This window comes from Carnobacterium sp., from assembly GCF_040274945.1.
Classification (GTDB): domain Bacteria; phylum Bacillota; class Bacilli; order Lactobacillales; family Carnobacteriaceae; genus Carnobacterium_B.
The window spans coordinates 173,015-230,685 of sequence record NZ_JBEMAR010000003.1 but is presented as its reverse complement, the minus strand read 5'-3'; the positions used below and the strand labels follow the sequence as shown (position 1 = coordinate 230,685).

General features: G+C 36.9%; 68 protein-coding genes, 1 pseudogene and 1 other annotated feature (2 of these 70 running past the window's edge). Of the genes and pseudogenes, 64 read left to right on the top strand and 5 right to left on the bottom strand.

Annotated elements, in window-relative coordinates:
* Nucleotides 1-187 carry the beginning of an FAD-dependent oxidoreductase gene (locus ABS916_RS05040; RefSeq protein ID WP_350450838.1) on the bottom strand. The gene continues 1,658 nt to the left of window position 1, outside the view, so 187 of the gene's 1,845 nt are visible here — the first part of the coding sequence; the start codon lies at nt 185-187; the stop codon falls past the left edge of the window.
* Between the two features lie 699 nt (nt 188-886).
* Here ABS916_RS05040 and ABS916_RS05035 point away from each other — a divergent pair.
* The 7 genes from ABS916_RS05035 (at nt 887) to ABS916_RS05005 (ending at nt 6,012) form a co-directional block, all read left to right on the top strand.
* The gene (locus ABS916_RS05035) at nt 887-1,372 is read left to right on the top strand and encodes an FMN-binding protein (RefSeq protein WP_350450837.1); all 486 of its coding nucleotides are present in this window, start codon (nt 887-889) and stop codon (nt 1,370-1,372) included.
* 166 nt (nt 1,373-1,538) lie between these two features.
* Nucleotides 1,539-2,606 carry an FAD:protein FMN transferase gene (locus tag ABS916_RS05030; protein WP_350450836.1) on the top strand — a complete coding sequence of 356 codons (1,068 nt, stop codon included), beginning with the start codon at nt 1,539-1,541 and terminating at the stop codon, nt 2,604-2,606.
* A gap of 19 nt (nt 2,607-2,625) precedes the next feature.
* Nucleotides 2,626-3,567, top strand: coding sequence for a 1,4-dihydroxy-2-naphthoate polyprenyltransferase (menA, locus tag ABS916_RS05025; RefSeq protein WP_350450835.1), 942 nt, complete (start codon nt 2,626-2,628; stop codon nt 3,565-3,567).
* Nucleotides 3,568-3,656: 89 nt separating this feature from the next.
* Entirely contained in the window at nt 3,657-3,809 is a 153-nt protein-coding gene (gene rpmG, locus ABS916_RS05020; protein ID WP_013712055.1) for a 50S ribosomal protein L33, read from the top strand.
* 36 nt (nt 3,810-3,845) lie between these two features.
* Nucleotides 3,846-4,025, top strand: coding sequence for a preprotein translocase subunit SecE (gene secE / locus ABS916_RS05015; RefSeq protein WP_350450834.1), 180 nt, complete (start codon nt 3,846-3,848; stop codon nt 4,023-4,025).
* Nucleotides 4,026-4,206: 181 nt separating this feature from the next.
* Complete coding sequence (gene nusG, locus ABS916_RS05010) at nt 4,207-4,755, top strand: transcription termination/antitermination protein NusG (protein ID WP_350450833.1); 549 nt, start codon at nt 4,207-4,209, stop codon at nt 4,753-4,755.
* A gap of 357 nt (nt 4,756-5,112) precedes the next feature.
* Entirely contained in the window at nt 5,113-6,012 is a 900-nt protein-coding gene (locus ABS916_RS05005) for a glycine betaine ABC transporter substrate-binding protein (protein WP_350450832.1), read from the top strand.
* 55 nt (nt 6,013-6,067) lie between these two features.
* Here ABS916_RS05005 and ABS916_RS05000 read toward each other — a convergent pair whose 3' ends face one another.
* Complete coding sequence (locus tag ABS916_RS05000) at nt 6,068-6,838, bottom strand: NRDE family protein (RefSeq protein ID WP_350450831.1); 771 nt, start codon at nt 6,836-6,838, stop codon at nt 6,068-6,070.
* 106 nt (nt 6,839-6,944) lie between these two features.
* Here ABS916_RS05000 and ABS916_RS04995 point away from each other — a divergent pair, with 106 nt between their 5' ends.
* The 9 genes from ABS916_RS04995 to ABS916_RS04955 all read left to right on the top strand — a co-directional run bounded on the left by ABS916_RS04995 (nt 6,945) and on the right by ABS916_RS04955 (nt 19,973).
* Nucleotides 6,945-7,475, top strand: coding sequence for a hypothetical protein (locus ABS916_RS04995; protein ID WP_350450830.1), 531 nt, complete (start codon nt 6,945-6,947; stop codon nt 7,473-7,475).
* A gap of 102 nt (nt 7,476-7,577) precedes the next feature.
* Nucleotides 7,578-8,003 carry a 50S ribosomal protein L11 gene (gene rplK, locus ABS916_RS04990; RefSeq protein ID WP_013712049.1) on the top strand — a complete coding sequence of 142 codons (426 nt, stop codon included), beginning with the start codon at nt 7,578-7,580 and terminating at the stop codon, nt 8,001-8,003.
* A gap of 97 nt (nt 8,004-8,100) precedes the next feature.
* Nucleotides 8,101-8,790 carry a 50S ribosomal protein L1 gene (rplA, locus tag ABS916_RS04985; RefSeq protein WP_035020893.1) on the top strand — a complete coding sequence of 230 codons (690 nt, stop codon included), beginning with the start codon at nt 8,101-8,103 and terminating at the stop codon, nt 8,788-8,790.
* A gap of 51 nt (nt 8,791-8,841) precedes the next feature.
* Nucleotides 8,842-8,969 (top strand) — a sequence feature (ribosomal protein L10 leader region).
* Between the two features lie 60 nt (nt 8,970-9,029).
* Complete coding sequence (rplJ, locus tag ABS916_RS04980; protein ID WP_350450858.1) at nt 9,030-9,530, top strand: 50S ribosomal protein L10; 501 nt, start codon at nt 9,030-9,032, stop codon at nt 9,528-9,530.
* Between the two features lie 72 nt (nt 9,531-9,602).
* Nucleotides 9,603-9,968: a 50S ribosomal protein L7/L12 gene (gene rplL, locus ABS916_RS04975; RefSeq protein ID WP_007725723.1), complete on the top strand. Its 366-nt coding sequence runs from the start codon at nt 9,603-9,605 to the stop codon at nt 9,966-9,968.
* A 131-nt stretch (nt 9,969-10,099) separates the two neighbouring features.
* The gene (locus tag ABS916_RS04970; RefSeq protein ID WP_350450829.1) at nt 10,100-10,714 is read left to right on the top strand and encodes a class I SAM-dependent methyltransferase; all 615 of its coding nucleotides are present in this window, start codon (nt 10,100-10,102) and stop codon (nt 10,712-10,714) included.
* A gap of 285 nt (nt 10,715-10,999) precedes the next feature.
* Complete coding sequence (gene rpoB / locus ABS916_RS04965; protein WP_350450828.1) at nt 11,000-14,566, top strand: DNA-directed RNA polymerase subunit beta; 3,567 nt, start codon at nt 11,000-11,002, stop codon at nt 14,564-14,566.
* 165 nt (nt 14,567-14,731) lie between these two features.
* The gene (rpoC, locus tag ABS916_RS04960; protein WP_035020887.1) at nt 14,732-18,352 is read left to right on the top strand and encodes a DNA-directed RNA polymerase subunit beta'; all 3,621 of its coding nucleotides are present in this window, start codon (nt 14,732-14,734) and stop codon (nt 18,350-18,352) included.
* Nucleotides 18,353-18,509: 157 nt separating this feature from the next.
* The gene (locus ABS916_RS04955; RefSeq protein WP_350450827.1) at nt 18,510-19,973 is read left to right on the top strand and encodes an NAD-dependent succinate-semialdehyde dehydrogenase; all 1,464 of its coding nucleotides are present in this window, start codon (nt 18,510-18,512) and stop codon (nt 19,971-19,973) included.
* A gap of 118 nt (nt 19,974-20,091) precedes the next feature.
* Here ABS916_RS04955 and ABS916_RS12875 read toward each other — a convergent pair whose 3' ends face one another.
* Nucleotides 20,092-20,814, bottom strand: a complete 723-nt coding sequence (locus ABS916_RS12875; protein ID WP_502880581.1) for a prepilin peptidase — start codon at nt 20,812-20,814, stop codon at nt 20,092-20,094.
* A gap of 342 nt (nt 20,815-21,156) precedes the next feature.
* On the opposite strand from ABS916_RS12875, the gene rpsL reads away from it, so the two are divergent.
* From rpsL to ABS916_RS04915, 6 genes are all read left to right on the top strand, one after another.
* Nucleotides 21,157-21,567, top strand: coding sequence for a 30S ribosomal protein S12 (rpsL, locus tag ABS916_RS04940; RefSeq protein WP_013712040.1), 411 nt, complete (start codon nt 21,157-21,159; stop codon nt 21,565-21,567).
* A 72-nt stretch (nt 21,568-21,639) separates the two neighbouring features.
* Entirely contained in the window at nt 21,640-22,110 is a 471-nt protein-coding gene (gene rpsG, locus ABS916_RS04935; RefSeq protein WP_013712039.1) for a 30S ribosomal protein S7, read from the top strand.
* Between the two features lie 105 nt (nt 22,111-22,215).
* Complete coding sequence (gene fusA, locus ABS916_RS04930; RefSeq protein WP_350450826.1) at nt 22,216-24,303, top strand: elongation factor G; 2,088 nt, start codon at nt 22,216-22,218, stop codon at nt 24,301-24,303.
* A 138-nt stretch (nt 24,304-24,441) separates the two neighbouring features.
* On the top strand, nt 24,442-25,632 hold the full coding sequence (gene tuf / locus ABS916_RS04925) for an elongation factor Tu (protein WP_350450825.1): 1,191 nt from the start codon (nt 24,442-24,444) through the stop codon (nt 25,630-25,632).
* A 193-nt stretch (nt 25,633-25,825) separates the two neighbouring features.
* The gene (locus ABS916_RS04920; RefSeq protein WP_350450824.1) at nt 25,826-26,323 is read left to right on the top strand and encodes a kinase; all 498 of its coding nucleotides are present in this window, start codon (nt 25,826-25,828) and stop codon (nt 26,321-26,323) included.
* A 105-nt stretch (nt 26,324-26,428) separates the two neighbouring features.
* Nucleotides 26,429-27,454 carry a branched-chain amino acid aminotransferase gene (locus ABS916_RS04915; protein WP_350450823.1) on the top strand — a complete coding sequence of 342 codons (1,026 nt, stop codon included), beginning with the start codon at nt 26,429-26,431 and terminating at the stop codon, nt 27,452-27,454.
* 237 nt (nt 27,455-27,691) lie between these two features.
* Here the strand turns inward: ABS916_RS04915 and ABS916_RS04910 are convergent, their stop codons facing one another.
* On the bottom strand, nt 27,692-27,826 hold the full coding sequence (locus ABS916_RS04910) for a hypothetical protein (RefSeq protein WP_350450822.1): 135 nt from the start codon (nt 27,824-27,826) through the stop codon (nt 27,692-27,694).
* Between the two features lie 37 nt (nt 27,827-27,863).
* Here ABS916_RS04910 and rpsJ point away from each other — a divergent pair, with 37 nt between their 5' ends.
* From rpsJ to rpsI (ABS916_RS04730), 36 genes are all read left to right on the top strand, one after another.
* Entirely contained in the window at nt 27,864-28,172 is a 309-nt protein-coding gene (rpsJ, locus tag ABS916_RS04905; RefSeq protein WP_350450821.1) for a 30S ribosomal protein S10, read from the top strand.
* A gap of 28 nt (nt 28,173-28,200) precedes the next feature.
* Nucleotides 28,201-28,833, top strand: a complete 633-nt coding sequence (rplC, locus tag ABS916_RS04900; protein ID WP_013712033.1) for a 50S ribosomal protein L3 — start codon at nt 28,201-28,203, stop codon at nt 28,831-28,833.
* A 25-nt stretch (nt 28,834-28,858) separates the two neighbouring features.
* Nucleotides 28,859-29,482, top strand: a complete 624-nt coding sequence (gene rplD, locus ABS916_RS04895; RefSeq protein ID WP_035020872.1) for a 50S ribosomal protein L4 — start codon at nt 28,859-28,861, stop codon at nt 29,480-29,482.
* The gene (rplW, locus tag ABS916_RS04890) at nt 29,482-29,766 is read left to right on the top strand and encodes a 50S ribosomal protein L23 (RefSeq protein ID WP_007725672.1); all 285 of its coding nucleotides are present in this window, start codon (nt 29,482-29,484) and stop codon (nt 29,764-29,766) included. The genes rplD and rplW overlap by 1 nt, the downstream gene beginning before the upstream one ends.
* Before the next feature lie 37 nt (nt 29,767-29,803).
* Complete coding sequence (gene rplB, locus ABS916_RS04885) at nt 29,804-30,637, top strand: 50S ribosomal protein L2 (protein ID WP_350450820.1); 834 nt, start codon at nt 29,804-29,806, stop codon at nt 30,635-30,637.
* A 54-nt stretch (nt 30,638-30,691) separates the two neighbouring features.
* Nucleotides 30,692-30,970, top strand: coding sequence for a 30S ribosomal protein S19 (gene rpsS, locus ABS916_RS04880; protein ID WP_035020868.1), 279 nt, complete (start codon nt 30,692-30,694; stop codon nt 30,968-30,970).
* 23 nt (nt 30,971-30,993) lie between these two features.
* Nucleotides 30,994-31,350, top strand: coding sequence for a 50S ribosomal protein L22 (gene rplV, locus ABS916_RS04875; protein WP_013712029.1), 357 nt, complete (start codon nt 30,994-30,996; stop codon nt 31,348-31,350).
* 3 nt (nt 31,351-31,353) lie between these two features.
* A complete protein-coding gene (gene rpsC / locus ABS916_RS04870; RefSeq protein ID WP_350450819.1) occupies nt 31,354-32,010 on the top strand; it encodes a 30S ribosomal protein S3 in 657 nt (218 codons plus the stop codon).
* Between the two features lie 2 nt (nt 32,011-32,012).
* Nucleotides 32,013-32,447, top strand: a complete 435-nt coding sequence (gene rplP / locus ABS916_RS04865; RefSeq protein ID WP_035020865.1) for a 50S ribosomal protein L16 — start codon at nt 32,013-32,015, stop codon at nt 32,445-32,447.
* A complete protein-coding gene (gene rpmC / locus ABS916_RS04860; RefSeq protein ID WP_013712026.1) occupies nt 32,437-32,631 on the top strand; it encodes a 50S ribosomal protein L29 in 195 nt (64 codons plus the stop codon). The genes rplP and rpmC overlap by 11 nt, the downstream gene beginning before the upstream one ends.
* Before the next feature lie 27 nt (nt 32,632-32,658).
* A complete protein-coding gene (gene rpsQ, locus ABS916_RS04855; protein ID WP_350450818.1) occupies nt 32,659-32,925 on the top strand; it encodes a 30S ribosomal protein S17 in 267 nt (88 codons plus the stop codon).
* Between the two features lie 50 nt (nt 32,926-32,975).
* On the top strand, nt 32,976-33,344 hold the full coding sequence (gene rplN, locus ABS916_RS04850) for a 50S ribosomal protein L14 (protein WP_013712024.1): 369 nt from the start codon (nt 32,976-32,978) through the stop codon (nt 33,342-33,344).
* Between the two features lie 35 nt (nt 33,345-33,379).
* Nucleotides 33,380-33,691, top strand: coding sequence for a 50S ribosomal protein L24 (gene rplX / locus ABS916_RS04845; RefSeq protein WP_350450817.1), 312 nt, complete (start codon nt 33,380-33,382; stop codon nt 33,689-33,691).
* Between the two features lie 26 nt (nt 33,692-33,717).
* On the top strand, nt 33,718-34,257 hold the full coding sequence (gene rplE / locus ABS916_RS04840) for a 50S ribosomal protein L5 (RefSeq protein WP_023179552.1): 540 nt from the start codon (nt 33,718-33,720) through the stop codon (nt 34,255-34,257).
* Nucleotides 34,258-34,275: 18 nt separating this feature from the next.
* Complete coding sequence (locus ABS916_RS04835) at nt 34,276-34,461, top strand: type Z 30S ribosomal protein S14 (RefSeq protein WP_013712021.1); 186 nt, start codon at nt 34,276-34,278, stop codon at nt 34,459-34,461.
* Nucleotides 34,462-34,492: 31 nt separating this feature from the next.
* Nucleotides 34,493-34,891, top strand: coding sequence for a 30S ribosomal protein S8 (gene rpsH, locus ABS916_RS04830; RefSeq protein WP_350450816.1), 399 nt, complete (start codon nt 34,493-34,495; stop codon nt 34,889-34,891).
* A 31-nt stretch (nt 34,892-34,922) separates the two neighbouring features.
* Complete coding sequence (rplF, locus tag ABS916_RS04825) at nt 34,923-35,459, top strand: 50S ribosomal protein L6 (RefSeq protein WP_013712019.1); 537 nt, start codon at nt 34,923-34,925, stop codon at nt 35,457-35,459.
* A gap of 48 nt (nt 35,460-35,507) precedes the next feature.
* Nucleotides 35,508-35,864, top strand: a complete 357-nt coding sequence (rplR, locus tag ABS916_RS04820) for a 50S ribosomal protein L18 (RefSeq protein ID WP_350450815.1) — start codon at nt 35,508-35,510, stop codon at nt 35,862-35,864.
* A gap of 20 nt (nt 35,865-35,884) precedes the next feature.
* A complete protein-coding gene (gene rpsE / locus ABS916_RS04815; protein WP_350450814.1) occupies nt 35,885-36,385 on the top strand; it encodes a 30S ribosomal protein S5 in 501 nt (166 codons plus the stop codon).
* Nucleotides 36,386-36,400: 15 nt separating this feature from the next.
* Nucleotides 36,401-36,580 carry a 50S ribosomal protein L30 gene (gene rpmD, locus ABS916_RS04810; RefSeq protein ID WP_013712016.1) on the top strand — a complete coding sequence of 60 codons (180 nt, stop codon included), beginning with the start codon at nt 36,401-36,403 and terminating at the stop codon, nt 36,578-36,580.
* Nucleotides 36,581-36,625: 45 nt separating this feature from the next.
* Nucleotides 36,626-37,066, top strand: coding sequence for a 50S ribosomal protein L15 (gene rplO / locus ABS916_RS04805; protein ID WP_013712015.1), 441 nt, complete (start codon nt 36,626-36,628; stop codon nt 37,064-37,066).
* Nucleotides 37,066-38,361 (top strand): preprotein translocase subunit SecY, encoded by a 1,296-nt coding sequence (gene secY / locus ABS916_RS04800; RefSeq protein WP_350450813.1) that lies wholly within the window; start codon nt 37,066-37,068, stop codon nt 38,359-38,361. Before rplO ends, secY begins: the two co-directional genes overlap by 1 nt.
* Nucleotides 38,362-38,419: 58 nt before the next feature.
* Nucleotides 38,420-39,073: an adenylate kinase gene (locus tag ABS916_RS04795; RefSeq protein ID WP_350450812.1), complete on the top strand. Its 654-nt coding sequence runs from the start codon at nt 38,420-38,422 to the stop codon at nt 39,071-39,073.
* Between the two features lie 261 nt (nt 39,074-39,334).
* Nucleotides 39,335-39,553, top strand: coding sequence for a translation initiation factor IF-1 (infA, locus tag ABS916_RS04790; RefSeq protein WP_013712012.1), 219 nt, complete (start codon nt 39,335-39,337; stop codon nt 39,551-39,553).
* Between the two features lie 34 nt (nt 39,554-39,587).
* Nucleotides 39,588-39,701 carry a 50S ribosomal protein L36 gene (gene rpmJ / locus ABS916_RS04785; RefSeq protein ID WP_007722194.1) on the top strand — a complete coding sequence of 38 codons (114 nt, stop codon included), beginning with the start codon at nt 39,588-39,590 and terminating at the stop codon, nt 39,699-39,701.
* 31 nt (nt 39,702-39,732) lie between these two features.
* Nucleotides 39,733-40,098 carry a 30S ribosomal protein S13 gene (gene rpsM, locus ABS916_RS04780; RefSeq protein ID WP_035020846.1) on the top strand — a complete coding sequence of 122 codons (366 nt, stop codon included), beginning with the start codon at nt 39,733-39,735 and terminating at the stop codon, nt 40,096-40,098.
* Between the two features lie 23 nt (nt 40,099-40,121).
* Nucleotides 40,122-40,508: a 30S ribosomal protein S11 gene (gene rpsK, locus ABS916_RS04775; protein ID WP_007722186.1), complete on the top strand. Its 387-nt coding sequence runs from the start codon at nt 40,122-40,124 to the stop codon at nt 40,506-40,508.
* A 73-nt stretch (nt 40,509-40,581) separates the two neighbouring features.
* Entirely contained in the window at nt 40,582-41,526 is a 945-nt protein-coding gene (locus ABS916_RS04770; protein ID WP_007722184.1) for a DNA-directed RNA polymerase subunit alpha, read from the top strand.
* A gap of 26 nt (nt 41,527-41,552) precedes the next feature.
* Nucleotides 41,553-41,933 carry a 50S ribosomal protein L17 gene (rplQ, locus tag ABS916_RS04765; RefSeq protein WP_007722182.1) on the top strand — a complete coding sequence of 127 codons (381 nt, stop codon included), beginning with the start codon at nt 41,553-41,555 and terminating at the stop codon, nt 41,931-41,933.
* Nucleotides 41,934-42,952: 1,019 nt separating this feature from the next.
* Nucleotides 42,953-43,792 carry an energy-coupling factor ABC transporter ATP-binding protein gene (locus tag ABS916_RS04760; RefSeq protein ID WP_350450811.1) on the top strand — a complete coding sequence of 280 codons (840 nt, stop codon included), beginning with the start codon at nt 42,953-42,955 and terminating at the stop codon, nt 43,790-43,792.
* Nucleotides 43,768-44,658: an energy-coupling factor ABC transporter ATP-binding protein gene (locus ABS916_RS04755; RefSeq protein ID WP_350450810.1), complete on the top strand. Its 891-nt coding sequence runs from the start codon at nt 43,768-43,770 to the stop codon at nt 44,656-44,658. Before ABS916_RS04760 ends, ABS916_RS04755 begins: the two co-directional genes overlap by 25 nt.
* Complete coding sequence (locus ABS916_RS04750) at nt 44,655-45,452, top strand: energy-coupling factor transporter transmembrane component T family protein (RefSeq protein WP_350450809.1); 798 nt, start codon at nt 44,655-44,657, stop codon at nt 45,450-45,452. Before ABS916_RS04755 ends, ABS916_RS04750 begins: the two co-directional genes overlap by 4 nt.
* Before the next feature lie 91 nt (nt 45,453-45,543).
* Nucleotides 45,544-46,356: a tRNA pseudouridine(38-40) synthase TruA gene (gene truA / locus ABS916_RS04745; RefSeq protein ID WP_350450808.1), complete on the top strand. Its 813-nt coding sequence runs from the start codon at nt 45,544-45,546 to the stop codon at nt 46,354-46,356.
* 1 nt (nt 46,357) lies between these two features.
* The gene (locus ABS916_RS04740; protein ID WP_350450807.1) at nt 46,358-46,855 is read left to right on the top strand and encodes a GNAT family N-acetyltransferase; all 498 of its coding nucleotides are present in this window, start codon (nt 46,358-46,360) and stop codon (nt 46,853-46,855) included.
* 358 nt (nt 46,856-47,213) lie between these two features.
* Nucleotides 47,214-47,660, top strand: a complete 447-nt coding sequence (rplM, locus tag ABS916_RS04735) for a 50S ribosomal protein L13 (RefSeq protein ID WP_007722173.1) — start codon at nt 47,214-47,216, stop codon at nt 47,658-47,660.
* Nucleotides 47,661-47,673: 13 nt separating this feature from the next.
* The gene (gene rpsI, locus ABS916_RS04730; protein ID WP_035020835.1) at nt 47,674-48,066 is read left to right on the top strand and encodes a 30S ribosomal protein S9; all 393 of its coding nucleotides are present in this window, start codon (nt 47,674-47,676) and stop codon (nt 48,064-48,066) included.
* Nucleotides 48,067-48,352: 286 nt separating this feature from the next.
* On the opposite strand, the gene ABS916_RS04725 is transcribed toward rpsI (ABS916_RS04730), so the two are convergent.
* The gene (locus tag ABS916_RS04725) at nt 48,353-49,180 is read right to left on the bottom strand and encodes a sulfurtransferase (RefSeq protein ID WP_089977279.1); all 828 of its coding nucleotides are present in this window, start codon (nt 49,178-49,180) and stop codon (nt 48,353-48,355) included.
* 359 nt (nt 49,181-49,539) lie between these two features.
* Here ABS916_RS04725 and rpsI (ABS916_RS04720) point away from each other — a divergent pair.
* The 6 genes and pseudogenes from rpsI (ABS916_RS04720) to ABS916_RS04695 all read left to right on the top strand — a co-directional run.
* Nucleotides 49,540-49,638: pseudogene (gene rpsI, locus ABS916_RS04720) on the top strand (30S ribosomal protein S9); the annotation flags it as partial.
* A gap of 274 nt (nt 49,639-49,912) precedes the next feature.
* Nucleotides 49,913-52,660: a class I SAM-dependent DNA methyltransferase gene (locus tag ABS916_RS04715; RefSeq protein WP_350450806.1), complete on the top strand. Its 2,748-nt coding sequence runs from the start codon at nt 49,913-49,915 to the stop codon at nt 52,658-52,660.
* Nucleotides 52,653-53,333 carry a hypothetical protein gene (locus tag ABS916_RS04710; RefSeq protein WP_350450805.1) on the top strand — a complete coding sequence of 227 codons (681 nt, stop codon included), beginning with the start codon at nt 52,653-52,655 and terminating at the stop codon, nt 53,331-53,333. Before ABS916_RS04715 ends, ABS916_RS04710 begins: the two co-directional genes overlap by 8 nt.
* The gene (locus tag ABS916_RS04705; RefSeq protein WP_350450804.1) at nt 53,326-55,278 is read left to right on the top strand and encodes a DEAD/DEAH box helicase; all 1,953 of its coding nucleotides are present in this window, start codon (nt 53,326-53,328) and stop codon (nt 55,276-55,278) included. Before ABS916_RS04710 ends, ABS916_RS04705 begins: the two co-directional genes overlap by 8 nt.
* Nucleotides 55,271-56,407, top strand: coding sequence for a GIY-YIG nuclease family protein (locus tag ABS916_RS04700; RefSeq protein WP_350450803.1), 1,137 nt, complete (start codon nt 55,271-55,273; stop codon nt 56,405-56,407). Before ABS916_RS04705 ends, ABS916_RS04700 begins: the two co-directional genes overlap by 8 nt.
* A 730-nt stretch (nt 56,408-57,137) precedes the next feature.
* Nucleotides 57,138-57,671: the 5' portion of an SPFH domain-containing protein gene (locus ABS916_RS04695; protein ID WP_226776535.1), read on the top strand. It continues 297 nt past the right edge of the window; the window shows 534 of its 831 coding nt (coding positions 1-534); it begins with the start codon at nt 57,138-57,140; its stop codon lies beyond the right edge, outside the window.

The window sequence follows — 57,671 nt, the reverse complement described above, 5'->3', positions numbered from 1 at the left end:
GAATAGCTTCAGGTTCAACACGCCCCCCAGCTACTTCGTGCAATTCTGTCATATAAGTAAGGTAAGAGTGACGATCGATTAGCGTAATCGTTACCTCTTTATTTTTTTTGAGTTTTTTTGCTAGCTGTTTTGTAGCAGCAACCCCTGCAAAACCAGCACCAACAACAACTACATTTGTTTGAGTCATTTTTCTAGCTCCTTTTTTTAACCATTTTTTTAAAATAGATAGTATAGATAAACTGAATAATAATAAGTGCTTATCAAGTTAGCTAAAAGTTTCACAACCATCTGATAAACATAGTATACAAAAATTAACTAAATATGTCTATGTTTTAAAGGCTATTTTTCAAAAATATATTTTTTTGAGATAAAAAATGTCGGAAAAAAGTGATTTTTAATGAAGTTATTCGCAATCTTTTTTTCTAAATCGTATTAAATCAAAGAAAAGGATAAATTTTAAAACAAAAACAGTTGTCACATTATTGACAAATTCAGTATCAGTAGTGAAAAAGCATGGAATTTATTCTTTTAAAAAATAAATTCAAAAAAATAATAGTACAACTAAATAGATTAGCGTTAAAAAGTTGATGTAGAAAGGAAATCAAATGAATGTCATTATATATGTGAAAATAAAAGTAATTATTTAATAGTAAGAACTAGATTTTGTATAGGCAAAAATCGACTTAAAAAGCTAATTTAAAGACGATTATTTAGTGAATGAAATAGAGAATAAAAAAATGATAAACAGAAATTATAATTTCATGTGAAAATATAGACAAATAGAAATAGAGTAGTTATACTATTAGTGGATAGTCAACCAAATGAAGTAGCCGTATTGTTCTTTCGTTAGGAAGACTAGACTATAAAAATAGGGTGGGTACATAGCATGGAATTTAAAACCGGTTTGAAATTAGCGTCAGTTATTTTGGCTTCAACATTTGTACTAGCAGCATGTGGTTCTGATGATGCAGCTACTAAAGAAAGTACAGCAACTGCAGAATCAGAAACTTTGCAAGATGGAAGCTATCTATTAGAAGAGAAAAATTTTGACGACAATGGTTGGAGCGTTGTTTTTGGGGTGACCGTTGAAGACGGGCAAATTAAAGAGTCTACTTATGATTATGTTAATGATGCTGGAGAGTTAAAAACAAAAGATGCAGAATACCAAAAAGCTATGAAAGATAAAGTGGGAACTGGTCCTGCTGAATACATTCCGGCTTATAATCAAGCTTTAGTAGATGCACAAGATCCATCAGCTGTAGAAGTCGTTTCAGGTGCAACTCATTCTCACGAATTATTTGTTGAATACGCACAACAGCTAGTTGATGCAGCGGCAGAAGGTAAAACAGAAACAATTGAAATTGATAACTAATACAAATTTTAATCATTCTTTAGCCAAAGTGTCTCTTTGATTAAGATTGAAAAACACAAGTGGAAATGGCATAATATGAGGGTCTTGGATGTATTTCTAGGACCCGTTTATTTAAATAAAGTTAGTGAAAACATATACAAAAGTTGCGAAACAAGGAGTATGCTGAATGAAAAAAAATAAGATAATGAAAGTAATAATTTCCCTACTAGCGGTATTATTCTTGCTTATTGGTTGTGGAAATAAAGAAGACACAAAAGAGCGTGCGCTAGCTAAAGAACCCTTTGAACGAACTGAATTTTTGATGGGGACCGTTGTGAAAGTTACCATCTATAATCAAGACAAACAAGAAGCGTTAGATGCGGCTTTTAATCGAATCGAAGAGCTAGCGGGTTTGATTACGGTTGATGAGGGAAACGAGAACTCGGAGATTGAAAAAATCAATGAACAAGCCGGTATCGAACCGGTCCAAGTATCGGATGATTTATACTACTTAGTGCAGGCGGCATATGATTATAGTGAAAGTACTGCAGGTAGTTTTGATTTGACAGTCGGTCCCATTACTGAACTATGGCATATTGGTTTTGATGATGCTAGGAAACCAGAACAGTCTGAAATTGATGAAACGTTGAACTTAGTAGAGTACTCAAAGGTAAAGTTTGATGATGAAGCTCAGACAGTCTACTTGCCAGAAGAAGGCATGCGCTTAGATTTAGGAGCGATTGCTAAAGGCTTTATCACTGATGAAGTGGTAGAGGTGTTAAAAGAACACGAAGTAGACACTGCGATTATTGATTTAGGTGGAAATGTGTATGTTATGGGAGACAGTGCAAGAGGTGAAGGGTCAGCTTGGAATGTAGGGATCCAAGATCCGTTTGAAACACGTGGAACGATCATAGGATCTTTAGCCTTAAGTGACAGGTCAATCGTTACTTCAGGTATTTATGAACGGTTCCTTGAAGTTGACGGAGTGAATTACCATCACTTGATGAACCCAGAAACAGGATATCCGTTTGATAATGAGTTAGCAGGAGTCAGTGTGATCACTAAAAAATCGATTGATGGTGACGGACTATCAACTTCGCTCTTTTCTAAAGGGTTAAAAGAGGGATTAGAATACGTGAATACATTGGAAGATGTTGATGCAATATTTGTAACAAAAGATAAAGAGGTTTATGTGTCAGATGGGTTAAAAGAATCCTTTAAGTTAACAAATAATGCATTTACATTAAAATAACAATCAAAGAGGGATAAAGATGTCGATAAAAACCTTTTTTACATTAGTAGAGATTCAAACAAAGTTAGCAAGTTTATTTCCTTTTTTATTAGGAACATTATTTACAGCTTATTATTTCAACGCATTTAACTTTGTTAATACGCTTCTGTTCTTTATAGCAATGCTGATTTTTGATATGGCAACAACAGCTATTAATAATTTGATGGATTATCAAAAAGCTAAAGATAAGGGCTATCGAGATGAAGTAAATGTTATCGGACAAGAAAAACTTTCAGAAAAGCTCGTTATTCGTCTCATTATCGGAATGGTGATTATTGCAATGCTACTAGGGTTTTGGCTAGTCTATAGAACCAATATCGTATTATTGATATTAGGAGCCCTTTGTTTCTTTATTGGGATTTTTTATACTTTTGGGCCGGTTCCTATTTCGAGAATGCCTTTAGGAGAACCTATTTCAGGTTTGACTATGGGTTTTGGTATCTTTTTTATTGCAGCATTTGTGAATGTTAGAGACTTTAATTTATTAAGTTTAGTGTTTAAAGGCCAATTGTTTCTATTAGAAGGAAATATGGTGTCTGTTCTGGTATTATTCTTTGTGTCGTTACCAACAGTATTCTTGATAGCCAATATCATGCTAGCAAACAATACCTGTGATTTAGAACAAGATATCCTTAACCACAGATACACATTACCGTTTTATATTGGTAAAAAGCGAGCTGTTCAATTGTTTAATGCATTGGTCTACATGAGTTATGTAGTAATTGTTTTAGCTGTTTTACTGGGTTTATTACATCCTATTTTATTGCTTTTGTTAGTAACCCTTATACCTATGAGAAAAAACTTAGCAGCGTACAACAGGAAGCAAGTTAAGTCTGAAACATTTGTTATTGCTATAAAAAACATTATTTTATTTAGCGCTAGCGAAGTTGTGCTTTTAGCAATAAGTTTAGTATTCAAATAAATTTAAAAAGAGAATTGACATGTTTCCTGAGTGATGGTAAATTTAGTAAGATGTCATTCGTCCGTACAATAGAGAGAATAGGTGAAAAAATGAGTGGAAAAAAAACATCTTTAGCTTGTTCTGTTTGTGGATCTAGAAATTATTCTAAAAAAGTAAATGAAGGAAATCGCACAGAACGCTTAGAAGTAAAAAAATTCTGTAAATACTGCAATCAACATACATTGCATCGTGAAACGAAGTAAAAAAGAAGTCTCGATACCAATTTGGAGGGAATAAACATGAAGAAAATAAAAAACTTTTTTGGCGGTGTACGTCAAGAAATCAAAGCAGTCACATGGCCTACTGGTAAAGAACTTAGAAAATATACGTTGACTGTTTTTGTCGTCTGTCTATTATTTGTTCTTTTCTTTGCGGTTGTTGACTTTGGGATAGATGAACTCTTAGATTTGATTTTATAAGAGGTCTGAGAAAGAAACCACTAGCATGAAGCTTTGCATGATGGTATAATGAACCCATGAATAAATGCACAAAACCTTCTTTAAAAGTAAATGAAGGTTTTTTTGTATGTTTAAAAACAGATGAGCCAACTAGCCAATATCGAAAACAACTAAAAGAAAAAAATGAATAGGAGTGATACGCGTGGAAGAAGTAGAAAGTGCAAAACAGTGGTATGTGTTACACACATATTCTGGATACGAAAATAAGGTGAAACAAAATATCGAGTCTAGAGCGAACAGTATGGGTATGGGGGATTACATTTTTCGAGTGGTTATTCCTGAAGAAGAAGAAAAAGAAGTGAAAAACGGCAAAGAAAAAACAAATATGAAAAAAACATTCCCTGGATATGTTTTAGTTGAAATGATCATGTCTGATGATTCTTGGTACGTTGTTCGTAACACGCCAGGTGTGACTGGATTTGTAGGGTCTCATGGAGCAGGTAGTAAACCAGCACCGCTTTTAAATTCTGAAATAGAAGTTATTCTACGTCGTATTGGAATGAGTGCTCGTCATCAAGAAATCAACTTTGAAGTTGGCGAAACCGTAACGATTATTGAGGGTGCATTTAGTGGGCTTACAGGTAAAATTACTGAAATTGAATTAGAAAAAGCAAAACTTAAAGTGAATGTTGAAATGTTTGGTCGCGAAACAAGTACTGAGTTAGACTTTGAGCAAGCAGATAAACTTTAAGTTAATAAGCGTTATAAAATAGAGTGATAAAAGAGTTAAGGCAATGTAAGTTGTCTTGGCTCTTTTTTTGTCGATTTGAATCTCAAAAGCATTCATGGTAGGTTGTTAATGGCTATGAAAAAGCGATGACCAACTCTCAAAAGAGGAGGCCTTAAGATTACAATGTATGCAAATTAGCGATTGATTCATTGATTTCTAAAAAGTATAGGAGTGCTTATTGTATATAAGGTTGTCGGTTACAATAATGAATAACAAGTAAATTAATGTTCTTATCAGTGCTTAAAGCAAGGGTGTTAAGAACTGGGAATTAGCCGAATAAAAAAAGTGGAATTCTTTTTGATATAAATGGAGGAAAATATGATAAACGTAAAATCTATTGGAGTCATTCTAGGAGTAACTACTGTGTTAACGTTAGGTGGATGTGCGGATGGTAACGAGACAGAAAATAGTACCAATGAAACTGTAAGCGAACAAGTGGATTATACTATTACGGGTATTGAACCTGGAGCAGGAATAACTGGAATGGCGCATCAAACCATAGAGGGATATGAAAATCTTGAAGGCTGGGAACTTGAAGAAAGTTCAACTGGTGGTATGCTAACGTTGTTGGATCAAGCTATCGCTAATGAAGAACCAATTATTTTTACAGGATGGGCACCACATTGGATGTTTTCAGAATATGATTTAAAATACTTAGAAGATCCAGAGGGAACTATGGGGGATGTCGAGAGCATTCATACTATTGCAAGAGTAGATTTCGAAGCAGAAATGCCTAATGCCTACAATATTCTTGATGCTTTTCAGTGGGAAGTAGAAGATATGGAAGCTGTAATGTTTGAAGCACAAGAAAGTTCTTTTGAAGAGTCTGCGGCGAATTGGGTGGAAGCGAATAAAGATAAAGTAGAAATGTGGGTTGAAGGTGCTGAAAAAGTAGATGGGGAAGAAATCGAACTTGTATCAACGCCGTGGGATACTGAAAGAGCATCCAGTCTTGTAGCAAAAGCTGTATTAGAGCAACAAGGCTACGAAGTCACCGTAACGGATGTTGATCCTGCAGTTTTGTTTGAAGCAATTGCAAATGGGTCAGCAGATGCATCGCTTGCGCCATGGTTGCCAACGACACATGCATCTTTTTATAAAAAGCACCAGGATAATATCGTTGATTTAGGTGAGAACTTAACGGGTGCTAAAAATGGGTTAGTTGTTCCTAGTTATATGGATATTGACTCTATTGAAGAATTAGAACCAAAAGAATAGGGAAACAATAAGACTCGGTCCGTTTAGTTAATAAAGCGGACCGAGTTTTTTTTTGTTAGTGAATTTTAAATGAATAGTTTACTTCTCCAGTAATGCCTTCTTTAGTGTAACTGCGTTCGATAAACGTAACATTATTCTTATGATCAACTAATAAAACAGTTGTGGAGACTGTTCCATATTCCGGAGTCTTGATAAAAATTGGAGGCGTTTCTTGTTCTAGATGTAAAGAAGTAGTGCTAGTGAGTATGGTATCTTTTCCTGAGGGTAAGCTGGTATCCATAAAAGCTGTTAACAATTCGTTTGGGTCAAGGACCGTACTTTTTAAATGAAGTTGTTGGAGATGAGATTTTACTTTTAGCACTTTTGGCCATGGATCATTCAAACTAGCGTTGCTTAAACCGTGTATCCCGAATCTGAGAGAGTTTACTTGATTCGTATGATTATTGAAATGCCAAAGGTGGTCGATATCGCCTAGTAATAAGTTGAAACCTGCGTAGTCTAAGCGTTTATCTTGTAGACGGGCTAAAAAGTCTGATGCAGATTGAGTAGTCGTTAAATAATCACGCACGATTTGACCTCTTGAAACAGGATTTTCTGGAACGCTAACAGGAGAATCGTAGCTATTCGTTAAAGCTGCAAAGCGTCCTTCTTTCGTAATGCCTAACCAAGTTCCCATTTGTAACAAATCTCTACCAGCTAAAACTTGAGGATAATCCTTCCAAAAACTAGCAGCTGCAGTCGGACGTGTGTATGCCTCGTCCCGATTGGCAACCAAAATCATTTTGTAGAGGGGGTGTTCATGAAGTTGAAGGGCGATTAGGCACATAATAGATTCACCTACTTTATTTACAATTATACGCTAAAGAGTAGTGTAAGAAAAACAACCAGACTATGTTATAATAAGAAAAAATGAAATAAGCAGGTGATGTGTAATGAAAGAACTTATTCTAGTACTGGCAGCTATTGTAAATGAGGTGCACGATGTTCTCAATCAATTGTTTGGAATGAGTATGACGGATAAAGCCTTGCATTTTTGGGTTATGGGTATTATCGGTATTCTGCTCTTTTTAGGGGTTTATCTTGTTATTAAGATTATTGAAAAAATGAAATTTAGTGCGACGATCCTTTCGTTTGTTTTCACGTTTACAGTGATGACTGTATTGGTCTTTGCTATTGAAATCCAACAAGCTATTACGAATAGAGGGAATATGGAATTTGCAGATGCTGCGATGGGTTTGTGGGGATTTGTTGTCTTTTTCACTATTTATGCCATTGTAATGGGTGTGTTTTATAGTGTTTATACTCGTATTAAAAAGAGAAAAAAGGCGAAGAAGACTACCCAAGTTCCGATAGAAGAAAAAAGAGAGTCGATTTCGAACGAATCAGCAGATGAACCAGCTGTTTACCGTTCTCGAGTGAAAAAACAAATAAGTTCAAAAAGTAGTTGCAAAACAGTTTTATGAATGGTATAGTATTTTGGTACGTTTTACGTATGCGTTAAATGTGGGAGGGGAAATATTAACCCCATTAACCACATCACGGACTCAATCAAGGAGGTATGTCACGTGGCTAAAAAAGTAGTTAAATTAGTTAAATTGCAAATTCCTGCAGGGAAAGCAACTCCAGCTCCACCGGTAGGTCCAGCTTTAGGACAAGCACAAATCAATATCATGGGATTCTGTAAGGAATTCAATGCTCGTACTGCTGAGTTAAACGGATTAATCACTCCCGTTGTTATTTCTGTATATGAAGATCGTTCATTTACATTTATTACAAAAACTCCACCTGCTGCTGTTTTACTTAAAAAAGCTGCTGGTGTTGAATCTGGTTCTGGTGAACCAAACACTAAAAAAGTTGCAAAAGTAACTCGCGACCAAGTTAGAGAAATTGCTGAAACAAAAATGGCTGATTTAAACGCATCTGACGTTGATTCTGCTATGTTAATGATCGAAGGTACTGCACGAAGCATGGGATTCACCGTAGAAGGTTAATTCTATATTCACGCTTCTCAGTATACCTTATGCGTAACAGTATAAGGATTAAGTGGGAGGTAAAACCGTTATAACCACAATCAAGGAGGAAAAAATTATGGCTAAAAAAAGTAAACAATATTTAGCAGCGGCTGAAAAAGTTGATGTTTTAAAAGCTTATTCTTTAGAAGAAGCTGTAGCATTAATTAAAGACGTTGACTACGCTAAATTCGATGCAACTGTAGAAGTTGCTTATAGACTTGGCGTTGACCCTAAGAAAGCTGATCAACAAATTCGTGGAGCAGTTGTTCTTCCAAATGGAACAGGGAAAACTCAAAAAGTATTAGTATTTGCTAAAGGTGAAAAAGCTAAAGAAGCTGAAGCTGCTGGAGCAGATTACGTAGGAGAAGCTGAATTAGTTCAAAAAATCAATGGCGGATGGTTTGATTTCGACGTTGTTGTTGCAACTCCAGACATGATGGCTGAAGTTGGTCGTCTTGGACGTGTTTTAGGACCTAAAGGCCTAATGCCAAACCCTAAAACAGGTACTGTTACAATGGACGTTACTAAAGCAATCAATGAAATTAAAGCTGGTAAAGTTACTTACCGTGTTGACAAAGCAGGAAATGTTCATGCTCCAATCGGTAAAGTATCATTTGACAATGCTAAATTAGTTGAAAACTTCAGAACAATCAACGATACAATGTTGAGAGTTAAACCTTCAACTGCTAAAGGCGAATACATCAAGAACATTACAGTAACTACTACTTTTGGACCTGGTGTTAAAGTTGATGCAGGATCGTTTTAATAAATAACTATTAAAAGTCTTGACCTAGACGATGGAAATTGTTAAAATCGTCTAGGTTGAGAAATATTACCGAAGACAGTAGGTGGCGTATGCCTTAATTTCCTGCCGAGGATGAATATGTGAAAGCATACAATTATCCCTCTATGTCTAAGGTGACATAGAGTTTTTTGCGTTTAATGGACTTGCGAGTTCGTGAAAAACAAAAAATTCTAGCCAATCGATCAGGAGGTGAAAAATTAATGAGTCAAGCAGCAATCGCAAAAAAACAAGAACTAGTTGATTTAGCATCAACTAAATTCAAAGAAGCAGCTTCAGTAGTTGTAATGGACTACCGTGGATTAACTGTTGAAGAAGTGACTAATTTACGTAAACAATTACGTGATGCAGGAATTCAAATGAAAGTTATCAAAAATTCAGTTTTAAGCCGTGCAGCAGAAGCAGCAGGTTTAGAAGGAATGAACGATGTTTTCAAAGGACCTACAGCTATTGCATTCAGTAATGATGACGTTGTAGCACCTGCAAAAATTATCGCTGAATTTGCTAAAGGCGCAGCGGCATTAGAAATCAAAGGTGGCGTAATTGAAGGACGTGTTTCTTCAGCTACTGAGATCCATGCTCTTGCAACATTACCAGACCGCGATGGTTTGTTGTCAATGTTGTTATCTGTACTTCAAGCACCAGTTCGCAATACTGCACTTGCTATCAAAGCAGTTGCAGAATCAAAAGAAGAAGTAGCTTAATTAAGCCATTTTTTCTTAAAAATAAAGCAAGTTGAACCAAAAAAAACTAACCAATAATGGAGGAAACCAACAATGGCATTAAACATTGAACAAATCGTTGCTGACTTGAAAGAATCAACGATTTTAGAATTAAACGACTTAGTAAAAGCAATCGAAGAAGAATTTGGCGTAACTGCAGCAGCTCCAGTAGCAGCAGCAGGAGCTGGAGAATCAGCAGCAGCTGAACAAACTGAATTTACAGTAGAATTAACTTCTGCTGGAGACTCAAAAATTAAAGTTATCAAAGCTGTACGTGAAGCTACAGGCCTTGGCTTGAAAGAAGCTAAAGGATTAGTTGATGGAGCACCAGCAGCAATCAAAGAAAACATTTCTAAAGAAGATGCTGAAGCATTGAAAGAAGCTTTGGAAGCAGCTGGAGCTTCTGTAGAAGTTAAATAATTTTAACTCTACTAAGCTTTAGGAGAAGACACGCAGTTTTTGCTGCGTGTCTTTTTTCTCTTTATTAAGATTTCTGCAATGGCAACGAGTCGTTTAGATAATAAAATAAAGATAATTGAGGAGGGACATATATGTCAGATCACTATTTTACAAATAATCCAAAAATTGAAAGTGAAACAGCAGCTTGGACATACACGTTACGTGGCCATGAGTTTAAATTTGTTACAGATACAGGAGTATTTTCTAAAAAAACAGTAGATTTTGGTTCGCGACTATTGATAGAAACGCTTGATTTTTCTGGAATGATAGATGGCGATATCTTAGATGTGGGATGTGGATATGGCCCGATGGGGTTAGCGTTAGCAAAAGAAGATCCTGAACGCAAAGTAGAAATGATCGATGTAAATGAACGTGCATTAGGATTAGCTAAACAAAATGCATCGAACAATCGGTTATCCAATGTGCTGATTCACACTTCGGATGTCTATGGATCTGTAGAAGGTAAAGAGTTTGCGGCTATTGTTAGCAATCCTCCTATTCGTGCTGGAAAAAAAGTGGTACATGGTATATTGACTGGTGCTTTTGACCTGCTTAAAAAAGGCGGAACGTTAACAATAGTAATTCAAAAGAAACAAGGTGCGCCAAGTGCGCAAGCGAAAATGGAAGAAACATTCGGAAATGCTAAAGTAATCGTCAAAGATAAAGGTTATTGGATTATTCAAAGTTTCAAAGAGGAAGAGAATTAAGAAATATCCTTGACTTACACACGCAAATAATGTAAAATAATCTAATGCATATAGTGTGTCTTAAAGAAGAAAAGTTTGTTCTGAAATATTGTCCAGAGCAGATTTGAAGAGGAAAACAAAAGAAATGGATTTTTATTTTAAAAGTTCACGAATCTTTTGGTTTTTTTTTGTCAAAAAATAGGCAAACTTTCAACTTGTTACGTATTTTTAACAAATGTAACATGAATGAAATGTATTGATTTGTTTGAAGTGACCACACTAAAAACAGTTTGAGGGGTGAACAGGTTGGCAGGCCATTTAGTAAATTACGGTAAGCACCGTACACGTAGAAGTTTTTCACGTATCCATGAGGTTTTAGAGCTTCCAAATTTAATTGAAATTCAAACTGATTCTTACCAATGGTTCTTAGATGAAGGATTACGTGAAATGTTTAAAGACATTTCTCCAATCGATGACTTTGCTGGAAATCTATCATTAGAATTCACAGATTACCAATTGCAAGAACCTAAATATACCGTTGAAGAAGCTCGTTCACATGACGCAAACTATTCAGCACCGATTTATGTTAAGTTACGTTTGATCAACAAAGAAAGCGGAGAAGTGAAAGAACAAGAAGTCTTCTTCGGTGATTTCCCACTAATGACAGAAATGGGAACTTTTGTTATCAACGGAGCAGAACGAGTAATCGTATCTCAATTAGTCCGTTCACCAGGTGTTTATTTCCATGGTAAATTGGATAAAAACGGAAAAGAAGGATTTGGCTCAACGCTTATCCCGAACCGTGGAGCATGGCTTGAATTCGAAACTGACGCAAAAGACCTGTCTTATGTTCGTATAGACCGTACACGTAAAATACCATTAACTGTATTGGTTCGTGCATTAGGATTTGGATCAGATGATCAAATTCTTGAAATCTTTGGAGATAACGAAAGTCTTCGTTTAACAATGGAAAAAGATTTGCATAAAAATGCTGGAGATTCACGTACAGAAGAAGCATTGAAAGATGTTTATGAACGTCTACGTCCAGGTGAGCCTAAAACGGCTGACAGCTCAAGAAGCTTGTTAACAGCTCGCTTTTTCGATCCAAAACGTTACGACTTAGCAAATGTTGGTCGTTACAAAGTCAACAAAAAATTAAACTTAGTAACACGTTTGTTCAATCAAACATTAGCTGAAACTTTAGTTGATCCTGAAACAGGCGAAATCATCGTTGAATCAGGTACATTTTTAGACCGTGATCAAATTGATAAATTAACACCATATCTAAATGATGGTTTAAACAGTGTTACGTATTACCCATCAGATGACAGTGTCGTTCCAGAACCTGTAGAATTACAAGTTGTAAAAGTCTTTTCTCAAAGAGACCCAGAACGTGTTGTAAATATGATTGGAAATAAAGTAATTGCAGACGAAACTAAAAATGCAACACCAGCTGATATTTTAGCTTCTATGAGTTATTTCTTTAACTTACAAGAAGGTATCGGTAACGTAGACGATATTGACCATTTAGGAAACCGTCGTATTCGTTCAGTAGGTGAATTGTTGCAAAATCAATTCCGTATTGGGTTATCTCGTATGGAACGTGTGGTTCGTGAACGTATGTCTATCCAAGATATGGCTACTGTTACACCGCAACAATTGATCAACATTCGTCCGGTTGTAGCATCAATCAAAGAATTCTTTGGTTCTTCTCAATTGTCTCAATTCATGGACCAAACAAACCCATTAGGTGAGTTAACACATAAACGTCGTCTATCTGCCTTAGGACCCGGTGGTTTAACTAGGGACCGTGCTGGATATGAAGTTCGTGACGTGCATTATTCCCATTATGGCCGTATGTGTCCGATTGAAACACCAGAAGGTCCAAACATTGGATTGATCAACAGTCTATCAAGTTATGCTAAAGTAAATAAATTTGGTTTCATTGAAACCCCTTATCGTCGTGTAAACCGCGAAACAGGTCTTGTTACGGATCAAATTGATTACCTAACAGCCGATGAAGAAGATAACTATGTTGTTGCCCAAGCAAATGCTCCGTTGAATGAAGACGGCACATTTGCAAATGATATTGTACTTGCTCGTTATGTGGAAGAAAACTTAGAAGTTCCTATTAGTCGCGTTGACTATATGGATGTTTCTCCTAAACAAGTAGTGGCAGTAGCGACAGCTTGTATTCCTTTCTTGGAAAATGATGATAGTAACCGTGCTCTTATGGGAGCAAACATGCAACGTCAAGCTGTTCCGTTAATCCACCCTCAAGGTCCACTTGTAGGAACGGGTATGGAACACGTAGCTGCTCGAGATTCTGGAGCTGCATTGATTTGTAAAAATGATGGTATCGTTGAATACGTAGATGCAGATCAAATTCGTGTACGTCAAGAAAACGGTGCTTTAAATAAATACGCTGTAACAAAATTCCGTCGTTCAAATTCAGGTACTTGTTACAACCAACGCCCAATCGTAAAAAAAGGCGACCGCGTAGAAAAAGGCGAAATCTTAGCAGATGGTTCTTCTATGGAAAATGGCGAAATGGCATTAGGACAAAACCCATTAGTAGCCTTCATGACATGGGAAGGGTACAACTATGAGGATGCCATTATCATGAGTGAACGTTTAGTTAAAGATGATGTATACACTTCTATTCATATTGAAGAATTTGAATCAGAAGCACGTGATACAAAACTTGGACCTGAAGAAATCACGCGTGAACTTCCAAACGTTGGAGACGACGCTTTGAAAGATCTAGACGAAATGGGAATTATCCGTATTGGTGCTGAAGTAAAAGACGGCGACTTGTTAGTTGGTAAAGTAACTCCTAAAGGGGTAACAGAATTATCGGCTGAAGAACGTCTATTGCATGCAATCTTTGGTGAAAAAGCTCGTGAAGTTAGAGATACTTCTCTTCGTGTACCACATGGTGGCGGCGGAACAGTTCATGACGTGAAAATCTTTACTCGTGAAGCTGGAGATGAATTATCACCAGGTGTAAATATGTTAGTTCGTGTTTACATTGTTCAAAAACGTAAAATAAACGAAGGGGATAAAATGGCCGGACGTCATGGTAACAAAGGGGTTGTCTCTTTGATCATGCCGGAAGAAGATATGCCATTTATGCCTGACGGAACACCAGTTGACATCATGTTGAACCCATTAGGGGTACCATCACGTATGAATATTGGACAAGTATTAGAATTACACATTGGTATGGCTGCTCGTCAATTGGGTATCCACATTGCAACACCAGTATTTGACGGAGCTTCCGATGAAGATGTATGGGATACCGTTAGAGAAGCTGGAATGGCTGCTGATGCAAAAACTGTTTTATATGATGGTCGTACCGGTGAACCGTTTGACAACCGTATCTCAGTTGGGGTTATGTACATGATTAAATTGGCCCACATGGTCGATGATAAATTACATGCTCGTTCAACAGGACCATACTCATTAGTTACACAACAACCATTGGGTGGTAAAGCTCAATTCGGTGGACAACGTTTTGGAGAGATGGAAGTTTGGGCTCTTGAAGCATATGGGGCAGCTTATACGTTACAAGAAATCTTAACTTACAAATCCGATGATGTTGTTGGTCGTGTGAAAACATACGAAGCAATCGTCAAAGGTGAAAAAATTCCAAAACCAGGTGTTCCAGAATCATTCCGCGTATTAGTAAAAGAACTACAATCATTAGGTTTAGACATGAAAGTGTTAAATGAAAATGATGAAGCGATTGAACTACGCGACATGGATGACGATGATGACATCGTGAACCCGGATGCGTTAAACAAATATGCTGAAGAGCAAGAAAAAATCCGCGCTGAAGCAGCTGAACAAGAACGGTTAAAAGAAGACTAAGACTGGTATCCTCGACTGGCCTTTAAGTGAATGATCCTTAATTGGCCTTTCGAGCATCCATTTTGAAACGTTCAACGAATGACAACCAAAGATAGATACCACTATCTATAAATAAAACAATAGAGCAGGTAGGGCAGCTCACAAAAATAAAGGGAGGTTAGCCCCTTGATAGACGTTAATAATTTTGAAAGCATGCAAATTGGTTTGGCTTCTCCAGATAAAATCCGTAGTTGGTCTTATGGTGAAGTAAAAAAACCTGAAACCATTAACTACCGTACCTTAAAACCTGAACGTGATGGTTTGTTCTGTGAACGTATTTTTGGTCCTTCAAAAGACTGGGAATGTGCTTGTGGAAAATACAAACGTATTCGTTATAAAGGAATTGTTTGTGACCGTTGTGGAGTAGAAGTTACACGCTCAAAAGTACGTCGTGAACGTATGGGTCATATTGAATTAGCAGCACCAGTTTCTCATATTTGGTACTTCAAAGGTATTCCAAGTCGTATGGGTCTTGTGTTAGATATGAGTCCTCGTGCTCTTGAAGAAATCATTTACTTCGCTTCATATGTAGTAACTGAACCAGGAAGTACACCATTAGAAAAGAAACAATTATTAACTGAAAGAGAGTACCGCGAAAAGCGCGAACAATACGGCAATGAATTTAATGCCGAAATGGGAGCAGAAGCGGTTAAACAACTCTTGAATGATGTTAAATTGGATCAAGAAGTGGAAGAATTAAAAGAAGTCTTAAAAACAACTACTGGTCAAAAACGGACACGTGCGATTCGTCGTTTAGACATTTTAGAAGCATTCCGTAATTCTGGTAACCAACCTTCATGGATGGTTATGGATGTTGTTCCTATTATTCCACCAGAAATTCGTCCAATGGTTCAATTAGAAGGTGGACGTTTCGCTACAAGTGATTTAAATGACTTGTACCGTCGTGTAATCAACCGTAACAACCGTTTGAAACGTTTATTAGATTTAAATGCACCGAATATTATTGTGCAAAATGAAAAACGTATGCTACAAGAAGCAGTAGATGCATTGATCGATAATGGTCGTCGTGGCCGTCCAGTTACTGGACCAGGTAACCGTCCATTGAAATCATTGTCACACATGCTTAAAGGGAAACAAGGTCGTTTCCGTCAGAACTTACTAGGTAAACGTGTCGATTATTCAGGACGTTCAGTTATCGTTGTTGGACCGTTCTTGAAAATGTACCAATGTGGTTTACCAAAACAAATGGCTATTGAATTGTTCAAACCATTTGTAATGAAAGAATTAGTTGAACGCGACATCGCAAGCAATATTAAAAATGCTAAACGTAAAATTGATCGTCAAGATGACGCTATTTGGCCAATTTTAGAAGAAGTGATTCGTGAACATCCAGTACTATTGAACCGGGCACCTACTTTACACAGATTAGGGATTCAAGCATTTGAACCTGTTCTTGTTGAAGGTAAAGCTATCCGTCTTCACCCATTAGTGTGTGAAGCTTATAATGCCGATTTCGATGGTGACCAAATGGCTGTCCATGTACCGTTAAGTGACGAAGCGCAAGCTGAAGCTCGTATGTTGATGCTGGCTGCACAAAACATCTTGAATCCTAAAGATGGTAAACCAGTTGTAACACCTTCTCAAGATATGGTCTTAGGTAACTACTACCTGACTATGGAAGAAGAAGGACGTGAAGGTGAAGGTATGCAATTTAGTAGTTTGAATGAAGCAATGCTTGCTTACCAAAGCGGATACGTTCATTTGCACTCTAGAATCGCAATCAAACCAACTGATATTCCAAATAAACCATTTACTGAATGGCAAAAAGAGAAATTAATGATTACGACTGTTGGTAAATTGATCTTTAACGATATCATGCCAAATGAATTCCCGTATATGAATGAACCAACACAAAGCAACTTGGAAGTTCAAACTCCAGACAGCTATTTTGTTGAACCGGGTATAGACGTTCTTGCACATATTCAAGCGCAGGAATTAGTTAAACCATTCAAGAAGAAAAATCTTGGAAATATCATTGCTGAAGTATTCAAACGATTCAAGATTACTGAAACGTCTAAAATGCTAGACAGAATGAAAGATCTAGGATACAAATATTCTACAAAAGCTGGTATTACAGTTGGTATTGCCGATATCGTAGTATTAGAAGAAAAACAAGAAATTCTGGATAATGCTCACTTACAAGTTGAAAAAGTAACGAAACAATTCCGTCGTGGTTTAATTACGGATGAAGAACGTTATGAACGTGTTATTGATATCTGGAATAAAACAAAAGACCACATTCAAATCAAGTTAATGGAAAGTTTGAATGACCTTAACCCAATCTTTATGATGAGTGACTCAGGTGCCCGTGGTAACATTTCCAACTTTACTCAGCTTGCTGGTATGCGTGGATTGATGGCTGCACCGAATGGTCAAATTATGGAATTGCCGGTTACTTCTAACTTCCGTGAAGGATTGTCTGTCTTAGAAATGTTTATCTCTACCCATGGAGCTCGTAAAGGGATGACCGATACAGCCTTGAAAACAGCTGACTCAGGTTACTTGACTCGTCGTTTAGTTGACGTTGCACAAGATGTTATCATTCGTGAAACAGACTGTGGTTCTGACCGTGGACTAGTGATTTATGCAATCAAAGAAGGAAATGAAGTTATTGAACCCCTTGAAGAACGTTTACTAGGACGTTACACTCGTAAAACAGTCTTTAACCCTGAAGATGGAACAGTTATCATTGGTGAAAACCAAATCATTACTGAAGACATTGCCAGAGAAATTATTGCTGTTGGTATCGAAGAAGTAACGATTCGTTCCGTGTTTACATGTAATACTAAACATGGTGTATGTAAACATTGTTATGGCCGTAACTTAGCAACAGGTTCTGAGGTTGAAGTGGGAGAAGCAGTTGGAACAATTGCCGCTCAATCAATCGGAGAGCCCGGTACTCAATTAACAATGCGTACGTTCCATACAGGTGGGGTTGCCGGAGATGATATTACTCAAGGGCTTCCTCGTATTCAAGAAATTTTTGAAGCTCGTCATCCTAAAGGTCAAGCTGTGATTACTGAAGTTACTGGGGAAATCATCTCAATTGATGAAAATCCAGCAGCTCGTACAAAAGAAGTTACGATCAAGGGAGAAACGGATACTCGTTCTTATCAAGTTCCGTTTACGGCACGTATGAGAGTTGCAGAAGGAGATATTATCCACCGTGGTGAAGCATTAGACCAAGGTTCGATTGATCCTAAAGAATTGTTACGTGTACGTGATGTACTTGCAGTTGAAAACTACTTGTTACGTGAAGTACAAAAAGTATACCGTATGCAAGGGGTAGAAATCGGCGACAAACATATCGAAGTTATGGTACGTCAAATGTTACGTAAAGTACGTGTAATGGATCCGGGTGAAACAGATATTTTACCAGGTACATTAATTGACATTCATGACTACACAGATAAAAACTTTGAGACATTGGTATCTGGCGGAATTCCTGCAACAGCTCGTCCTGTATTGCTTGGAATTACAAAAGCTTCCCTTGAAACAAATAGTTTCTTATCTGCTGCATCATTCCAAGAAACAACACGTGTCTTAACGGATGCTGCGATTCGCGGAAAACGTGATCCTTTATTAGGATTGAAAGAAAATGTTATCATTGGTAAAGTAATTCCAGCTGGTACTGGAATGGCTAAATACCGTAAAATGAAACCTAAAGGCGTTGGCGTTGTAAGTGAAAATGTTTACAGCATCAATGATCAAGTGGAACCTAAATAACATGAGAAAGAGCTCTTCATATTTATATGAGGAGCTCTTTTTTTTTGTACTCTTTTGTAGAGAATGGGAGAAGAGCAAATAGTTTAGAATTTTTTTAAGATATGTTAAGGTGAATGATGAAAAGAAGTAGACACCATAATTTGAAGGAGTGATTTTAGTGGCAAACACACAAGCAAAATTACCAGAAATTCAAACGGGACTTTACATCAACGGGCAATGGGTCGAAGGATCGCTAGAAAAAAAAGCGGTCAACAATCCAGCTACTAAAGAAGAACTGATACAAGTGTCTCAAGGTGGAGAAACAGAAACGTTAAAAGCGATTCAAGCAGCTAAAGAAGCTTTTCCAAAATGGTCAGGTATGGAACTGGCGGATCGTGTAAAACTTATCCATGCAATTGCCGATAAGATTGAAGAAAAAGCAGATCAATTAGCCTTGATTATGACTCTAGAACAAGGAAAACCAGTAAAAGAAGCTAAAGGAGAAATCCTGACAAATATTCAGAATCTACATTGGAATGCAGAAGAAGCGCGACGCATTTATGGAGAAACGATCCCTGCTCCTAATCAACACAAATATGAAGTGAAAAAACAACCGGTTGGCGTCGTTGGAGCAATCACTCCATGGAACTTTCCGTCAAATATGATTGTACGGAAAATCGCTCCGGCTATTGCAGCAGGATGTACCGTCATTTTAAAACCTGCAAGCAGTACCCCGTTATCAGCTATTGCGATTTTTGAAATTTTCCATGAAGTTGGCTTACCAGCAGGAGTAGCCAATCTCGTTATCGGACCATCTAAAGAAATCGGAAAGACGCTAACCGATAGTGATGATGTGCGAAAATTAACCTTTACAGGCTCAACTGAAGTTGGGAAAATGCTCTATGAACAATCTGCTCAAACAATGAAGAAAATTTCATTTGAATTAGGAGGTCATGCTCCATTTATTATTTTTGACGATGCAGATGTTGATCAAGCAGTAGACGGGCTTGTTGCTATGAAGTTTAGAAACAATGGGCAAGCGTGTACATCTCCTAATCGTATTTTTGTGAGTAAAGCCGTTAAAAAAGAATTTGTTGAAAAGTTAGAAGCGGCAGTTGGAAAAGTGACGGTCGGTAATGGTTTAACGGATGTCATGGTAGGTCCACTTATTGATGGAGAAGCGATCGAAACGATCCAAGCTCAAGTGGACGATGCAAAAACTAAAGGAGCTACTGTGCTTGCAGGAGGCGAAAGACTCACTGAGGGAGACTATGCTAATGGTTACTTTTATGCGCCGACGATCTTAGATGGAGTGACTACCGAGATGGATATCTTCTATGAAGAAACATTTGGTCCGGTTATTCCGTTGATTGATTTTGACGATGAGGATGAGGTCATCAAAATGGCGAACGATAGCATCTTTGGATTAGCATCTTACTTCTTTACGTCTGATTTAAAACGAGCTGAAAAAGTCAGTGGAGCTTTAGAATATGGTTTAGTTGGCGTCAATAATACAGCTATTTCGACTTCTGAAGCACCATTTGGCGGTGTAAAACACTCAGGAGTTGGCCGCGAAAATGGAAGTTATGGAATACAAGAATTTTTAGAAGTGAAATTTGTTCATACAAAATATTTAGATTAATAACACCAAAAGCTGAGGCATTGTCCTCAGCTTTTTTTAGTTCTACATCAAATGGTGTGGATGCTTCAAAATAAAATTTCTTCTGGAATGGACGGGTTTGTTTGAATCCTATATAGGGTTACAAGCAGTAAGCAATGAAAATTCCTAAAAAAATAAAAGGAGCAAATGGAATCGGATAGCTATAGGAAATTTTTTTACTGAACATTAAAGGAAGGTATACAAGAATAGCGGACAAAGAGGCGAAAAGAAGGGCAATTAAGCTTGAGTGATAGCCCAATAGTAAAGCAATGATTCCTAATAACTTCACATCTCCACCGCCTATAGGAGTAGAAGAGAAGTGATAAACTAAATAAAAGAAACTAAAAAATCCTAATCCACTAAAGATGTAAAAACTAATCGGGTAGGGGTGAATAATCAAACGGCCTAAAAAGACCCATAAAAAGAAAAGGCGCATCAAGTTATCTGGTAGAAGTTGGTAGCAGCTATCAGAAATGATAAAAATGAGGCTGAATGAAACGATTCCTGTAACAAATAACCCTTCCACTGGGGAAAACAAGTAAGTAGAAAAGATAAATAAGGAAACAAATCCCATGAAAAGCTCCACTAACGGATAAAAAATAGAAATCTTTTGTTGGCAATTACGGCATCTTCCTTTTTGGATAAGGTAAGATAAAATAGGAACCAATTCACTAATAGGTAAGGTATGGTGACAATTTGTACAATGAGAGCGTGGAAAAACAATAGATTGATGCATGGGGACCCTAGATCCTATGACCATCAAAAATGAACCCAAACAACACCCTGTAAACCAAATCAGTAAAGATAAGCTACGTATCAGCATTTTTTTCACCTCAAATGAACGACTTATAATAAATATATGTTAATTAAGAAAGAAAGCTTTAAAAAAATAAAGAGGAGGAGTATACTAGTAAAAGTGCCAAAGAGATAAAAAAACTTTTTGCATTTTCAACTCAACTTGTTGACAATAAAATTAGACCATGTTATGATTCAAAAGGTGCTTTTGTACGCAGATTCCTGTCTATCAGTCGTGCTGACTGGTACATTGGCCTTAAACTATACAGACTGGTTGGTTGCAGTTTTGCAGCACTTATTTTTTTGCTAAAAAAAGAACCGCCTGGATGTGTGGACTAGAATAATAACATAGGGAAGGAGGAAACAATCGATGCCTACTATTAATCAATTAGTACGTAAACCTCGTAAATCAAAAATTGAAAAGTCTGAATCTCCGGCTTTAAACAGAGGTTACAACAGCAAAAGAAAAAAACAAACAACAGTAAACTCACCTCAAAAACGTGGTGTTTGTACTCGTGTGGGAACTATGACTCCTAAAAAACCTAACTCAGCGTTACGTAAATATGCACGTGTTCGTTTGTCTAACTTAATTGAAGTAACTGCTTATATCCCAGGTGAAGGTCACAACTTGCAAGAACATAGTGTGGTTCTTTTACGTGGAGGACGAGTGAAAGATTTACCAGGAGTTCGTTACCACATCGTTCGTGGAGCTTTAGATACTGCTGGTGTTGCAGATCGTAAACAAAGCCGTTCTAAATACGGAACTAAACGCCCTAAATAATAAGCTTATTGCTTAAATGAAATAAAAAAAACTATTCTAAAAAGATAATTATTATCGAAAGGAGGAATTTGGATGCCTCGTAAAGGTCCTATTACTAAACGTGATGTTTTACCTGATCCACTTTATAATTCTAAACTTGTAACTCGTTTGATCAACCGTATCATGGTTGACGGAAAACGTGGGAAAGCTGCTACAATTCTTTATAATGCATTTGACATGATTAAAGAACAAACTGGCAACGAACCTATTGAAGTATTTGAACAAGCAATGAAAAATATCATGCCTGTTCTTGAAGTTAAAGCTCGCCGTGTTGGGGGTTCTAACTACCAAGTTCCGATCGAAGTTCGTCCAGAACGTCGTACGGCTCTTGCTCTTCGTTGGTTAGTAAGCTACTCTCGTCTACGTGGAGAAGATACTATGGAACAACGTCTTGCTAAAGAAATCATGGATGCTGCTAACAATACTGGAGCAGCAGTTAAAAAACGTGAAGACACTCATAAAATGGCTGAAGCAAATAAAGCTTTTGCTCACTACCGTTGGTAAGATTTTTTCTAGAGAAGGCTTTGGTGCACTTTTGCAGCTTAGCCTTTAAAGGAAGAATTGAAGTTTCTTAGTTCAAATTAAATTAAGAGAGGTGTTATTGCAAAGATGGCAAAAAGAGAATTTTCTCTAGAGAATACACGTAATATTGGAATCATGGCTCATATTGATGCTGGTAAAACAACAACAACTGAACGTGTTCTGTATTATACTGGTAAAATCCACAAAATTGGTGAAACCCATGAGGGTGCTTCACAAATGGACTGGATGGAACAAGAACAAGAACGTGGTATTACAATTACATCAGCTGCAACAACAGCTGCTTGGCATGATCACCGCGTAAACATCATTGATACTCCTGGTCACGTTGACTTCACTGTTGAAGTAGAACGTTCTCTACGTGTATTAGATGGTGCTGTTGCTTTACTTGATGCACAATCAGGTGTTGAGCCTCAAACTGAAACAGTTTGGCGTCAAGCAACAACTTACGGCGTACCTCGTATTGTATTTGTAAACAAAATGGACAAAACAGGTGCAGATTTCTTGTATTCTGTTGGTACTATTCTTGACCGCTTACAAGCAAACGCTCATCCGATTCAATTGCCAATTGGTGCTGAAGATAACTTCACAGGTATCATTGACTTGGTTAAGATGAAAGCTGAAATGTATACAAATGATTTAGGAACAGATATCCGTGAGGAAGACATTCCTGAAGAATACGCAGAATTAGCAGAAGAATGGCGTACAAAATTAGTTGAAGCAGTAGCAGATACAGATGAAGCTTTAATGGAGAAATATCTTGAAGGTGAAGAGATCTCTGAAGCTGAATTGAAAAAAGCTATCCGTACTGCAACAGTTAACGTTGAATTCTACCCAGTCTTATGTGGTTCAGCATTTAAAAACAAAGGTGTTCAATTGATGCTTGATGCAGTAGTTGATTACCTACCGTCACCACTTGATGTAGCTGCAATCCAAGGAATTTTACCAAATTCTGAAGAAACTGTAGAACGTCATGCTGATGACAGCGAACCATTCTCAGCATTGGCCTTTAAAGTTATGACTGACCCATATGTAGGTCGTTTAACTTTCTTCCGTGTTTATTCTGGTACGTTACAAGCTGGATCTTATGTCCAAAACTCTACTAAAGGTAAACGTGAACGTGTAGGTCGTATCTTGCAAATGCATGCGAACTCTCGTAGCGAAATTCCTGAAGTATTTGCTGGAGATATTGCAGCAGCTGTTGGATTGAAAAATACGACTACTGGTGACACTTTGTGTGATGAAAAAGTACAAGTGATTTTAGAATCAATGGACTTTCCAGAACCAGTTATCCAAGTAGCTATTGAACCAAAATCAAAAGCAGACCAAGATAAAATGGGTGTTGCGTTACAAAAACTTGCTGAAGAAGATCCAACTTTCCGTGCTGAAACTGACCACGAAACTGGCGAAACAATTATCGCTGGTATGGGTGAGTTACACTTGGACATCATTGTTGACCGTATGAGACGTGAATTCAATGTTGAAGCTAGTGTTGGTGCTCCACAAGTTTCTTATCGTGAAACATTCCGTGGTTCTACTCAAGCTGAAGGTAAATTCGTTCGTCAATCAGGTGGTAAAGGTCAATACGGTCACGTATGGATCGAATTCTCTCCTAATGAAGAAGGAAAAGGCTTTGACTTTGAGGATGCAATCGTTGGTGGTACTGTTCCTCGTGAATATATCCCAGCAGTTAAAGCTGGTTTGGAAGCTTCATTAGACAACGGAGTTCTTGCTGGATATCCATTAGTTGATATTAAAGCAAAACTTTATGATGGTTCATACCATGATGTCGATTCAAATGAAACTGCCTTTAAAGTTGCTGCTTCAATGGCATTGAAAAATGCTGCTAAAAAAGCAAATCCAGTTATCCTAGAGCCTATGATGGGTGTTGAAATTACAATTCCTGAAGATTATTTAGGAGACGTAATGGGACACATCTCTGCTCGTCGTGGACGTATCGAAGGTTCTGAAGCTCGTGGAAATACTACTATCGTTAAAGGTATGATTCCATTAGCTGAAATGTTCGGTTATGCAACTGCATTACGTTCAGCAACACAAGGTCGCGGTACTTTCTCAATGACATTTGATCATTATGAAGATGTACCAAAATCTATTTCTGAAGAAATCATCAAGAAAAATGGCGGATCAGCAAACTAATCTTAATTTGCTCTCCAACGTTAAGTATTGATTTTCTAATGAATAATCGTTATAATTTTTACAAATGATGGGGACGGAATAAACTTATTCTGTTCTTATCACTAAAAAACAACTCACTATGAGGAGGAAATTACTAAAATGGCAAAAGAAAAATACGATCGCTCAAAAACGCACGTTAACATTGGTACTATTGGACACGTTGACCATGGTAAAACAACATTAACTGCTGCAATCACAACTGTATTAGCTAAAAGAGGTTTCAAGAGTACTGCAACGGACTACGCTTCTATCGATGGAGCTCCTGAAGAACGCGAACGTGGAATCACGATCAACACTTCTCACGTTGAATACGAAACTGAAACTCGTCACTACGCTCACGTAGACTGCCCAGGCCATGCTGACTATGTTAAAAACATGATCACTGGTGCTGCACAAATGGATGGAGCTATCTTAGTGGTATCTGCTGCTGATGGTCCAATGCCACAAACTCGTGAACACATTCTATTGTCTCGCCAAGTTGGTGTTCCATACATCGTTGTTTTCTTAAACAAAGTTGACCAAGTTGATGATGAAGAATTACTAGAATTAGTTGAAATGGAAGTTCGTGATTTATTATCTGAATATGACTTCCCAGGCGATGACACTCCAGTTGTTTCTGGTTCAGCTCTTAAAGCTCTTGAAGGCGTTGAAGAATTCGAAAATAAAATCATGGAATTGATGGATGCTGTAGATTCTTACATCCCAACTCCAGAACGTGATACTGACAAACCATTCATGATGCCAGTTGAGGATGTATTCTCAATTACTGGACGTGGAACAGTTGCTACCGGACGTGTAGAAACTGGACAAATTAAAGTCGGTGAAGAAGTAGAAATCATCGGAATTCATGAAGCTACTACTAAATCAACAGTTACTGGTGTTGAAATGTTCCGTAAATTGTTAGACTTTGCTCAAGCAGGGGACAACATTGGTGCATTATTACGTGGGGTTGCTCGTGAAGACATCCAACGTGGACAAGTTTTAGCTAAACCAGGTTCAATTACTCCACATACAAAATTCTCAGGTGAAGTTTATATCTTATCTAAAGAAGAAGGTGGACGTCACACTCCATTCTTCGCTAACTACCGCCCACAATTTTACTTCCGTACTACTGACGTAACTGGTGTTGTTGAGTTACCAGAAGGTACTGAAATGGTTATGCCAGGAGACAACGTTACAATTAACGTTGAATTGATCGCACCTATCGCTATCGACCCAGGTACTAAATTCACTATTCGTGAAGGTGGACGTACTGTTGGAGCCGGCGTTGTTGCTTCAATCGAAGCTTAATCAACTCTAAAAATAAACATTAAAAATTGACTCTATCTGGTATAGAGCGTGATCATACGAGAAAAAAGCCCTGTCATTGCGACAGGGCTTTTTTATTTGGCAACGAATAGTGGTTTTCAAAAGAAAATTCTTATGGATAGAGTATAATAGATAAGAAGACTATCAGACTATCTATTCACTAGGAGTTGTAAAGATGAACTCAAAACTAATTATTTTGCGTGGGAATTCTGGAAGTGGTAAAACAACAACGGCTTTAAAGTTGCAAGAACTATTGGGTGAAGCTACTTTAGTGGTTTCTCAAGATGTAGTTAGGCGAGACATGCTTAAAGTCAATGATCGAGATGGCAATCTATCTATCGGCTTAATCAAGCAAATTGCGGAATACGGATTAGGGAAGTGTCCTGTTGTCATTGTAGAGGGGATCATGGTCAACGAGAGGTATAAAAATATGCTGCTAGATTTAATAAATATGTTTAAACCGAATGTTTATACTTATTACTTTGACATACCTTTTGATGAGACTCTTGACAGGCATAAAAAAAGAACGAAGGTAAATGAATTTGGCGAAAAAGAGATGCGTAGTTGGTGGAATGAAAAGGATTATCTAGGAGTTCCGCATGAAAAAATGATTCCAAAAGAGTTGACACAAGAAGAAGTTGTACAAGTTATAGTGAATGATTTAGGGAAGTAAAAATGAATGGACATATAGATAAAATTTTTATAATAGTAAGAAAACTCTCATAATTTTATCATTGTTATGTTACACTAAAGAGCATTAGTGATAAGGAGTGATAGAATGACAAAAACTGTAGATATTGACTGGAATAATTTAGGTTTTAGTTACATAAAAACCGATTATAGATACATTTCGTTCTGGAAAGATGGAGAATGGGATAATGGAACTTTGTCAGAAGACAATAAAGTTCATATCAGTGAAGGGTCGACAGCCTTACACTATGGACAAACAGTTTTCGAAGGGATGAAAGCTTACCGGACAAAAGACGGTTCAATCAATTTGTTCCGACCGGATCAAAATGCTGAACGTATGCAACGCAGCTGTAGAAGATTAATGATGCCTGCTATACCGACAGATGCATTTATCGAGGCTGTTAAAAAAGTAGTAAAAGCAAATGAACAGTATATTCCGCCATATGGTACAGGAGGTTCATTGTATCTTCGTCCTTATATGATTGGTGTAGGAGATAACATTGGAGTAAAGCCAGCAGAAGAATATCTATTTTCTATTTTTTGTATGCCTGTTGGTGCTTACTTTAAAGGTGGATTGAAGCCAACTAACTTTATGGTTTCTGATTATGATAGAGCTGCTGGAAATGGAACTGGAGCAGCAAAAGTTGGAGGAAACTATGGAGGCAGCTTGCTTCCCGGAGCTGAGGCTCACAAACGCAATTTTAGTGATGCAATTTATTTAGATCCGACAACCCATACTAAGATAGAAGAAGTAGGTTCAGCAAATTTCTTTGGGATTACAAAAGATAATAAGTTTGTGACACCGGTATCGCCTTCTATTTTACCGAGCATCACAAAATATTCATTGCTTTATCTAGCGAAAGAACGTTTGGGGCTTGAAGTTGTCGAAGGAGATGTATTGATTAATCAACTAGATAATTTTAAAGAAGCTGGGGCCTGTGGAACAGCTGCTGTTATTTCGCCAATTGGTGGGATACAAAATAAAGATGATTTTCACGTCTTTTATAGTGAAACAGAAACTGGACCAGTGACAAAGAAATTGTATGAAGAACTTACCGGAATTCAGTATGGTGATGTAGAAGCACCAACTGGTTGGATTCAAAAAGTAGACTAAAGTAAAACGGTTAGGATATTATATAGAAGAAATAAATAAATCAAACAAATAAATAGACAAACAAAACAAAATAAGCTAAGATGGGAAACGTTGATGTATTCCTAACTTAGTTTATTTTTTTCATGGAACTAGATAGATGAGAAAATTTGCAAAAATAGATAACTATTTTTTAGATAGAATAAATTAATTTAGCAAACATCAAAAAAAGCTTGATTAAAAAAGTGTTTTTTTGTATAATTAAAAAGGTGCTGATTTCATAAGTGGAATCGTGCTAGGGGTATTCGAAAGAAACCCAATGGCTATGAAACGAGAGGTTGCGACACACCCGGCCGCTTTGTCACGGCGCGTGTGACGGAAATTTTCGTGGAGCAATGTCTAATTTATAAAAATAGGCGAAGGAGGGAAAATAATGGCAAAACAAAAGATTCGTATCCGCTTAAAAGCATATGAACATCGTATCTTAGATCAATCAGCGGAAAAAATTGTAGAAACAGCAAAAAGAACTGGTGCTAGTGTATCTGGTCCAATTCCATTGCCAACAGAAAGAACTCTTTACACTGTGATCCGTGCGACTCACAAATATAAAGATTCTCGTGAACAATTTGAAATGCGTACTCACAAACGTGTGATTGATATTGTTAATCCAACATCTAAAACTGTTGATGCTTTAACAAAACTAGATCTACCATCTGGCGTAGATATCGAAATCAAGCTTTAATTTTAAAAAATATAATGGAGGTGTACTCATGACCAAAGGAATCTTAGGAAAAAAAGTAGGAATGACACAAGTCTTTACTGAGTCTGGTGAATTAATTCCAGTAACTGTAATCGAAGCAACTCCAAACGTTGTTTTACAAGTTAAAACAATCGAAACGGATGGTTACGAAGCAGTTCAATTGGGTTACCAAGATAAACGTGAAGTATTGTCTAATAAACCTGCAATGGGTCACGTAGCAAAAGCAAATGCTACTCCTAAGCGCTTCATTCGTGAATTTGACGATGTTGAGCTTGGGGACTACGAAGTAGGACAAGAAGTGAAAGTTGATGCTTTCAAAGCTGGAGACATCGTTAATGTAACGGGGACTACCAAAGGTAAAGGATTCCAAGGTGTTATTAAACGCCACGGACATAGTCGTGGACCAATGTCCCACGGATCTCGTCACCACCGTCGTCCAGGGTCAATGGGTCCTGTAGATCCTAACCGTGTATTCAAACGCACATTACTACCAGGTCGTATGGGCGGAAATCGCGTAACTATCAAAAATCTTGAAGTTGTTCGCGTTGACGTTGAAAAAAATGTAATTCTTATTAAAGGAAATGTACCTGGGTCTAAAAAATCCTTAATCCAAATTAAATCAGCTTTTCAAAAAGCTAAATAAAAATTAAGAGAGGAGGAACAAAGGAATGCCAAACGTAGCCTTATACAAACAAGATGGTACACAAAATGGTGAAGTTACTTTAAACGACGCTATTTTCGGTATCGAACCAAACGAAAACGTTGTTTTTGATGCAATCATCATGCAACGTGCTTCATTAAGACAAGGAAATCACGCAGTTAAAAACCGCAGTGCAGTACGCGGTGGTGGACGTAAACCGTGGGCTCAAAAAGGAACTGGTCGTGCTCGTCAAGGGTCAATCAGATCTCCACAATGGCGCGGTGGTGGAATCGTCTTCGGACCAACTCCACGTTCATACAGCTACAAACTTCCTAAAAAAGTTCGTCGCTTAGCAATCAAATCTGTTCTTTCTACTAAAGTAGTAAGCGGAGATTTAATCGTTGTTGACGCATTGAACTTTGATGCACCAAAAACTAAAGAATTTGCACAAGTGTTAAAAAATCTAAATGTTGATTCTAAAGCGTTTATCGTAGTAGAAAACGACAATGATTTCGCAACATTATCTGCTCGTAACCTTCCAGGAGTTAAAGTTGTAGCTTTTGATAATGTTACTGTGTTAGATGTTGTAGCGCATGAAAAATTGATTTTGACACAAACTGCTCTAACTAAGCTAGAGGAGGTTCTTCAATAATGGATGTACGTGACGTAATCTTGCGCCCAATTATCACTGAAGCAGCAATGGCTGCTCAAGATAACAAAAAATACACTTTCGAAGTGGATGTTCGCGCAAATAAAACTCAAGTAAAACAAGCGATTGAAGAAATTTTTGACGTAAAAGTTTCTAATGTTAACATCATGAACGTACGTGGAAAATTAAAACGTATGGGTAAACATACTGGATACACTAAAAAACGTCGTAAAGCAATCGTAACTTTAACAACTGAATCAAAAGAAATCGAATTGTTTGAAGCTTAATTAAAGCTTTGAAAATAAACATCGGGAGGTAAAACACGTGGGTATTAGAAAGTACAAACCTACCACAAACGGCCGTCGTAATATGACTGGTTCTGATTTCGCAGAAATCACTTCAACAACGCCTGAAAAGACTTTGTTGGAACCAAACAAAAGAAAAGCCGGACGTAACAATGCTGGTAAAATCATGGTACGTCACCGTGGTGGCGGACATAAACGTAACTACCGTGTTATCGACTTTAAACGTAATAAAGACGGTATCGTGGGTATCATCAAAACTATTGAGTACGATCCAAATCGCTCAGCTAACATTGCTTTAGTACAATACGTTGATGGTATTAAAACATACATCATCGCACCTAAAGGAATCCAAGTAGGACAACAAATCGTTTCAGGAGAAACAGTAGATATCAAAACAGGAAATGCTCTTCCATTAGAAAACATTCCTGCTGGTACTGTAATCCACAATATTGAAATGAAACCAGGTAAAGGTGCACAATTAGTTCGTTCAGCTGGAACTAGCGCGCAAGTGTTAGGTAAAGAAGGCAAATACGTATTGATTCGCTTAAACTCAGGTGAAGTTCGTCTAATCTTAGGAACTTGTCGTGCAACAATCGGTTCTGTTGGTAATGAACAACATGAATTGATCAACATTGGTAAAGCCGGACGTTCTCGTTGGTTAGGCAAACGCCCAACTGTTCGTGGATCTGTAATGAACCCGAACGATCACCCACACGGTGGTGGTGAAGGTAAAGCTCCAATCGGACATGCTGGTCCAATGACTCCATGGGGTAAACCTGCTCTTGGATTGAAAACACGTAACAAGAAAGCTCAATCTAATAAATTTATTACACGTCGTCGTAAAACAAAATAAACCTAGGTTAGTTGGTTTTACCAACTTTCCTAAGGAATGGAAGGAGGTTCACCCATGGGTCGTAGTCTTAAAAAAGGACCTTTTGTCGATGAACACTTAATGAAAAAAATGAATGCAATGGCCGAAGGCGAAAAGAAATCTGTCGTTAAAACTTGGTCACGTCGTTCAACAATTTTCCCGAGTTTCATTGGTTACACAATCGCAGTCTATGATGGACGCAAGCATGTACCAGTTTACATTCAAGAAGACATGGTCGGACACAAATTAGGTGAATTTGCACCAACAAGAACATACCGTGGTCACACTGCGGATGATAAAAAAACTAAACGTTAATTTTGAGAGGAGGATAACTCGATATGGCAGAACAAATTACAGAAGCTAAAGCAACTGCTAAAACTGTTCGTATTGCAGCTCGTAAAGTTCGTTTAGTTGTCGATCTTATTAGAGGGAAAAGCATCGGAGAAGCAATTTCAATTTTGAAATTCACTCCACGTGGTGCTTCTCCAGCAATCGAAAAAGTTTTAATGTCAGCAATTGCTAATGCAGAACATAACTACGATTTAGACGTAGAAAACTTGGTAGTAAGCGAAGCTTATGTTAACGAAGGACCAACGATGAAACGTTTCCGTCCACGTGCAAAAGGATCAGCTGCACCAATCTTGAAACGCACAAGCCACATTACAGTAGTGGTATCTGAGAAAAAGGAGGGGTAATCTGTGGGTCAAAAAATTAATCCAACAGGCTTACGTGTAGGTATTATTCGCGATTGGGATTCTAAATGGTATGCAGAAAAAGATTTTGCAAACTTTTTACATGAAGACATCGCTATCCGCGAATATATTGCAAAAAAACTAAGCGAAGCTTCTGTTTCTAAAGTTGAAATTGAACGTGCCGCTAACCGTGTTAATGTTTCAGTACACACTGCTAAACCAGGAATGGTAATTGGTAAAGGTGGTTCTGAAGTTGACGCATTACGTAAAAAATTAAATGATTTAACAGGCAAAAGAGTTCACATCAACATCGTGGAAATCAAACGCCCTGACCTAGACGCTAAATTAGTCGGCGAAGGAATTGCTCGTCAACTAGAAAGCCGTGTTGCTTTCCGTCGTGCTCAAAAACAAGCTATCCAACGCACAATGCGTGCTGGAGCTAAAGGTATTAAAACAATGGTTTCTGGCCGTTTAAATGGTGCAGATATCGCTCGTAGCGAAACACATTCAGAAGGAACTGTTCCTCTTCATACATTGCGTGCCGACATCGACTACGCATGGGAAGAAGCAGCTACAACTTACGGTAAACTAGGCATAAAAGTTTGGATCTACCGTGGAGAAGTTCTTCCTGCAAAAAAGAACACTGAGAAAGGAGGGAAATAATCATGTTAGTACCTAAACGTGTAAAATTCCGTCGTGAGTTTAGAGGTAAAATGCGCGGTGAAGCTAAAGGTGGGAAAGAAGTAACTTTTGGTGAATGGGGTTTACAAGCCGTAGAATCAAAATGGATCACAAACCGTCAGATTGAAGCATCTCGTATTGCAATGACACGTTACATGAAACGTGGTGGGAAAGTATGGATTAAAATCTTCCCTCATAAATCATATACGTCTAAAGCAATTGGAGTTCGTATGGGTTCTGGTAAAGGAGCACCTGAAGGTTGGGTTGCACCAGTTAAACGTGGAAAAATCATGTTTGAAGTTGATGGAGTATCAGAAGAAGTAGCTCGTGAAGCACTTCGTTTAGCTTCTCATAAACTACCTGTTAAAACTAAGATTGTAAAACGTAAAGAAATTGGTGGTGAATCGAATGAAAGCTAATGAACTTAAAGAGTTAACCACTGCTGAAATGGTTGAGAAAGAAAAAGCATTTAAAGAAGAGTTATTCAATCTAAGATTCCAGTTAGCTACTGGCCAACTAGAAAATACTGCTCGTTTAAGTGAAGTTCGCAAATCGATTGCACGTATTAAAACTGCGTTACGTCAAGCTGAATTACAAAAATAGTTGATTGTCAAAGGAGGTCACCAAACAATGAGTGAAGAACGTAATCAACGTAAAGTCTACCAAGGCCGAGTTGTTTCAGACAAAATGGATAAAACGATTGTTGTCGTAATAGAAACTCAAAAGAAACACAGCCGTTACGGTAAACGTATTAAATACTCAAAAAAATATAAAGCACATGATGAAAACAATGTTGCCAAAATTGGCGATATCGTAAAAATTATGGAAACTCGTCCGTTGTCATCTACAAAACATTTCCGTTTAGTAGAAGTTGTTGAAGAAGCTGTTACAATTTAAGGTTTTTCAACAAATAACATAGTTTCCAAATCTGGAAGGAGGATACCACAGTGATCCAAACAGAAAGTCGTTTGAGAGTTGCAGATAACTCAGGAGCTCGTGAAGTCTTAACTATTAAAGTATTAGGCGGATCAGGCCGTAAAATTGCTAACATTGGTGATGTAATTGTTTGTACTGTAAAACATGCAACACCAGGTGGCGTTGTCAAAAAAGGTGAAGTCGTTCGTGCTGTTATCGTTCGTACTAAATCAGGAGCTCGCCGTTCAGATGGTTCTTACATTAAATTTGATGAAAATGCATGTGTAATTATCCGTGACGATAAGAGCCCACGTGGAACTCGTATCTTTGGACCAGTTGCTCGCGAATTGCGTGACAACAACTTCATGAAGATCGTTTCACTTGCTCCAGAAGTTCTTTAATAATCAACCATCCACAAAGGAGGTGCGTGAAAGACATGTACATTAAAACAGGCGATAAAGTAAAAGTTATTACTGGTAAAGACAAAGGAACTGAAGCTGTTGTATTAAAAGCTTTTCCTAAAAAGGATCGTGTAATCGTAGAAGGCGTTAATGTTATGAAAAAACATCAAAAACCTAACTCAGCGAATCCACAAGGTGGAATCATTGAAATGGAAGCCCCTATCCACGTTTCAAATGTTATGCTTATAAACGCTGCAACTGGCGAACCAACTCGTGTTGGCTTTAAAGTTGAAGACGGCAAAAAAGTACGTATTTCTAAAAAAACCGGTGAAGTTTTAGATAAATAATAGATAAGGAAGGAGGTATGAACTTCATGAACCGCCTTAAAGAAAAATATATCCAAGAAGTAACACCTTCAATGGTAGAAAAATTTGGTTACAAATCAATTATGCAAACTCCTAAAGTAGATAAAATCGTTATCAACATGGGTGTGGGTGATGCTGTATCAAATGCTAAAAATTTAGACAAAGCTGTTGATGAGTTAACAGTTATTTCTGGTCAAAAACCATTAATCACTAAAGCAAAAAAATCAATCGCTGGCTTCCGTTTACGTGAAGGTATGCCGATTGGTACTAAAGTAACATTACGTGGAGACAGAATGTATGATTTCTTAGATAAATTAGTTTCTGTTTCACTTCCTCGTGTACGTGACTTTCACGGTATCAGCAACAAGTCTTTTGACGGACGTGGAAACTACACGTTAGGCGTTAAAGAACAATTAATCTTCCCAGAAGTTGACTACGATAAAGTAGACAAAGTCCGCGGAATGGATATTGTTATTGTAACTACTGCTAATACAGACGAAGAATCTCGTGAATTGTTAACACAACTTGGAATGCCATTCCAAAAATAAGAATAGGAGGCGAACTACGTGGCTAAAAAATCACAAATTGCTAAAAACAAACGCCCTGCTAAATTCTCAACTCAAGCATATACTCGTTGTGAACGCTGTGGACGTCCACACTCAGTTTACCGCAAATTTAAACTTTGCCGTATTTGCGTCCGTGAACTTGCCTATAAAGGACAAATTCCTGGCATGAAAAAAGCAAGCTGGTAATACGATACTCGCATAAAGGAGGCTAAATTCAATGGTCATGACAGATCCGATTGCAGATTTTCTAACTCGTGTACGTAATGCTAACCAAGCACGTCACGAACAACTAGAAGCACCTGCATCAAAAATTAAAAAAGATATTGCTAACATTTTGAAACGTGAAGGTTTCATTAAAGATGTTGAATACATGGAAGATGACAAACAAGGCGTTATCCGCGTTTTCTTAAAATACGGAAAAGACAACGAACGTGTTATCACAGGATTGAAACGTATCTCTAAACCAGGTTTGCGTGTATACGCTAAAGCTGGCGAAGTACCTAAAGTTCTTAACGGACTTGGTATTGCGATCGTATCAACTTCTGAAGGTGTCATCACAGATAAAGAAGCAAGAGCAAAAAATATTGGTGGCGAAATTATCGCTTACATTTGGTAATAAGAAAGACTAATCAAGGAGGTGTATTGCTGTGAGCCGTATAGGTAATAAAACAATCACTATCCCTGAAGGCGTAACGGTTACTCGTAATGAGGACATCGTTACTGTTAAGGGACCAAAAGGTGAATTGAGTCGTTCTTTCAGCCCAGTTATCACAATGAATGTAGAAGGTAACGAAATTAACTTTTCTCGTCCAAATGACTTGAAAACAAATCGTGCACTACATGGCACAATGCGTGCTAATTTAAACAACATGATTGTTGGTGTAACTGTTGGTTTTGAAAAAACATTAGAATTAATTGGTGTAGGGTACCGTGCACAATTACAAGGTAACAAACTTGTATTGAACGTTGGTTACTCTCATCCTGTAGAATTTACTGCAGAAGAAGGTATTAACATTGAAGTTCCTGCTAACACTAAAGTAGTTGTTAAAGGAACAAACAAAGAAAAAGTTGGCGCTTTAGCTGCTAACATCCGTGGCGTACGCCCACCAGAGCCTTATAAAGGTAAAGGAATTCGTTATTCTGACGAAATCGTACGTCGTAAAGAAGGTAAAACAGGTAAATAATAGCCTGGCTGCCTAATTTTCAACCATAAAATTAAAGAGGTGACAATTGTGATTACAAAACCAGACAAAAACAAACTACGTCTGAAAAGACATGGTCGTGTACGTTCTAAAATTTCTGGTACTGCAGAGTGCCCACGCTTAAACGTGTTCCGTTCTAATAAAAACATCTACGCTCAATTAATTGATGACGTAGCGGGTGTAACGCTAGCAAGTGCATCTTCATTAGACAAAGAAGTTTCAGGAGAAACAAAAGTAGCTCAAGGTTCAGCTGTTGGTTCAGCTATCGCTAAAATCGCTACTGAAAAAGGTATCAAACAAGTAGTCTTTGACCGTGGTGGATACCTTTACCATGGCCGTGTGCAAGCTTTAGCTGAAGCTGCTCGCGAAAATGGACTAGAATTTTAAAAAAAGGAGGAATACCACACATGGTTTACATCGATCCAACACATTTGGAATTAGAAGATCGTGTCGTTTCAATCAACCGCGTAACTAAAGTTGTTAAAGGTGGACGTCGTCTACGTTTTGCTGCTATCGTTGTTGTCGGAGATAAAAACGGACACGTAGGTTTCGGTACTGGTAAAGCACAAGAAGTACCAGAAGCTATCCGCAAAGCAATTGAAGATGCTAAAAAGAATCTTATTGAAGTACCTATGGTAGATACTACGATTCCTCACGCAGTTATTGGTCGTTATAGCGGCGGTAACATTTTAATTAAACCTGCTGTTGCCGGTTCTGGGGTTTCTGCTGGTGGTCCAGTACGTGCCGTATTGGAATTAGCTGGAGTTGCAGACGTAACAAGCAAATCATTAGGTTCAAGCACACCGATCAACATGATCCGTGCTACTGTTGATGGCTTATTACAATTAAAACGCGTTGAAGAAGTTGCAAAACTTCGTGGAAAAACTGTAGAAGAAATTATAGGATAAGGAGGACATTAAGAAATGGCTAATTTAGAAATCACTTTAAAACGTAGCGTTATCGGACGTCCTCAAAACCAAAAAGATACAGTTCAAGCTCTTGGTTTAAGAAAAATCAACAGTACTGTAGTTAAACCTGCTAATGAAGCTATCACTGGTATGGTTAAAACAATCTCACATTTAGTGGACGTTAAAGAAGTATAAAAACATTTGTAAGTAGACTTTTATTGAAGGAGGTGCCTAATCTATATGAAACTTCATGAATTACAACCCGCTGAAGGATCTCGTAAAGTGCGTAACCGCGTTGGACGTGGGACTTCATCAGGCAATGGTAAAACATCAGGTCGAGGCCAAAAAGGACAAAACTCACGTTCAGGTGGTGGCGTACGTTTAGGATTTGAAGGTGGTCAAACACCATTATTCCGTCGTGTACCAAAACGTGGATTTACAAACATTAACCGCAAAGAGTATGCTATCGTAAATCTTGATACATTAAACCGTTTCGAAGATGGTACAGTAGTAACACCAGCGTTGTTAATTGAAACAAAAGTCATCAAATCTGAAAAATCAGGGATTAAAGTTTTGGGTAACGGACAAGTTGAACGTAAACTTACTGTTAAAGCAAGCAAATTCTCCCAAGCAGCTAAAGAAGCTATTGAAGCTGCTGGTGGTTCAATTGAGGTGATCTAATGATCAAACTGCTTATAGAGTCCTTTAAAACAAAGGAAATTCGTAGTAGAATCCTCTTCACTTTAGGTATTTTAATCGTATTTAGACTAGGAACTCATATAACGGTTCCTGGTGTTAATGCGGCTGCTTTACAAGATCTATCCTCAAATAGTTCTTTGTTTAGTTTGTTAAATACATTTGGTGGAGGAGCATTAGACAGTTATTCTATTTTTGCACTCGGTGTTTCACCCTATATCACTTCTTCAATTGTTGTTCAACTGTTGCAAATGGACATTATTCCTAAGTTTGCTGAATGGGCAAAACAAGGTGAAGTAGGCCGTAGAAAATTAAATCAAGTTACAAGATACTTAACGATTGGTTTGGCTTTTGTTCAAGCAATCGGTATCTCGTATGGATTTAATGCTCTAGTGGACCAAGGTTTGGTTATCAATCCTAGTACAACTACTTATCTTATGATTGCTATTCTGTTAACCGCCGGAACAATGTTGGTTATGTGGCTTGGAGAACAAATTACAGTTAAAGGATTTGGTAACGGGATCTCAATGATTATCTTCTCAGGTATCATTGCTCGCGTACCTTCTGATTTAGGAGACTTTTACAATTCGCAGATTCGAAATGCTGGAGACGATATGGCGCAAGCTATTCTCTTTGCTGTTTTGATTGCCATTGCTTTTGTAGCAATTGTTGTAACTGTCGTTTACGTCGAAAATGCAAGAAGAAAAATTCCTGTTCAATACTCAAAACGCTCAGCTGGCTCAGGTCAGGACACTCACTTGCCGTTGAAAGTAAATTCAGCTGGTGTAATTCCAGTAATCTTCGCAAGTTCATTTATTATGACACCACAAACAATCTTAGGATTCTTTAGTGCAGCGAATGCTGATGCACAATGGTACATCATTTTAAATAAGGTTTTTAATTTGCAAGAACCGCTTGGAGCAGTATTATATACTGTTTTAATTGTAGTCTTTACTTACTTCTATGCATTCATTCAAGTGAATCCAGAGAAAGTTGCTGAGAACTTACAAAAACAAGGCGGATATATTCCTAGTGTGCGACCTGGAAAACCTACTCAAGACTTTATCTCTTCAACGTTAACGCGTTTGAGTACAGTCGGAGCAGTATATCTAGGAGTTATCGCAATACTACCAATAATTGCGTCGAACGTTTGGAACTTGCCTCAATCTGTTTCTCTTGGCGGAACCAGTCTACTTATCGTAGTTGGTGTAGCTTTAGAACTGATGAGACAACTTGAAGGACAAATGTCTAAGAAAAATTACCAAGGCTTTATACAATAAGAAGAAAGTGTTGGGGATTATCCTCGGCACTCATTCTTACATTTAAGGAGGAAAAATTTTGAATCTCATTTTAATGGGTCTTCCTGGTGCAGGGAAAGGAACGCAAGCTGAACAAATTGTTGACACTTACCATGTGCCACACATTTCTACAGGGGATATGTTCCGAGCTGCTATCAAAAATGAAACTGCCTTAGGATTAGAAGCTAAAACTTATATGGATAAAGGCGATTTAGTACCTGATGAAGTAACAAACGGGATTGTAAAAGAACGTTTAGCTGAAGCAGATACTGAAAATGGATTCTTGCTAGATGGTTTTCCAAGAACGCTTAACCAAGCGCAAGCTTTGGAAGCAATCTTAAAAGATCTAAACAAAGAATTAGATGCTGTTGTTTACATCAGTGTTAACAAAGATATCTTAATGCAACGTTTGACTGGACGGATTATCTGTCGTTCATGTGGTGCTACGTATCATAAAATCAATAAACCACCAGTGGTTGAAGGTACTTGTGATCGTTGTGGTGGACATGAATTCTATCAAAGAGATGACGATAAACCAGAAACTGTTGAAAATCGTATTAGTGTTAACCTTGAGTTAACCGAACCTCTATTAGACTTTTATAAAAAACGTAATGTGTTATACACCGTAAATGGTGAAGATGACGTTAAAGATGTTTTCAAAGACATCCAAGACATAATTGCAAACACTAAGTAAATGAACAGAGCAACAATGGCTTCAAGATTTTCTTGATAGAAGTCACAGCCAGCTAGCTCATGGTTAAAATTGCTTGATCAGTTAACGAGCGAGGCTACTTGTCACTATATTTAATTTGTGGTACAATATTCGAGGTGTTGTGTTTTCAATGCTGGCATACTGTATTAGTAATAAGAAGATTAAACAAATAGAAGGTGAGGGCTAAGTGCGCTCACTGTTTATCGCGTATTAACGCGAAACAATTTTAAGGAGGTACTAGGCGTGGCGAAAGACGATGTCATTGAAATTGAAGGAACAGTCGTTGAAACTTTGCCGAATGCAATGTTTAAAGTCGAACTTGAAAATGGCCATGTTGTATTGGCTCACGTTTCAGGTAAAATCCGAATGCACTACATTAGAATCCTACCAGGAGACAAAGTCACAGTTGAGTTGTCACCTTACGATTTATCACGTGGTCGCATAACTTATCGCTTTAAATAATTGTACTCCGTCAATAAAATAGGAGGTATAGTTCATGAAAGTAAGACCATCAGTAAAGAAAATTTGTGACAAATGCAAAGTTATCCGTCGTAAAGGACGTGTTATGGTGATTTGCGAAAACCCTAAACACAAACAACGTCAAGGATAATCATTTAAAAAAACAGGAGGTGTAATTGTTAATGGCTCGTATTGCAGGTGTAGATATTCCGCGTGACAAACGTGTAGTAATTTCTCTAACTTATGTATATGGAATCGGTAAAACAACAGCTCAAAAAGTCTTAAAAGATGCTGGCGTATCAGAAGAAATTCGTGTACGTGACTTGTCAAATGATCAATTAGACGCTATTCGTGCGACAATTGATACATTAAAAGTTGAAGGTGACCTTCGTCGTGAAGTAAGCCAAGATATCAAACGATTGATTGAAATCGGATCATACCGAGGCATACGTCATCGCCGTGGTTTACCAGTTCGTGGACAAAACACGAAAAACAACGCGCGTACTCGTAAAGGCCCAGCTAAATCAATTGCAGGCAGAAAAAAATAAAACATTAGTAAGGAGGTAACCTCATGGCAAAAAAAGTTACACGTAAACGTCGTGTTAAAAAGAATGTAGAAAGCGGAGTTGCACATATTCGTTCTACTTTTAACAACACAATCGTAATGATTACAGATGTACATGGAAATGCGATTTCATGGTCTTCAGCAGGAGCTCTAGGATTCCGCGGATCAAAAAAATCTACTCCATTTGCAGCACAAATGGCAGCAGAAGCAGCTGCTAAAGTAAGTATGGAAAACGGAATGAAAACTGTAGAAGTTGCAGTTAAAGGACCAGGTTCTGGTCGTGAAGCAGCAATCCGTTCTTTACAAGCTACAGGATTAGAAGTTACAGCTATTCGTGACGTAACTCCAATTCCACATAATGGATGCCGCCCTCCAAAACGCCGTCGTGTTTAATTGAGAGCCGCTTCACTATGTCGGGTAGCACTCAGTAACATGAATTTAACGTTTTGAAAGGGGTATAGATAGAATGATCGAAATTGAGAAACCAAGAATTGAAACGATTGAGATCAGCGATGATGCCAAGTTTGGTAAATTCGTTGTAGAACCACTTGAACGCGGTTATGGTACAACGCTAGGAAATTCTCTACGTCGTATTTTGTTGTCTTCTCTTCCAGGAGCAGCAGTAACTACTATTCAAATTGATGGTGTATTACATGAATTTTCAACTGTCGATGGTGTTGTTGAAGATGTAACATCAATCATTTTAAATATTAAAAAACTTGCTCTCAAGTTATATTCTGGTGAAGACAAAACGATTGAAATTGATGTGAAGGGTCCAGCAGTAGTAACAGCAGCTGATATCATTTATGATAGCGATGTTGAAATTCTAAATCCTGATTTGTACATTTGTACAGTTGCAGAAGGCGCACGTTTCCACGTACGCATGACAGCAAAATCAGGCCGAGGATATGTACGAGCTGAACACAACAAACAAGATGATATGCCTATTGGTGTATTACCAATCGATTCAATTTACACCCCGGTTAGTCGTGTGAATTATCAAGTCGAAAATACTCGAGTGGGTCAGAAAAATATTTCTGACAAGTTAACACTTGATGTTTGGGCAGATGGTTCAATTAGTCCAGAAGAGGCTGTTAGTTTAGCAGCTAAAATTCTTACAGAACATTTGAATGTCTTCGTAAATCTAACAGATGAAGCTCGTAAAGCTGAAATCATGGTAGAAAAAGAAGAAACTCATAAAGAAAAAATGCTTGAAATGACGATTGAAGAACTTGATTTATCTGTACGTTCATACAACTGTTTGAAACGCGCTGGAATCAATTCTGTTCAAGAGTTAACTGATAAAACTGAAGCTGAAATGATTAAAGTACGTAATCTAGGACGTAAATCACTTGAAGAAGTGAAATTTAAGTTAGCTGAATTAGACTTAAACTTACGCCAAGACGACTAGTACTGTAACAAGGGAGGAAATGTACAATGGGTTACCGTAAATTAGGACGTACAAGTTCACAACGTAAAGCAATGCTACGCGACTTAACTTCTGATTTGATCATCAACGAACGTATCGTAACAACTGAAGCTCGCGCTAAAGAAGTCCGTAAAACGACTGAAAAAATGATTACTTTAGGTAAAAAAGGCGATTTACACGCACGTCGTCAAGCTGCAGAATTCGTACGTAACGAAGTCGCTTCTGTTAAAGAAGAAGGCGAAGATATCGTTGTTCAATCAGTTTTACAAAAATTATTTAGCGATGTTGCTCCACGTTACGCTGAGCGTCAAGGTGGATACACACGTATCATGAAAACTCAACCACGTCGCGGCGATGCTGCACCAATGGTTATTATTGAATTAGTTTAATTTTAATGTGGTGCTAAAATGACGAGTTGCCGCGTGTATTTAGTACTTACAGAAATTGTTTGAAATTCAATGTGTTTCACTTTTTAGATGTATGCAAAGAGTGTTATGATGATGGGATCAATTTTATTGGTTTCCAAGTCTAGCTCGAAACTTCTCCTGATTTGAGTTTGCTCATTCAGGAGAGGTAAATTCATCAAAAGAAAGTGATTTTTTTTGTCTTAAGAAAGGAAGCAAATAGGTGGGGGTGTCCATATATTTGTTTCCTTTTTTAATACAAAAAGATAAGTGAAACAAATAGTATTTGACCGTGTAAAAAGAAAATTCTTCTGAAATGTACGGGTTTATTTGTGGAGAGCCATGGGACCGTCTGAAGCCTTATCTTTAGACTTTTAAGCCTCAAACAAAGCTTAGTCGCTAAAGCGATAGCGCTTTGTCATTTGCATTGAATGCTTTACACGGCTACAAGCAACCCCTATTCCTCCAGAAATTTTAACTAAGCTAATTCTTATGCTGTTACAACTATTCAACTATTCATTAGACTGTAGTGTGCTTGTGCTGCACAAAAGCAGTCTCTCCTAATGGATAAGGTCATAGAATGTCCTTTAACGGACAAGTGGAGTAGAAAAGGGTCGTCACTCTTCCATGAAACGGCTCTTCACGGAAGAGTGACATCTAAAGGTTTGGTCACTCTTCCATCAAAGCAGGTTTAATGGACAAGTGAAGCAATAATATGTACTCACTCATCCATGAAAAGGGAATCAATTTGAGAATAAGTTATTTTTGTTTCAAAAAAATGAAAAGAAAGTTAAAAGTTCTGTAAAATAGTGTCAAGACACCCCAAAAAAAGATTGTGTAATGTTATACTATAAAGCAGTAAGTAATTTAGGCCTGAGGAAAAGCAGCATTCGTTGTGTGTATTGCAACGTAGCTTATTTTTTGTTAGTCTTAACTAAATTTGTACTTAGAAAGCTTGAAAAGGAGCGATTCTTTTTTAGTATATAGAACGTGAGGAATGTTCAGTGAATAAAATCATAACGTTAAAAGATATTTCCTATCAATACCATGAAACTGATGATCGACCAGCGTTAAATAATGTCTCTCTTTCTATTGAGGAAGGCGAATGGATCGCTATTATCGGTCACAATGGTTCTGGTAAGTCTACTCTGGCAAAAACGATCAATGGGTTAGTTGCTCCTAGTCACGGTGAAGTAACCGTTGGTGGGCTTATTTTAAGTGAAGAAAACATTTGGAAAATTCGTGAAATGGTCGGAATGGTTTTTCAAAATCCGGATAATCAATTTGTAGGCTCAACGGTTCAAGATGACGTCGCATTTGGATTAGAAAATCAAGGAATTCCTAGAGATGAAATGATTGAGCGCGTAAAAAGCGCTATTACACGAGTGAAAATGCACGATTTTATGGAGAAAGAACCGGCTCGTTTATCGGGTGGACAAAAACAACGGGTAGCGATTGCTGGAGTGGTTGCATTACGCCCGCAAATTATTATTTTGGATGAAGCAACGAGTATGCTGGACCCTCAAGGAAGACAAGAAGTTTTGGCAACGGTCAAGGAGATCAAAGAAAGAGCCAATTTAACAGTTATTTCGATCACGCATGATATCGATGAAGCAGCAAATGCCAATCGTGTCCTAGTAATGAAAAATGGGGAATTGGTACAAGAAGGAACGCCAGAAGAGATTTTTTCTTATGGGGATCAATTGATTGAAATGGGTCTTGATCTGCCATTTGCTGAGAAGCTGAAAAGCGACTTGCGTGATCGCGGAATCGATGTTCCGACAGAGTATTTAACCGAAGAAGGGATGGTGGACTGGTTATGGACATTACTTTCGAAAAAGTAGGCTATACCTACCAAAAAGGGACACCTTTCCAAAATCGGGCACTTTTTGATATTGACTTGCACATTAAAGAAGGCAGTTTTACCGCTTTAGTAGGGCATACAGGTAGTGGAAAATCTACTGTACTGCAACACTTGAATGCCTTGATGAAGCCTAGTGAAGGAACGGTAACGATTGGGGACCGTGTCATTACGTCACAATCTAACAATAAGAACTTGAAAGGCATTCGTAAAAAAGTCGGAATCGTCTTCCAATTTCCGGAGTCACAGCTGTTTGAAGAAACGGTAGCTAAGGATATTGCTTTTGGACCGAAAAACTTTGGAGCTACAGAAGAAGAGGGTCTTGAGTTAGCGAAGCGTATGCTGCCTATAGTGGGCTTAGACGAGTCTTACTTGGAACGCTCACCGTTTGACCTGTCTGGTGGCCAAATGCGACGTGTGGCGATTGCCGGCGTTTTAGCGATGGAACCTGAAGTCTTGGTCTTAGATGAACCGACTGCAGGCCTTGATCCACAAGGACGCAAAGAAATGATGGAGATGTTCTATCAGTTATACCGTACGCAAGGGTTGACCATTATCTTAGTGACTCACCAAATGGATGACGTAGCAAATTACGCCGATCATATGGTTGTTCTTGAAAAAGGGACAGTCATTAAAGAAGGTGCTCCGCAAGACGTGTTTAAAGACGCAGAGTGGCTTGAATCAAAGCAGTTAGGTGTTCCTGCTGCCGTTTCGTTTGGTAGCCTCTTGAGCGAGAAAACGGGCCTTATCTTTAATGGCTTACCGTTAACGACTAATGATTTAGCAGATGTGATTGCGGCATCTTTGAAACTGCAACCCAATGAGTCAGAAGCAGGTGATGCCAAATGATGGATAAATTGATTTTTGGTCGTTACATTCCTGGAGATTCATGGATCCATAAATTAGATCCAAGGGCTAAATTGCTTGGAACAGTTATTTTTATCGGCATTATTTTCTTAGCCAACAATTGGATGACGTATTTGCTATTATTGGCGTTTGCGCTAACAGCGATTCGCTTATCAACGATTAAACTGAGCTTCTTTATCAATGGAGTCAAGCCACTAATCTGGCTGATACTCTTTACCGTGATCTTACAAGTACTGTTTACCGGTGGAAGCACGGTGTACTTTGATTGGGGTCCAATTATTATTTCTCAAGAAGGATTATTGAATGGTGTCTTCATTTTTTGCCGCTTTGTCTTGATCATTTTTATGTCGACATTGCTGACATTGACCACTATGCCATTATCGTTGACAGATGCAATTGAATACTTATTGCGTCCCTTGAAAGCAGTTAAAGTACCCGTTTATGAAATTGCCTTGATGTTGTCGATCGCCTTGCGCTTTGTGCCAACATTGATGGATGAAACCGAAAAAATTATGAACGCACAACGCGCTCGTGGAGTGGATTTTGGAGAAGGCAATATTTTCCAACAAATGAAAGCTATTGTTCCCATCTTGATTCCTTTATTCGTCAGCTCATTTAACCGCGCGGAAGAATTAGCTACGGCTATGGAAGCCAGAGGGTACAAAGGTGGCGAAGGACGTACAAAATACCGTCAGCTCGAATGGGTGTCACGCGATACCGTAGCGATGCTGGGTTATGCTGTATTGACCGTCGGATTAGTCGTATTGAGAAATTGATGCAAGAAGAAAAAGAACCTTTCTGCTAGGTGCGAAAGGTTCTTTGACTTTTAATGCCCCTAGAACAAGTTAGTGTAAAGGAGTCAAACAAATGAAATGGATACGTTATAAAATGATCGTGCAATACGATGGGACACACTTTGCTGGATTCCAAATCCAACCGCGCGATCGGACAGTGCAAGGCGAGATTCAAAAAGCGTTAAAAATTATGACCAAAGGAATAGAAGTGATCATTCATGGATCTGGAAGAACGGATTCCGGGGTACATGCTAAAGGGCAAGTCATTCATTTTGATTACCCATTTATGATCCCAGCTAAAAATATGAAGCGCGCATTGAACAGTTTAACGACGGATGAGATTTTTGTAAAAGAGGTCTCCATTGTTGAAGATGATTTTCATGCACGGTACAATACTTCTGGGAAAAAATATCAGTACCGTGTCGATTTAAATGAGATACCGGATCCGTTTAAACGGTTATATACGTTACACCATCCGTATCCACTTGATATGGACAAATTGAAAAATGCACTGAGAGACCTGGAAGGCGAACATGATTTTGCAAGTTTTTGTGCCAGCAACAGTGGCAGAGAAAATAAAGTACGTACTGTATATGAAGCCAGTGTAGTGAAAGACGAATTCAACAATGAATTGCTTTTTACCTTTAGAGGGAACGGCTTTTTATACAATATGGTGCGTATTTTTGTGGGTACATTATTGCAAATCGCAAATGGATTGCGCCCAGCAGATGAGATCCAACGCTTGTTAGAAGTTAAAGACCGCAATGAAGCTGGTCCTACGGCTAAACCTCAAGGATTGTATTTGATGGAAGTTTACTATGAATCGTCAATCGCAAAAAAAGGCACAGATTATCAAGAAATCAGTGAAGTAGGAGAGCAGGTGTAGCATGAACTGGATCATACGGTCAAGTAAGCGAAGTGATTATCTCCAATTGATGGCCATTGAAAATCAAATCTGGCATTTAGGTAACACGCCTCATGTCACAACTTATGAAACAGTAGAGGATTATGAGAAGCAGTATACTGAGGGTTCACAATTGGTAGCCGTAGCAGAAGAGAATCAGCAAATTGCAGGCTTCTTAGGGTTTCATACTCCTAGTAGCTTAGCTCCTCACCAGAAGACGTGGAGCATTGATGTAGGCGTTCATCCCGATGCAGAAGGTAAAGGGGTAGGATCAGCTTTACTAACGGCTATTAAGGCCTTAGCGGCTGAACAAGGGATTCATAAATTAAGCCTACGAGTATTGTCTACGAACCCGGCTGCAATTCACTTGTATCAAAAAAATGGCTTTGAAGTAGAAGGCCGTTTAAAGGATGAATTCTTGATTGAAGGTAAGTTTATTGATGATTTGTTTATGGCGTACTTTTTAGATTATTTTTTTTAAATCTGATATAAAAATGAAATGTCTTCTGGGATGGACGGGTTTGCTTGTGGAGAGCTATGGGAGCGCCTGAAGCCTGTGGTCTTCAGACTTTTAAGCCTCAAACAAAGCCTAATCGCTTAAGCGCTAATGCTTTGTCATTCGTATTAAATCCTTAACATAGCTACAAGCAACCCCTATTCCTCCAGAAATTTCACATGGATTAATCACAATAATGAAAAAATGAATTATTTCTATTAAAATAATTGACAAAAGTCAATATTAAGGTTAGAATATTAAATGGTATTGTTTGCCACCACGATGAGCCCCGGAAACTTATTGTGCATTCAAACAAACAGATAAGAATATGGAGGAATAAAACGTGCGTACAACTTATATGGCAAAACCAAATGAAGTAGAACGTAAATGGTATGTGGTAGACGCAACTGATATCCCTATGGGACGTATGTCAAGTGTAGTCGCAGCTATTTTACGTGGTAAAAATAAACCAACTTACACACCAAATGTTGATACAGGTGATTTTGTAATTGTAATCAACGCTGACAAAACGAAATTAACTGGTAAAAAAGCAACTGACAAAATCTATTCTCGTAACATCGACGGTAACCCAGGTGGATTGAAACAAATCTCTGCTGGTGCATTACGTGCTAAAGATTCTCGTAAATTAATCGAATTATCTGTCAAAGGTATGCTTCCTAAAAACACTTTAGGTCGCGCTCAAGGCATGAAATTACATGTTTACGGTGGAGCAGAACACAATCACCAAGCGCAACAACCTGAAGTATTAGACATCACAAACTTAATTTAAGGAGGGAATATCTATGGCACAAACACAATATATCGCAACAGGAAGACGTAAAAATTCAACTGCTCGCGTACGCTTAGTACCAGGTACTGGTAAAATCATCATGAACAAAAAAGATATCACTGAATACATCCCATTCCCATATTTACACGAAGTTGTTAAACAACCTTTAGCTCTTACAGAAACTTTAGGTAGCTACGACGTACATGTAAACGTAAATGGTGGAGGATTCACTGGTCAATCAGGAGCTGCCCGTCATGGTATCTCTCGTGCGTTATTAGAAGTTGATCCAGATTTCCGTGGCCCATTAAAAGCTGCAGGTCTATTAACTCGTGACCCACGTATGGTTGAACGTAAGAAACCAGGTTTGAAAAAAGCGCGTAAAGCTTCACAATTCTCAAAACGTTAATTTACTTTATATATATATCAAAAAGGAACTGCTTATATGGCAGTTCCTTTTTTATGCATAAAAATCTGATAATTTAATAACTCTCTGAGAACATGATAATTTCAATGTCGTTTGCCTTTCGCCCATTGGGGTTTAGGGTGATATAATAACCTTAGATAGATGTTCTACTAAAGTAATGACTTGTGCTGTGTCTACCTTAATTTTGTTTTGGATAAACTCAAACGTAAAACCTGAAATTTATTCGCTTTATCGATAAAGGGGTATAAAACAATGTTTTCCCTGATTTTTAGTCTTTTACCACTTGACTGTTTTCGTAACTGACCCAGTCACTGTAGCCTCCTAGGTACAACCTCGGCTCCAATCCAGCTTCTTCCATAAACAACATATTTACTGTCCCGGTTATCCCAGATCCGCAGTGAACGATAATATCCTCATATTCTTCCAGAGATTTAAACTTTTCGTTTATATTGTTGTTGTCTATTATAGTACCTTCATCAACTAAATCCATCCAAGGATAGTTTAAAGCACTGGGGATATGTCCAGGCAATTTATCTAATGGTTCCACTTGTCCAGAATACCGTTCATACGCTCTGGAATCGATTATTACTGTTTGTTCTAAGTCAACAGCAGCCTTTACTTCAGAGTGTTCTGCAATCATGGATTCATTTAAATTCAAACTTAGAGCTCCAGAAGATTGCGGCTCGGCAATAACTGTAGTAATTTCTAATTCATTATCGACCCAATGTTTTATACCGCCTTCTAATAAAAATACCTTATCTTTACCAGCGTATCTTAACAACCACCATAATCTGCCTGCCATCGCCAGATCCCCGTTATCATAAATGATTACTGTAGAAGAGTCAGAAATACCCAGCTGCTTCATTTCCGTAATAAATACTTCCATATCTGGTAAAGGATGCCGACCGCCATGCTTGCTGACTTTTCCAGTCATTGTATCTTCTAAAGAGACGAACTGAGCTCTTTTTAGATGTCCTTTTTTATATTGATTATATCCGGCTTTTGGATCATTTAATTCTGCGCGAGCATCAAGTAAGATTAAGTTATCATTTGAATAATTTTCTAATAACCATGTTTGTGTAACGAAATTTTTCATAAAATCCTCCTAAATTAACAATTTTTTTAGAAAAAGAAGAATCATGGATCTGTTAAGCTAATATTATTTTTTAAAATGAGCAGATATAGTAGCATTGAAGTGGGTTTCTCATACAATAAGTTTGAGATAGGAGAGATTCTTTATTGAATAGGTTGGTATGGGATTCCTCATATCTCTATGATAACATCAATGTTTTTTTATTTAAAATAAAGTTATTCTATACCCGATCATAAAGCACCCTTGGAGGGATCTCTATGTATTTAGTAGAATTACAACAAAGAGATCGACGTCATACGGTGGGTTTGTTTAGAGAAAAAAGGAAGCCGTTATCCTTTTACAAAATATATGGTTACTCCTGAAAAGCTGCAGGTCTATTAACTCGTGACCCACGTATGGTTGAACGTAAGAAACCAGGTTTGAAAAAAGCGCGTAAAGCTTCACAATTCTCAAAACGTTAATTCGTTATTATATCAAGGGTTTTGGACATCCACCAATAAACCACTTTTAATTTTAAATGTGGTTTATAAGAACCGATTGTAAAATTAGTCTAGATAAATAAAAAGAACTATTCATGGTACACTCAAACTGTATTTTTCTCCCCAAAAAAAACCAATGGGTGATTTATTGTGCTTTTATATTCTTACGAAATAAATATAAAAAGTATTGTATAATAAAGAAAAGCACAATTGTATGAACTAAGCTTTATTATTGTAAGATATGTGAGGTATGAAAATGGCAAAAATAAAGAAGTTAAATATTACTGAAATTGAAGATGGACTCAAAAGAGTTGTTACTAATATAAAAGATGAAACATTTATTGAAGAGTTCCTTTCATTTTATGAAATACCTAAAACATCGATAACACGAGCTAATAAAAAATTGTTAGGCGGAAAAGATTTTACCATAAAAAATAAGCTCTTTTATAGAAAAGTCACAGATGATGTTGTCTTAGCTGTTGACACGATTGAACAAGAAATTTTCCAAGAAAAGTCTCAACCGAGGTATATAATAGCTACTAATTCGCATCAATTAGCAGCAGTGGATACAAAAACTAGAGCAACTTTGCATATATCTATTGAGGAACTACCATCCAATGCAGACTTCTTTTTAGCTTGGAATGGGATTGAAAAAGCTGACTACCAAGCAGAAAGTCCAGCAGATAGAAAAGCAGCTGAAAGGTTTGCGAAACTTTATGATGTTGTTGCTAGAGATAATCCTATTGCAGATGAACATGCATTTAATTTGTTTTTAATTCGCACTTTATTTTTACTATTTGCTGAAGATACTGGAATTATGAGTAAAGGTGCATTTATCAATGTCCTGAGAACTAGAACGAACGAAGATGGAAGTAATTTCAATAGTGTTATTAAAGAGTTATTTGAAATTCTAGACATAAGTACATTGAATAGAAAGAATAAAGCAGAATGGTTACTTGAATTTCCGTATGTAAATGGAAAATTATTCGGTGAGCCTCATGTTAATTTAATTTTTTCAAAAAAGTCAAGAGAACTATTAATTGAAGCAGGTGAGTTACTTAACTGGAATGAAATTAACCCAGACATTTTAGGAGCGATGATTCAATCAGTAGCATCTGAAGAAGATAGACTTGTAACAGGTATGCATTATACTAGCGTACCTAATATAATGAAAGTCATTAACCCATTATTTTTAAGTGAACTTAATGGTATTTTTGATGATTTGAAATCTCGATATGAAGAAAATATAATAAAATACGTTACGGAAAAAACACGTAAAGATAATAATCAAGAAATAACAAAAAAATTGAATCAACTATTAGAGAGAATTTCAAAAATTAAATTTTTAGACCCAGCATGTGGATCGGGAAATTTCTTAATAATTTCATATAAAGAAATTCGACGATTAGAGATTAAAATATTACTTTTATTGGATGAGATTCAAGGATTAGATACTATGCCGATTTCTAATATTCATTTGAACAATTTTAGTGGGATCGAATTAGATGATTTTGCTCATGAAGTAGCAAGGCTATCATTGTGGATTGCTGAACATCAAATGAATGAGGAGTTAAAAAATAAGTTGCCTGGAGGTATTGCAAATTTGCTACCATTAAAGCATGCAGGGAATATTATTCAGGGAAATGCAATTCATATCAAATGGAGCAATGTTCTGAATATTAATAAAGATGAGGAAATATATATCATGGGGAACCCACCCTATATTGGCGCCAAGAAGCAAACAACAGAACAAAAGTTGGATTTAAAATTTGCTCTAGATGGAAATGATAAATATAAAAAAATTGACTATATTGCAAGTTGGTTTAACTTAGGCGCAAAATTTATTTCTTGTTTTAAAAAATGTAAATTAGCATTTGTAACTACAAACTCAATAACTCAGGGTGAGCAAGTATCTATGATTTGGCCATCAATATTAGAAAATGCACAAATTAATTTTGCATATACTTCTTTTAAGTGGACTAATAGTGCAAAGAATAATGCAGGGGTAACCGTAGCGATTATTGGTTTGTCATCAAAATGTATCAAGGAAGAAAAATATATTTTTGGTGAAGCTAATAAAATAAATGCAAGAAATATTTCGCCGTATTTAACTGACGGAGAGGATATTGTTGTTTCAAGTAAGAATAATAGTATTTCAAGTTCTCCAAATGCATTTCTGGGCTCTTTGCCATTAGATGGAGGTCATTTGATTTTAGATGAAAACCAGCATAAAATCATTCTCGATGAATATCCTGAAATTAGCAAATTAATAAAAAAATATATAGGATCAACAGAATTTATAAATCAAAGTAAACGCTTTGTAATTTGGATGGATGAGCCATTATATTTAGAATTTGAGAAGCATCCTTTTATTTATGATAGAGTTGAAAAAGTAAAGGAATCTAGACTAAATGGAGGTCAATCAGCTAGAGGCGCTATAGAAAGATCTTATGAATTTTTCACTAAAATTCAACGAGAAAAAGCAATTGAAGAATATAATAAAGAGTTTTCTTCTGAAATGCTAACAATAATTATCCCAAAAGTATCTTCTGAAAACCGATTATATGTTCCAATGGGATTTGTTGGAGAAGATACAGTGGTATCAGATCTAGCAATTGCCATTTATAATGCACCAATGTGGCTTTTAGGAATATTACAATCGCGCATGCATATGGTGTGGCTACGTTCAATTGGTGGTAAGTTCAAAACTGACTATCGTTATTCGGTTAGATTAGTATATAATACTTTTCCTTTACAAAATTTATCAACACAACGAAAAAATGAAATTGAACGTATTGTACTTGAAATTCTTGATTTACGTGAATATGAAGGAGGGACTTTAGCAGACCTTTACAATAGAGATACGATGCCAGAGTCTTTAAGAAAGAAGCATGAAGAGCTTGATGGAATTGTTGATCGATCTTATCGACAAAAAGGTTTTGAAAACGATGAAGAACGTTTAGCTGTTTTGCTAAATCTTTATCAGGAGATGACAAATGGATAAAATTGATAGACTCACAGGTGCACAATTATTGGAAATTGCTAGAATAATTGATGATGATATGAATTGGGAAGATTTAGATTGGTTGATTGATGACTTCTCTGAGAGATATGCATTTGATAACTTAGCTCTGGATTCTCCACTTGAGATACCTAAAACGCGTGAGAGACTAAAGTTATTTACTATTTCTCAAATTTTCAATTTCTTAAAAGAACTTAATGATATTAAGCCTGAAAGTTATTTTAATATTTACAGTCGTATAATTGAATTATATCCAGAGGAATTAAGTAAAAACAATATAAAACAGGTTTTTAAACGCTTTGAAAACTATCCTAATGTTATTAAGGCTTGGGAACAAGCAAATTTTCTTTTGGAAACCAAACATTTTCGTGAAGCAGTAGATAATTCACGTCTTGCTATTGAATTGTTTTTTAAGGAACTTTTTAAAAATAAAAAGTCTTTGGAAAATCAAAAAAATGAAATTGGTGATTTTTTAAAAAAACAACCAAAGGAATTTAGAGATCTTACAATTTCACACATTAGATCTTATGAAGTTTTGCAAAATTCACAATTCAAACATAATTCACCGAGTGGAATAGAGGAAATAGAAGTACGTTATATATTAAATACAACATATTTAATCATGGATTATTTGGAGAGGAAAACACATGACTAGTAACTTATTTGAAATAGACTTTGACAAAGATAAAACTAAAACAACAAACGAACTCGGAATGCGTGAGATGCAAGAACGTGTTTACAAGAAACGTAATTCAAACTACTTATTGGTGAAGTCTCCACCTGCTTCTGGTAAATCCCGTGCACTTATGTTTGTTGGTTTAGACAAGCTACATAATCAAAAGATTAAAAAGGTTATTATAGCTGTACCAGAACGTAGTATCGGAAAATCTTTTCGCAATACTGAATTAAAGAAATATGGTTTTTATTGGGACTGGGAAGTGAAGAAAGAGAATAATCTAACTATGGGTAGTGGAGAAAAATCTAAAGTACAACATTTTGTTAAGTTTATGAATTCAGAGGATCCAACAAACGATATTTTAATTGCCACTCATGCAACATTACGATTTGCCTTTGAGGAGTTAGATGATTCTGTATTTGATAACACATTACTCGCTATCGATGAGTTTCATCATGTTAGTCGTGATGATAATTCTGTTTTAGGAAATGCAATAAGAAGCATTATGTCAAATTCATCTGCGCATATTTTAGCGATGACAGGATCATACTTCCGCGGTGATTCTATTCAGATCTTAGAACCTTCAGATGAAAATAAATTTGATAAAGTAACTTACACCTACTATGAACAACTTGAAGGTTACAAATATTTAAAATCTTTTTCTATGGGTTACAGTTTTTATCGAGGTAAGTATACAGATGCTTTGGAGGATGTAGTCGATGTTTCCAAAAAAATGATTATCCATATACCTAATGTAAATTCTGGTGAGTCTACTAAAGACAAATACGCTGAGGTAGACGAAATTTTAGATTTAATTTCAGATGGTGGAGAGACTTATCAAAATGAAGATGGTATATATAAAGTAAAACGAACAGATGGCAGAATATTATTAGTAGCAGATTTAGTAAACGAAGAGGGAAGAGAAAAAGTTTCTGCATACCTTTCAAATATAACTGATGATATCAAGGATATAGATAAATTAGATATTATTATTGCGTTAGGTATGGCAAAAGAAGGGTTTGATTGGCCGTTTGCGGAGTATGCGTTAACAATAGGTTATAGAAATTCTCTTACAGAAGTAATTCAAATTATTGGGCGTGTTACTCGTGATAGCGCAAATAAAACACATGCTCAGTTTACAAACCTTATTGCAGAGCCTGATGCTCAAGATGACGAAGTTTTATTTGCTGTTAACAGTATTATGAAGGCTATTTCTGCTTCATTATTAATGGAGCAAGTATTGGCTCCTGTTTATAAATTCAAGCCAAAGGATGGAAAAATTGATAAACCAGGTGATTTATCAATTAAAGGACTGAATCCAGCTGACACTACTGAACGCACAAAAAAAATTATTAACAGCGACATGGCCGATTTAAAATCTAGTATTCTACAAAGCAAGGATATTCAGAATGCAATTATCTCTGGAGCTGATGCAAATATGATTAATAAAACATTAATTCCTAGAGTTATTATTGAACGATATCCTTATTTAACAAACGAAGAACTAGAAACAGTTCGGCAACATACTGTTACAGATATAAATATTTCGGCAAGTCAAACATCAACATCAGAAGATGGTAATAGGCAGATAATTAAAATGGCAGATCGTTTTATTAATATAGATGAGTTGAATATTGATTTAATAGATCAGGTAAATCCTTTTCAAAGAGCATATGAGGTAATAAGTAGAGATATTGATGCACCTACTCTACGTTTTATTCAGGATTATTTATCTTCTAACAAGTATGAATTTACCAATGAACAATTAGTTACTGCATATCAACAAGCTAAGCAATTTCGTGTAGAAAATGGTAGAAAGCCAGATAGAAATAGTTCTGATGAAGGAGAACGTTATTTAGCTTATGCGTTGTTAAGATTGTCTGAACTGAAAAAAGAAAGAGAGGCTGAACACAAGAATGACTAGCAGTTTAGATATTATTTTTGAAGATGACTCTTTTGATGAACTTACAAAACAAGGCAAATCCTTAAAACAAGAAAAGCTAGATCCAGAGATAGAGAAATTTCAGGAAATATTAAAATTCGTTGAACAAAATGAGCGAGAGCCACAAAAAACTGATAACTGGTCAAGTGAACGTGAATTATGGGCAAGATTGAGAGGATTTCGTGATAAAAAAGAGCGACTTGAAAAAGTCGAAAAATATGACTATATGGGACTTTTAAAGAAAGAGAATGAGTCAGATGAAGCTTTTGATAGTTTTATAGAAACTATTGAAGAACCAGCTGGATTAGAAGATATACTTAGTCAAGATGATATGTTAGATGACTTTTCAGAGTTGCTAGATATTTCTAGATATAAAAAGACAGTAAATGCTGCAGATAAAATAGGTAGAAGGAAAAGAGCTGCTAATTTTGAGAAATATAAGGACCTCTTTAAACAAGTGAATGAAGAAATTGCGCGTGGAGAACGTAAAATTATTCCATTTGAGCAATATGACATTCAAGAAAATAGGTTCTATATTCAAAATGGTGTTATGATGTATATAGTGTCTATATCTAAAGACACTTTTATTAGTGACAATGGTAAGGAAAATACTCGAATGCACGTTGTTTATGAGAATGGAACAGAAAATAAAGAGTTGCTACTTCAATCTTTAGCATCTTCTCTTTACTCAAAAGAACGTCATGGACGTATGGTGACAGATACTATTGATGAAAATATGCTTGCTGAAAGTTTTGGTGAAGAATTTACTTCAGGTTATATTTATGTGTTAAAATCGCTAAGTAATAACCTGGGAATTGCTCGAATAAATAATCTATATAAAATAGGATTTACGAGAACTGATATTGAAGCTAGAATTTCAAATGCTAAAAATGATGTCACTTATTTAAGTGCTCCAGTTAAAATAGTATTGTCTGCAGAAATTAAGAATGTTAATGCACAAAAATTAGAAAGAACATTACATCATTCATTTGCTGACAGACAAATTATTTTTCAAGATAGTCAGTATAAAAAAGCAACAGAATGGTATGTTGTTCCTATTGAAGAAATTGCGAATAAAATTAATGAGATTATCACTAATATCCAAAAATAAAGATTACTTACTAAATAGAATGCCATTGAGTGAAATTTATTCAAATTAATTAAAATATACTGAAGTATGAACTTAATAAGAAGTTTAATTTTACAGTGTTTAAAAAAAATTGAAATGTAGAATGACCAAACCAGATCTCAAAAAAGCTCGTAAAGCTAGCTAGTTTTCGAAACGATAATTTTACGATATATTTTATTAAAGAGAATTGCAAATCACTTGCAAATATAAAAGATTCAGAGAGCATCCACAGTGAGCAAGAGAATGGTTACAAGAGGTGACAAAAAGAGAGCCCAATATGTGTTTCCATATTGGACTCTTAATATAACACCGTATGGTGAATGATAGGAGTCATATGAATCGATCGGTTCACGTACAGTTCTGTGATAGCATTAAGGTGAAATTCCTAAGTGCTTAAGTGCTACTAGATTTCCATGGAAACTTAACGACTATTTAATTAAAGATAGTTATTTAAGGAATTCAGCGATTGGCTCATTTTTTTGTTATAATTTAAAGTGATGATTTTTTATGGGAAGAGACGAGAAAATAGAGTCAACTCGTAAAAGAAAAAGTATGTCGAAAAGAATATACAGGCTTACAGAAGAAAAGCCTGTGTATTTCTTTTTGTGCATTGCAGTAAACAGTTACACGGGGTGGTAAGTTGTAAGAGAGTAAAGAAAAATATTCGTTATTAAGACAATCATTTAGTTAAAAAAGAAAAGAGGACATAAAATTGAACGAAAAAGAATACGATAAGAACAGCATCAAAAAAATCAAAGGATTAATCATTGGTATTCTAGTAATTATCTTATTGGTAGGCGGATTTTTAGTGTTTTTTGAAAAAATAGAAAATGGTTATGTAGGTGTTCGTTATTCAATGAATGGCGGAGTTAAAGATCAAACTTTAAGTCAAGGGGTTAAATTTGTAGGTCTGGATAAAGTAACCCAGTATCCTATTCGATTACAAACGGTTAAAGCAGAAAAATTAAATTTAGCAACAGAAGATGGAAAAGCTACACATGTATCTATTACATATGCCTATAAAGTAGATTCAAAAAAAGTTTCTGATGTATTTAAAGAATTTGGTAGTATTAATGTAGAAGACATTGAAGCCAATTGGTTAAAAGCACAATTGCTTAAATCCTCTCGTGCTGTAGTAGCCAGATATAGTTTATTGGATGTAACGGGATCGAAATCAACAGAAGTTCAGCAATCCATTTTAGAAGATTTCACTAAAGCAGTTGAACCAAAAGGATTTCTGGTAGAA

Coding starts and splice junctions, on each gene's coding strand:
- rplW (WP_007725672.1), top strand. CDS start 29,482: ATGGATGTACGTGACGTAATCTTGCGCCCAATTATCACTGAAGCAGCA.
- ABS916_RS04700 (WP_350450803.1), top strand. CDS start 55,271: ATGACTAGCAGTTTAGATATTATTTTTGAAGATGACTCTTTTGATGAA.
- ABS916_RS04920 (WP_350450824.1), top strand. CDS start 25,826: ATGAACTCAAAACTAATTATTTTGCGTGGGAATTCTGGAAGTGGTAAA.
- rpsE (WP_350450814.1), top strand. CDS start 35,885: ATGGTTTACATCGATCCAACACATTTGGAATTAGAAGATCGTGTCGTT.
- ABS916_RS04710 (WP_350450805.1), top strand. CDS start 52,653: ATGGATAAAATTGATAGACTCACAGGTGCACAATTATTGGAAATTGCT.
- fusA (WP_350450826.1), top strand. CDS start 22,216: ATGGCAAAAAGAGAATTTTCTCTAGAGAATACACGTAATATTGGAATC.
- rpmD (WP_013712016.1), top strand. CDS start 36,401: ATGGCTAATTTAGAAATCACTTTAAAACGTAGCGTTATCGGACGTCCT.
- rpmC (WP_013712026.1), top strand. CDS start 32,437: ATGAAAGCTAATGAACTTAAAGAGTTAACCACTGCTGAAATGGTTGAG.
- rpsG (WP_013712039.1), top strand. CDS start 21,640: ATGCCTCGTAAAGGTCCTATTACTAAACGTGATGTTTTACCTGATCCA.
- rpsM (WP_035020846.1), top strand. CDS start 39,733: ATGGCTCGTATTGCAGGTGTAGATATTCCGCGTGACAAACGTGTAGTA.
- ABS916_RS05035 (WP_350450837.1), top strand. CDS start 887: ATGGAATTTAAAACCGGTTTGAAATTAGCGTCAGTTATTTTGGCTTCA.
- ABS916_RS04995 (WP_350450830.1), top strand. CDS start 6,945: ATGAAAGAACTTATTCTAGTACTGGCAGCTATTGTAAATGAGGTGCAC.
- rpmJ (WP_007722194.1), top strand. CDS start 39,588: ATGAAAGTAAGACCATCAGTAAAGAAAATTTGTGACAAATGCAAAGTT.
- ABS916_RS04915 (WP_350450823.1), top strand. CDS start 26,429: ATGACAAAAACTGTAGATATTGACTGGAATAATTTAGGTTTTAGTTAC.
- rpsQ (WP_350450818.1), top strand. CDS start 32,659: ATGAGTGAAGAACGTAATCAACGTAAAGTCTACCAAGGCCGAGTTGTT.
- ABS916_RS05000 (WP_350450831.1), bottom strand. CDS start 6,838: ATGTGCCTAATCGCCCTTCAACTTCATGAACACCCCCTCTACAAAATG.
- rplV (WP_013712029.1), top strand. CDS start 30,994: ATGGCAGAACAAATTACAGAAGCTAAAGCAACTGCTAAAACTGTTCGT.
- ABS916_RS04755 (WP_350450810.1), top strand. CDS start 43,768: ATGGACATTACTTTCGAAAAAGTAGGCTATACCTACCAAAAAGGGACA.
- tuf (WP_350450825.1), top strand. CDS start 24,442: ATGGCAAAAGAAAAATACGATCGCTCAAAAACGCACGTTAACATTGGT.
- rplA (WP_035020893.1), top strand. CDS start 8,101: ATGGCTAAAAAAAGTAAACAATATTTAGCAGCGGCTGAAAAAGTTGAT.
- rpsJ (WP_350450821.1), top strand. CDS start 27,864: ATGGCAAAACAAAAGATTCGTATCCGCTTAAAAGCATATGAACATCGT.
- rplL (WP_007725723.1), top strand. CDS start 9,603: ATGGCATTAAACATTGAACAAATCGTTGCTGACTTGAAAGAATCAACG.
- secE (WP_350450834.1), top strand. CDS start 3,846: ATGAAGAAAATAAAAAACTTTTTTGGCGGTGTACGTCAAGAAATCAAA.
- ABS916_RS04705 (WP_350450804.1), top strand. CDS start 53,326: ATGACTAGTAACTTATTTGAAATAGACTTTGACAAAGATAAAACTAAA.
- rpsS (WP_035020868.1), top strand. CDS start 30,692: ATGGGTCGTAGTCTTAAAAAAGGACCTTTTGTCGATGAACACTTAATG.
- ABS916_RS04770 (WP_007722184.1), top strand. CDS start 40,582: ATGATCGAAATTGAGAAACCAAGAATTGAAACGATTGAGATCAGCGAT.
- rpsK (WP_007722186.1), top strand. CDS start 40,122: ATGGCAAAAAAAGTTACACGTAAACGTCGTGTTAAAAAGAATGTAGAA.
- rplP (WP_035020865.1), top strand. CDS start 32,013: ATGTTAGTACCTAAACGTGTAAAATTCCGTCGTGAGTTTAGAGGTAAA.
- ABS916_RS04970 (WP_350450829.1), top strand. CDS start 10,100: ATGTCAGATCACTATTTTACAAATAATCCAAAAATTGAAAGTGAAACA.
- rpmG (WP_013712055.1), top strand. CDS start 3,657: ATGAGTGGAAAAAAAACATCTTTAGCTTGTTCTGTTTGTGGATCTAGA.
- ABS916_RS05030 (WP_350450836.1), top strand. CDS start 1,539: ATGAAAAAAAATAAGATAATGAAAGTAATAATTTCCCTACTAGCGGTA.
- rplX (WP_350450817.1), top strand. CDS start 33,380: ATGTACATTAAAACAGGCGATAAAGTAAAAGTTATTACTGGTAAAGAC.
- rplO (WP_013712015.1), top strand. CDS start 36,626: ATGAAACTTCATGAATTACAACCCGCTGAAGGATCTCGTAAAGTGCGT.
- ABS916_RS04715 (WP_350450806.1), top strand. CDS start 49,913: ATGGCAAAAATAAAGAAGTTAAATATTACTGAAATTGAAGATGGACTC.
- truA (WP_350450808.1), top strand. CDS start 45,544: ATGAAATGGATACGTTATAAAATGATCGTGCAATACGATGGGACACAC.
- rpsH (WP_350450816.1), top strand. CDS start 34,493: ATGGTCATGACAGATCCGATTGCAGATTTTCTAACTCGTGTACGTAAT.
- menA (WP_350450835.1), top strand. CDS start 2,626: ATGTCGATAAAAACCTTTTTTACATTAGTAGAGATTCAAACAAAGTTA.
- rplJ (WP_350450858.1), top strand. CDS start 9,030: ATGAGTCAAGCAGCAATCGCAAAAAAACAAGAACTAGTTGATTTAGCA.
- rplQ (WP_007722182.1), top strand. CDS start 41,553: ATGGGTTACCGTAAATTAGGACGTACAAGTTCACAACGTAAAGCAATG.
- rplC (WP_013712033.1), top strand. CDS start 28,201: ATGACCAAAGGAATCTTAGGAAAAAAAGTAGGAATGACACAAGTCTTT.
- ABS916_RS04725 (WP_089977279.1), bottom strand. CDS start 49,180: ATGAAAAATTTCGTTACACAAACATGGTTATTAGAAAATTATTCAAAT.
- secY (WP_350450813.1), top strand. CDS start 37,066: ATGATCAAACTGCTTATAGAGTCCTTTAAAACAAAGGAAATTCGTAGT.
- rplE (WP_023179552.1), top strand. CDS start 33,718: ATGAACCGCCTTAAAGAAAAATATATCCAAGAAGTAACACCTTCAATG.
- ABS916_RS04750 (WP_350450809.1), top strand. CDS start 44,655: ATGATGGATAAATTGATTTTTGGTCGTTACATTCCTGGAGATTCATGG.
- rpsI (WP_035020835.1), top strand. CDS start 47,674: ATGGCACAAACACAATATATCGCAACAGGAAGACGTAAAAATTCAACT.
- ABS916_RS05005 (WP_350450832.1), top strand. CDS start 5,113: ATGATAAACGTAAAATCTATTGGAGTCATTCTAGGAGTAACTACTGTG.
- rplD (WP_035020872.1), top strand. CDS start 28,859: ATGCCAAACGTAGCCTTATACAAACAAGATGGTACACAAAATGGTGAA.
- rpsL (WP_013712040.1), top strand. CDS start 21,157: ATGCCTACTATTAATCAATTAGTACGTAAACCTCGTAAATCAAAAATT.
- ABS916_RS12875 (WP_502880581.1), bottom strand. CDS start 20,814: ATGCTGATACGTAGCTTATCTTTACTGATTTGGTTTACAGGGTGTTGT.
- ABS916_RS04740 (WP_350450807.1), top strand. CDS start 46,358: ATGAACTGGATCATACGGTCAAGTAAGCGAAGTGATTATCTCCAATTG.